Source organism: Mesorhizobium sp. M0011, assembly GCF_040324155.1.
In the GTDB taxonomy this organism is placed as follows: domain Bacteria; phylum Pseudomonadota; class Alphaproteobacteria; order Rhizobiales; family Rhizobiaceae; genus Mesorhizobium.
Window position 1 is genome coordinate 56,383 of sequence record NZ_JAMYVQ010000022.1, and the last position, 55,466, is coordinate 111,848.

The window sequence follows — 55,466 nt, forward strand, 5'->3', positions numbered from 1 at the left end:
CAGCGTCTTCGGGTGGAATTCGCCGAAGGTGCCGAGCACGGTTTTCGGACCGAGCTTGATCGTGCCGGAACGGCCGGGATGATACCATGCCGGGCCGCCGGCCTCGATCTGCAGCCGGTCGACAGGCGCACCGCAGGCTTCCAGTGCGGCGATCGCGTCGGCCTTGGCGTCGAACACGCCGACCGCACCCGAATTGCCGGCCCAGTTGCGGCCTGAGCCGTCGAGCTTGGCGGTGCCGCGGCGCACACCGGCGGCGACGCGCCGCTGTTGGTCGGCGCCGTCGCCCTCATAGGTGCCCGACACTTCGAACAGCGCCACGTCGCCAATACCCTTGTCGGCATTGCGCTGTGCAGCGGCGATCAGCCCGGGCAGCAGCGACGGCCGCATGTCGGACATGTCGGCGGCAATCGGGTTGGCGAGCTTCAGCGCGGTCTGGCCACCGCCGAACAGCTCGGCATGCTTGGCCGGAATGAACGACCAGGTGACGGCTTCCATCATGCCGCGCACGGCAAGCGCGCGCTTGGCGGTGCGGGTACGGACCTGCAGCGTGGTGAGGATCCTTGCGTTGACCGCGTCATGCGCGCCGAGCGGCTGCGGCGCGATGTTGTCGACGCCGTGGATGCGCATGACTTCCTCGACCAGGTCTGCCTTGCCATCGACGTCGGGGCGCCAGGACGGCACGGCGACATCGACGACATCGCCCGATCCCTCCGGCTTGAAGCCGAGGAGCGACAGGATGTCGAGGCTTTCCGCCCTGGGAACCTCAATGCCGGTCAGCCTCTTCACTTCCGAAAGCGGGAAGGAAACGATCTTCGGCTGATAGCTGGCATAACCGACGACTTCCATTTCGGTCGGCGTGCCGCCGCAGAAATCGAGCACCAGTTTCGTTGCCAACTCGACGCCGGGAACCATGAATTCGGGGTCGACGCCGCGCTCGAAGCGGTAGCGCGCGTCGGTGATGATGCCGAGCGTGCGGCCGGTGCGCGCGGTGGTGATCGGATCCCAAAGGGCCGATTCGATCAGCACGTCCGTGGTGTTCTCGTCGCAGCCCGAATGCTCGCCGCCCATGATGCCGGCGATCGATTCGACGCCGTTGTCATCTGCGATGACGCACATTTCCGGCGTGAGCGTGTATTCGCGGCCGTCGAGCGCCTGCACCTTCTCACCATCGCGCGCGCGGCGCACGACGAGATTGCCGGCAACCTTGCTGGCGTCGAACACATGCAGCGGGCGGCCGCGGTCGAAGGTGACGTAATTGGTGATGTCGACCAGCGCGCTGATCGGTCTCAGACCAATGGCGATCAGCCGCTGCTGCAGCCATTTTGGCGACGGCCCATTCTTGACGCCCTTGACCAGGTTGAGCGCGAAGCCGGGGCAAAGCTCCGGCGCTTCGATCGTCACCTTGACCGGACACATGCCATTGCCGACATGCGGCATGATGGCGCCGCCGACGAGGCGGCCAAGCCCGCTCGCCGCCAGATCCCTGGCGATGCCGTAGACGCTGGTGGCATCCGGCCGGTTCGGCGTCAAATTGATCTCGATGACCGGATCGTCGATGTGCGCATAGGCCGCGAAGCTGGTGCCGACAGGCGCATCCTCGGGCAGGTCGATGATGCCATTGTGTTCGTCCGACAGTTCCAGCTCGCGCTCGGAACACATCATGCCGTGGCTTTCGACCCCCCTGATCTTGCCGACCGCCAGCGTCACGTCGATGCCGGGCACATAGGTGCCGGGCGCGGCAAAGGCGCCGATCAGGCCGGCGCGGGCGTTTGGCGCGCCGCAGACGACCTGCACCGGTGGCTTGCCGTCGCCGGTGTCGACGGTCAGCACGCGCAGCCGGTCGGCATCGGGATGCTGGACCGCCGTCAGCACCCTGGCGATGACGAAGGGCTTCAGGCTTGACTTGTCGTCGACATGCTCGACTTCGAGGCCGATCGAGGTCAGCCGCTCGACGATCTCGTCGAGCGTAGCGTCGGTCTCTAGGTGGTCCTTGAGCCAGGAGAGGGTGAATTTCATGGGGCTGTTCCGTCTGGTCTTTTGACGCTTGTTTTCAGATGTCTCGGCAGGTCGTCGGATATATGCAGGAAGGCAAGCTGTTCGCCGACATAGGCATGCTGCGTCGGTTCAAAATCGGCCGGCGCATCCATGGCGCCGAGCATGAAGTAGATGTCGTCTTCCAGCCGCTCGTCGACATAGGCGATGGGCGAGCCGCAAGTGCCGCAGAACGAGCGCGTCACCGGGCCGTTCTCATACATCTTCAGCGCCTTGCCGGTGAACGCGACCTGATCGACCAGGAAGCCGACAAAGGCCGACACCGGCGCGCCGCTGGCCCGCCGGCAATCGCCACAATGGCAATAGCTGACGTGATGCGGTTCGGCCGATGCCTCGAACCGCACGGCGCCGCAGCGGCAGCCGCCGGCGAAGGGCGCTGTCATGCGCTCAGGCCTCCGAACAACGTCGGCATGTCGAGCGGCCTGAAGCCGTAATGCGACAGCCAGCGGACGTCCGCGTCGAAGAAGGCGCGCAGGTCCGGCATGCCATATTTCAGCATGGCGATGCGGTCGATGCCCATGCCCCAGGCAAAGCCCTGATATTCGTCCGGATCGAGCCCGCCATGGCGCAGCACGTTGGGATGGACCATGCCGCAGCCGAGGATCTCCATCCAGTCGGAGCCTTCGCCGAAGCGCACTTCGCCGGGCCTGGAGCGGTCGCACTGGATGTCGACCTCGAGGCTCGGCTCGGTGAACGGGAAGAAGGACGGCCGGAAGCGCATCTTGACCTGCGGCACCTCGAAGAAGGCCTTGCAGAACTCCTCCAGCACCCACTTCATGTTGGCGACGTTGGCCGTCTTGTCGATCACCAGCCCCTCGACCTGATGGAACATCGGCGAGTGAGTGGCGTCCGAATCCTGGCGGTAAGTCTTGCCCGGAATGACGATGCGGATCGGCGGCTTCTTCGTCTCCATGGTGCGGATCTGCACCGGCGAAGTGTGCGTGCGCAAAAGCTTGCGCTCGCCCTTCTCGTCCGGCTGGAAGAAGAAGGTGTCGTGCATCTCGCGCGCCGGATGGCCTTCGGGGAAATTCAGCGCAGTGAAATTGTAGTAATCGGTCTCGATATCGGGACCTTCCGCGATGGAAAACCCGAGGTCGCCGAAGATCGCCGCGATCTCATCGATGACCTGGCTGATCGGGTGGATACGGCCGCGCTCGGCCGGCGACTGCCGCACCGGCAGCGTCACATCGACCCTTTCGGCGGCGAGGCGGGCGGTGATCGCCACATCTTTCAACTCGGCCTTGCGCACCGTCAGCGCATCTGTGACGCGGTTCTTGAGCCCGTTGATTGCGGGGCCTTTGACCTGACGCTCCTCAGCGGTCATGGCGCCAAGGGTCTTCAGCATCTCGGACACGGCGCCCTTCTTGCCGAAAGCAGCGATGCGCACGGCCTCGATGGCCGGCTCATCGGCGGCCGAGGCGATTTCGGCCAGAAGTGAGTTTTCAAGCGTATCCAGGCCAGTGGTTGCGTCGTTCACGGTCAAACTCGCTACGTTGGAAATCAGCTCAAAGTGAAAGTCACTTTTAAGTTGAAAGTTCAGGCAAAAGAAAAACCCGCGCCAGCCGTGCCAGCGCGGGTTCCCCAAATCAGAATTGCGAATGCTTGGGAAGCGCTGGTCTTAGGCGACAGCGCTTTCAAAAGCGTTCGGCGTGGTGTTCTTCAGATATTCGAGCGCCACCTTGGCCTTGGCGACCAGGGCTGCGAAAGCCTGCGGCTCATGGATGGCCATGTCCGACAGGATCTTGCGATCGATCTCGATGCCCGACTTGTTGAGGCCGTCGATGAAGCGGCCATAGGTCAGGCCATGCTCGTGCGTCGCGGCGTTGATGCGCTGGATCCACAGCGCGCGGAACGAGCGCTTGCGGTTCTTGCGGTCGCGATACGCATACTGCATCGACTTTTCCACCGCCTGCTTGGCGATGCGGATGGTGTTCTTGCGGCGGCCGTAGAAGCCTTTGGCGGCTTTCAGGACCTTCTTGTGCTTGGCGTGCGAGGTGACGCCTCTTTTTACGCGTGCCATGTCATGATCTCCTTAAAAGCAATTCCAGGAAAAGTGCCTTGCGGTTTTCCGTTCGGAATTGCGTAAAACAAATGCGTCCGGACCGAATGATCTTATTTTGGCGAATGATGTTTTCCAAAAAGTCTGCAACTTTTTGGCATCATTCCCTAGAGACCGTTCGGCAGAAAATTCTTGATGACCTTCTTGCCATCCGGTTCAGCCAGAACCATCGTGCCGCGGGCATTTCGAATGAACTTGTTGGAACGCTTGATCATGCCGTGACGCTTGCCGGCCGCAGCCGACAGGACTTTACCCGTACCTGTGATCTTGAACCGCTTCTTGGCGGCCGATTTGGTCTTCATCTTGGGCATTTTGCTACTCCGTATTGTTGGCGCACTATCGCGCTTCTTGTTCGCTTCGGGCCGACCAAAGCCCGAAAAGCAAATGAAACCGCCACGGCATGCCCTGCCGGGCGGTTTTCTTGAACGGCGGTGCTATACGTCAAAGACGGCCCGCGCGCAACACCTGTGGAGATGCGGCGCTGTGTCCTTGGTCAGGGCAGCGTGAACCAGACCGGCAACATGCCTGACAGCTGGGCTCCGTCTATCAGCTCGAAGGCCGGCAGGGCGATGAGAAACACCAAGCCGTCGAGCAGCGTGGTCAGCAGCAGGCGGGGCTTGAAGCTGCCCGTATCGCCCTCCTGGTAGAGCGACAGTTTCGGGAAGAAGCGCGGCACCTTCTCCAGATAGGCCTGGTACGGCGCGCCGAGCGCTTCCTTGAGGAACTTCTCTTCGCGCAGGATGACGATGTGGAAGGCACCCGCGCACAGCAGCGCAAAGAGGATGATGCCGGAGAACGAGCCGATCTGGGCGCCGACGCCGGCCGCGGCCACGGTCGAGAACACATAAAGTGGGTTGCGGGTGATCGAGTAAGGCCCGCCGGTCACCACCTCGGAAGATTTGCGCCCGCCTATGTAGAGCGTCGCCCAAAGGCGCCCGACGATGCCGAGGAAAATCAGCAGCACGCCGAACATTTCGATCGACTCATGCACCCAGGTTTCAGGCGGAAACGTCGATTGACCAAATAGCAATGCTGCGAACAGCACGACCACGAGAACGGCAAGCACTATCCGGCGCATATGCTGGTAGTTGCCCAGCCCGTGTGCCTCGACGGGCGCAGACTTGATTTCATTGACCATGGCGGAATCCGATCGTCGAAAAACTTGCCGGCGATCGCAGCTTCTGGCCAAGAAAACAGGCCCCGCCGATCGTTGGGATGACTTGCAGGATAATTCAGGCGGATTTAATGCATGTCGCCTCTTTTGACTGCCTACCGCAGCTCAATACAGCCAGAAGAGGACGGGAATTACTCCGCTTTCCTGTCCGGACTCGATGAGTTCGAAAAACGGTATGGAAACCAGAAACATCAAGCCGTCGCGCAGCGTATGATTGAAGATGCGCGGTGTGAAGGTGACCTCGGCCTGATCGCGATAAAGCCGGGGATTGGGAAAAAAACGCGGCACCCGTGCAACGTACTCCTTGTACGGCGCCCCGAGCACGGTCGTCAAATGCCGTTCCTCGCGCAGCGTGACGATGTGGAACGCGGCCGCGCACAAAACCGCCGACGCTACCGCGACGATCGCGCTGCCGGTCTGGGTGCCGATGCCGACGGCCGCTACGGTGGAGAAAAAATACAGCGGGTTGCGCATCACCGAATATGGGCCGGTTGCAACCACTTCAGCCGACTTGCGGCCGCCGATATAGAGGATCGACCAGAGCCGGCCGCCGATCCCGATCAGTATCAGGGCGATCCCGTGCGCCTCTATGCGTTCGTGGGTTAGTTCATCGTGCGGGGAGCCGCCGAAGATCAGCAAAGCGCAAAAAGCGCCGATTAGCAGCGCCAGCAGGACGCGCCGGCGCCGCTGATAGCGACCCATTTCACTCGTAGAACGTGCCGCAGCGGTCATGGGAGAATCCTTTCGCCGCGAGGACCGGCAACCAGAATCCTTGTCGAAGCAACTTGCGGAGAAATCATGGCGGAGGCAAAACAAAACAAAAGCCGCCGAAGCGGCCTTTGCTTTTGACGGGGATCGCTCTAGCGCGGCGACAGCACCATCATCATCTGGCGGCCTTCGAGCTTCGGTTCCGCTTCGACCTTGGCGATCGTCGCCACTTCCTCGCGGACCTTGTTCAGAAGCTGCATGCCGAGTTCCATATGCGCCATCTCGCGGCCACGGAAGCGCAGCGTCAGCTTGACCTTGTCGCCTTCCTCGAAGAAGCGGCGAACCGCCTTCATCTTGGTCTCGTAGTCATGGCTGTCGATGTTCGGGCGCATCTTGATCTCCTTGATCTCGATGACCTTCTGGTTCTTGCGCGCCTCGGCCGCCTTCTTCTGGTTGGCGTATTTCAACTTGCCGAGATCGAGGATCTTGACGACGGGGGGCACCGCATTGGGCGATATCTCGACGAGATCGAGCCCAGCCTCTTCGGCGAGCAGCAACGCATCGTTGATGGAAATATCGCCGCGGTTCTGGCCATCGGCGTCGATAAGCTGGACCCGGGGAACCCGGATGTCACGGTTGGAGCGCGGGCCATCCTTGGTCGGCGCCGCTGCTTTGAAAGGTCTGCGAATGGTCGTGGTCTCCTTGGCCGTTTCGTTCAGGTTCGTCAGTGTTGATGCGTGGACGCGCAATGTGGTGAGCGCGCGGGCGGAGTCAATAGCACAGCATTGACAGAAAATCACCCTGATCGCTGCTCTGCACCAAACAAACAACATCGTGAGCACTTTTCGCCACGCCACCGGCTGTGTCACAAGACCCGCGTTGAGGAAAAGCCATGACTGCCACGCCCCCAATCTTTCTGGATGTAGATGGATCGCGCATCGCGGTGCGCCATACTGCTGGCTCTGCGCCAGGCATCGTCTGGCTCGGCGGCTACAAGTCGGACATGCTGGGCACGAAGGCGCAGACGCTGACGGACTGGGCGGCGAAAGAAGGCCGCGCCTTCCTGCGCCACGACTATTCCGGCCATGGCGAATCCGGCGGCGCCTTTGCCGACGGCACGATTTCGACATGGCTTGCACAAAGCCTTGCCGTGTTCCGGCATTTCACCCGGGGCAGCCAGATCCTGGTCGGCTCCTCGATGGGCGCCTGGATCGCGCTGCGCATGGTGCAGGAATTGCGCAAGGCAGGCGATAGCAACGTCGCCGGCATGGTGCTGCTGGCGCCAGCCCCGGATTTCACCGCCGACCTGGTCGAACCGGTGCTGACCAAGGCGCAGAAGCGCGATCTCGCCAAAAAAGGTTTCTTCGAAGAGCCGTCGGACTATTCCACGGAACCCTACATCTACACCCGCGCCCTGATCGAGGACGGGCGCTACAACCGGGTTATGACAGGCCCGATCGACACCCATTGCCCGGTGCACATCCTGCAGGGCCTGGCCGATGCGGACGTGCCTGCAAGCCACGCACTGAAGCTGGTCAGCTTGCTGCCCGCCGACGACGTGACACTGTCATTGATCCCCGACGGCGACCATCGCTTGTCGCGACCCCAAGATCTCGACATGCTGGTGCGGGCCGTCGATGCGATGGCGCAGAGGGGAAACTGATGCGCCTTTCCATCCCGATATCCGCCTTCGTCGCGGCGATCGTCGGCTTCGGCGGCACGCTGGCCATCGTCATCGCAGCCGCCACCGCAGTCGGTGCGACGCAGATCGAGACGGCAAGCTGGGTGACGACGATCTGCCTGGCCATGGCGATCGAGAGCCTGTGGCTGTCATGGCGCACGAAAATGCCTGTCATCACCGCCTGGTCGACGCCGGGCCTGGCGCTGATCGCGGCATCGAGCGGCTTTTCGATGAGCGAGGCCGTCGCCGCCTTCATCGTCACCGGCGTCCTTCTGATCTCCACAGGGCTGTTTCGGCCCCTGACCAAGCTGATCTCGAGGATACCGCCCTCCGTCGCCTCGGGCATGCTGGCCGGCATCGTCGTCACCTTCGCGCTCAATGCGGTGAAGACCATTCCGATCGACCCGTGGCTGATCCTGCCGCTGATCGCCGTCTTCTTCGTTATCAGGCTGTTCAACCCGGCGCTGTCGGTGCTGGCGGTTCTGATCGGCGGTGGCCTCGCCGCTTTCCTCACCGGCCGTGTCGGTGGCCTGCCGACACCGGAACTGTCGACGCTGACGCTGATTGCGCCTGACTTCACCACCAAGGCGGTGATTGGCCTGGCACTGCCGCTCTACCTCGTCACCATGGCGTCGCAAAACCTGTCCGGCCTCGCCGTGCTGCGCGCCGCCGGCTATCACCCGGAGCCCGGCCCGCTGATCGGTGTCACGGGCCTGTTTTCGCTGCTGTCGGCGCCGTTCGGCGGCTCGACGACCAATCTGGCGGCGATCTCGGCGGCGATCTGCACCGGGCCGGACGTCCACCCCGATCCCGCCGAGCGCTGGAAGACCGGCCCGTTCTATGCGCTCGCCTATCTCATCTTTGCGATTTTCGGCGCTTCGCTGGTGGCGATCTTCGCGGTGCTGCCGCAGAGCCTGATCGTGCTGGTGGCAGGCCTGGCGCTGATGGCGTCGCTCGCCAACGCGCTGTCTATCGCGCTGAAGGAAGAGGGGGATCGCATGGCCGCCACCGTCACCTTTGTCGTCACCGCGTCGGGTCTGACGCTGTTCGGCGTTGGCGCCGCATTCTGGGGCCTGATTGCCGGGCTGGTCGTGCTTTTCCTCGATATGATCAAAAAGCGATAATCATTTCAGATGCTTGTCCGGATTTGGCGGACATTGTCTTGAATCGCCGTTTTTCTCTTCCCATTTCGATTCCACGCAGCCGGGTTTGGCTGTCTCCAACCGAAGGAATGGGAGAAAATGAACACATCCGCATTGATCCGTCCGGCCTGGACGCCGGCAACCATCGCGTTGATGGTTGTGGGTTTCATGGTGTTCTGGCCACTCGGCTTCGCCATGCTCGCCTACATCATCTGGGGCGACCGCCTCGATGGCTTCAAGCGTGACGTCAACCGCGCGACCGACGGCATCTTCGCCGGATGCCGCCGCGGTTCCGACAAGGCCGCGCGCTGGGGCAATGGCTCCGCCCGCACCGGCAACGTCGCTTTCGACGACTGGCGCGAAAAGGAACTGGAGCGCCTGAACGAAGAGCGTCGCAAGCTCGACGAGATGCTGACCCAGTTCGACGAGTATGCCCGCGAATTGCGCCGCGCCAAGGATCAGGACGAGTTCGACCGGTTCATGGCCAACCGCAACAAGTCGACGGCTCCGACGAAGACCGATCCGGGCGCCGGAACGACGACCACCAAGCGTGGCAAGGGTTCGAACCTGCTTGACGACTGAGGCCCGACGCATGACCCGAAAACCGGAACCGGTTTTCGGGTCATGCGCCAACTTAAAGTGCTACAGCGTCCTTTGCGCGTCCCAGAGGACGCGCGGCGCTGTAGGACAGGCCAAGGTATGACGACGGCGTCGCGCGAGCGGCGCCGTTTCTTTTTTGTTCTAGTCGTTTTTCTCGAATCGCGTATCGTCCCGCCATGACTCTCGGCTTCTTTCGCAATCTGACAAAGCCCAAGCCCACGCCTGTCGTGGAACGCGAATATTGCATCGCCGGCCGCACGCTCCCGCTCAAGATCGTCGAGAGCGCCAGGGCGCGCCGAATGACGCTGCGCATCGATTCAGGCGGCCAGGGTCTGCGCATCACCGTGCCGCCAGGCCTGCGCCGCGGCGAGGTAGACAGGTTCCTCGAGCGGCACCAGGACTGGCTGGAGCAGCGACTGGCCAAGGTGCCGACGCGGCCGCAGGTGCGGCCCGGCATCAGGATCCCGGTGCGTGGCGTGGCGCACCGCATCGTCCATGAGCCATCAAAGCGCGGGACCGTGACGGTGTCGAGCGATGAGCGCGGCCCGCTGCTGATCGTGCACGGCGATCGCATACACCTACCGCGCCGCATCGCCGACTTCCTCAAGCGCGAGGCCAAGAAGGACATCGAGAAGCTGGTGCTCAAGCACACCCAGGCGTTAGGCAAACGCGCCAAGGCCGTCCGCTTCAAGGACACGTCGAGCCGCTGGGGCTCCTGCACCTCCGAAGGCAATCTGTCCTTCTCCTGGCGCATCATGATGGCGCCGTCGCCGGTCATCAACTATCTCGTCGCGCATGAAGTGGCGCATCTCAAGGAGATGAACCATGGTCCGAAATTCTGGAAATTGTGCGAAAAGCTCTGCCCCGACACCGATCGCTGCAAGGACTGGCTGAAGCGCAATGGCGGTGCGCTGCAGGCGATCATGTTCGAGTAGATCGCTCAGTCGTCGTTTGCGGCGTTCAAGTCCTCAGGCCGCAACCCCTCATCGCCATGATGCGGCCACGGCAGGAAATTGCCGTCGAATTCATCGCCGCCGAAATAGTCGAGCGCCCGGTGCGCTTCGGCGCCGTTGAAGGCAGCCTTGTCGATCAGGTGCGCGATGACCTCGCGCGCCTGCGCGACCTTCTGCCTGAGTTCGGCAATTGTCCTGTCGGTCATGATCGTGCTCCCGCCGTGTCCTGTTCATCCATAGGTAGCGCCTTTGGCCGTGTCGGCAAACAGCATGCTTTTTCTCGACTCTTTTCGCTTTTCATGCCAATTCCCGCGCCATGGCACTCGACATCAAGATCTGCGGCTTGAAGACCGACGGGGCAATGGCCGCGGCGCTGGCCGGCGGCGCCAGCCATGTCGGGTTTATCTTCTTCGCCAAAAGCCCGCGCTATGTCGAACCTGCCGAGGCTGGCCGTCTGCGCGAGACTGCGCGCGGCAAGGCGATGGCGGTTGCCGTCACCGTAGATACCAGCGACGCCTTCCTTGATGAAATCGTTGCCAAAATGCAGCCTGACATGCTGCAGCTGCATGGTGCGGAAACGCCCGATCGCGTCGCCGAGGTCAAAGCCCGCTATGGCCTGCCGGTGATGAAGGCGCTGCCGCTCAGCGAGGCCGCCGATCTCGAACGGATAAAGCCGTTCATCGGCATAGCCGACCGGTTCCTGTTCGACGCCAAGCCGCCGAAAGGCTCGCAACTGCCGGGCGGCAACGGCGTGGCCTTCGACTGGCACATCCTCGCCGGCCTTGACGGCAGCGTCGATTACATGCTTTCCGGTGGGCTCAACGCCGCCAATATCGGCGATGCCCTTCGGCTTGCCGACCCGCCCGGAATAGACATTTCCTCAGGCGTGGAAAGCGCGCCGGGCATCAAGGATCCGGCGCTGATCGAACAGTTTTTCCGGGCCGTCAGGGCCGCGCGGAACACCCGCGCAGCCTAGTAGTGCCTTAAACCAGAGCATGTCCCGGAAAAGTGGGAACCGGTTTTCCGACAAGGACATGCTTCATAAGTCAAGATGCCAGGAGATCGGCGATGAACAAGCCGGCGACACCCAATTCCTTCCGCACCGGACCCGACGAACAGGGCATGTTCGGCATTTTCGGCGGTCGTTTCGTTGCCGAAACTTTGATGCCGCTGATCCTCGATCTGGAGCGGCACTGGAACGAGGTCAAGAACGATGCGGATTTCAGGGCCGAGCTGACTGACCTGTCGACCCACTATGCCGGACGGCCGTCGAAGCTTTATTTCGCCGAAGGCCTCACGAAGCATCTCGGCGGCGCAAAGGTCTATTTCAAGCGCGAGGATCTGAACCATACCGGTTCGCACAAGATCAACAATTGCCTCGGCCAGATCCTGCTGGCCAAGCGCATGGGCAAGAAGCGCATCATTGCCGAGACCGGTGCCGGCCAGCACGGCGTGGCCTCGGCCACGGTCGCGGCCCGCTTCGGCTTTCCCTGCGTCGTCTATATGGGCGCCACCGACGTCGCCCGGCAAAGCCCCAATGTCTTCCGCATGAAGCTGCTGGGCGCCGAAGTGCGGCCGGTGACCGCCGGCCACGGCACGCTGAAGGACGCCATGAACGAGGCGTTGCGCGACTGGGTGACCAATGTCGAGGACACCTATTACCTGATCGGCACCGCTGCGGGCCCGCATCCCTATCCGGAGCTGGTGCGCGATTTCCAGTCGGTGATCGGCATCGAGGCGCGGGCGCAGATCCTCGAACAGGAGGGCCGGCTGCCGGACACGATCATCGCCGCTGTCGGCGGCGGCTCCAACGCCATCGGCCTGTTCCATCCGTTCCTCGACGACAAGGATGTCCGCATCATCGGCATCGAAGCCGGCGGGCGCGGTCTCGACGGCATCGAGCATTGCGCGTCGATGAATGCCGGCGCGCCCGGCGTGCTGCACGGCAACCGTACCTATCTCCTGCAGAACTCTGACGGCCAGATCATGGATGGCCATTCGATCTCGGCCGGCCTCGATTACCCTGGTGTCGGCCCGGAGCACTCGTGGCTGCGTGATTCAGGCCGCGTCGAATATGTGCCGATCCTCGACGACGAAGCGCTGGAGGCCTTCAAGCTGACGACGCGCGTCGAAGGCATCATCCCGGCGCTGGAATCCGCGCATGCCATTGCGCATGCGGTGAAGATCGTGCCCGCCATGGACAAGGACCAGATCGTCATCGTCAACCTGTCCGGCCGTGGCGACAAGGACGTGCACACGGTGGCTTCGATGCTGGGCATGGAGATCTGATCATGGTGACCCGCATCGACCGCCGCATGGCAAAACTGAAAGCCGAAGGCCGCCCGGCGCTCGTCACCTATTTCATGGGCGGCGACCCCGACTACGACACCTCTTTGTCGATCATGAAGGCACTGCCCAAGGCTGGCGCCGACATCATCGAGCTCGGCATGCCGTTCTCCGATCCGATGGCCGACGGCCCGGCGATCCAGGCAGCGGGCCTGCGGGCGCTGAAGGGCGGCCAGACGCTGGTCAAGACGCTGAAGATGGCGTCCGACTTCCGTGCTGGCGACAATGAGACGCCCATCGTGCTGATGGGCTATTACAATCCGATCTACATCTATGGCGTCGACCGCTTCCTCAAGGACGCGATCGCCAGCGGCATCGACGGGCTGATCGTCGTTGACCTGCCGCCCGAGATGGACGAGGAACTGTGCATTCCGGCGCTCAAGGCCGGCATCAATTTCATCCGGCTGGCGACGCCGACCACCGACGACAAGCGCCTGCCGAAAGTGCTGCAGAACACGTCGGGCTTCGTCTATTACGTCTCGATGACCGGCATCACCGGCTCGGCGCTGGCCGACACCGGCAAGGTGGCGGCGGCGGTCAAGCGCATCAAGGGCCACACCGACCTGCCGGTCTGCGTCGGCTTCGGCGTCAAGACCGCCGAGCAGGCCCGGGTGATCGGCGCCAATGCCGACGGCGTCGTCGTCGGCACCGCGATCGTCAATGCGGTGGCCAATGTGCTGGGACCGAAGGGCGAAAAGACCGCCGATCCGGCCGAAGCCGTCGCCACGCTGGTCAGCGGCCTTGCGCAAGGCGTGCGCTCGGCCCGCCTTGCTGCTGCCGAATAGTTCTCCTACCTCTTCCCAATCCTCGTCAGGACAGGAGCCGAAGCGATGAACTGGATCACCAATTACGTTCGCCCGAAAATCAATTCGATGCTCGGCCGGCGCACCGACATGCCCGAGAACCTCTGGATCAAGGATCCGGAGACCGGCGAGATGGTGTTCCACAAGGACCTGGAGTCCAACCAGTTCGTCATTCCGTCCTCCGGCCATCACATGAAGATCTCGGCCAAGGAGCGGCTGAAATTCTTCTTCGATGGCGGCAAATACGAGACCCTGGACAACCCCAAGGTGATGCAGGATCCGCTGAAATTCCGCGACGAGAAGCGCTATGTCGACCGGTTGAAGGACGCCAAGGCCAAGACCGGCCTTGAGGACGCGATCATCAATGCGCTGGGCACCGTCGAGGGTCTGCCGGTGGTGGTCACGGTGCAGGACTTCGCCTTCATGGGCGGCTCGCTCGGCATGGCCGCCGGCGACGCCATCGTGCATGGCTTCGAAGTGGCCCTGCAGCGCAAGCGGCCGCTGATCCTGTTCGCTGCTTCCGGCGGTGCCCGCATGCAGGAAGGTATTTTGTCCCTGATGCAATTGCCGCGGACAACGGTCGGTGTCGACCGGCTGAAGGAAGCCGGCCTGCCCTACATCGTCGTTTTGACCAACCCGACCACGGGCGGCGTGACCGCCTCCTACGCCATGCTGGGCGACGTGCACATTGCCGAGCCCGGCGCGCTGATCGGCTTTGCCGGACCGCGCGTCATCGAACAGACGATCCGCGAGAAATTGCCCGACGGCTTCCAGCGCTCCGAATATCTGATGGAGCACGGCATGGTCGACATGGTGGTGTCGCGGCTGGAGCTGCGCGAAACCATATCGCGGCTGCTCAAGATGCTGCTCAAGCTGCCGGAGGAGCAAAAGCCGCTGGAGCCGGAAATCCTGCCGCCGGCGGTGGTTGCCGCGGAAGCTCGGCCGCAAGCCTGAAGCGACACGAAGCGCCGCGACCGCGATTGCACGAGGGCTTCGGCGCGCTGTAGCTTTTGATTGCCATGGCCATCCGAGACCGATTCTGGTTTTCAGGCTCATGCGCTAGGATTCTACCCATGACGACGCTTGCCGCCGACCGCGAAATCGAAGCCCTGATGGCGCTTCATCCGAAAGGCTTCGACCTTTCGCTCGACCGCATTTCGCGGCTGCTGGAGCGGCTTGACAATCCGCAGGATCGGCTGCCGCCGGTCATCCACATCGCCGGCACCAACGGCAAAGGCTCGTGCGCCGCCTTTTCGCGCGCCCTGCTCGAGGCAGCGGACTACCGCGTCCATGTCCACACCTCGCCGCATCTGGTCAACTGGCATGAGCGTTACCGGCTGGCCGCCGATGGCGGCGGCAGGCTGGTCGAAGATAGGGTTTTCGCCGATGCCATTGCCCGTGCGGCCAGAGCCAATGAAGGCGAGAAGATCACCGTCTTCGAGATCCTCACCGCCGTCACCTTCCTCTTGTTTTCCGAACACCAGGCCGACGCCGCGGTCATCGAGGTCGGGCTCGGCGGCCGCTTCGACGCGACCAATGTCGTCAAGGAGCCGGCGGTGTCAGTGATCATGCCGGTGTCGCTCGATCACGAGGCCTATCTCGGCGACCGTGTCGAACTGATCGCGGCCGAAAAGGCCGGCATCATCAAGCCCGGCTGTCCGGTGGTCATCGGCGCGCAGGAGAGCGAGACGGCGCTGCAGGTGCTGATCGAAACCGCCGAGCGGCTTGAATGCCCCACCTTCGTCTACGGCCAGGATTTCCTTGCCTTCGAGGAAAACGGCCGCATGGTCTACCAGGACGAAGACGGCTTGATGGACCTGCCGCCGCCCAGGCTGCCCGGACGCCACCAGTTCGCCAATGCGGCGGCGGCGATCGCCGCGGTCAAGGCAGCCGGTTTCGAGATCAGCCATCGCGCCGCCGAAAAGGCGATGATCAATGTCACCTGGCCCGGCCGCATGCAGAAGCTGATGCAGGGCCGGCTGGCCGAACTGGCACCCAAGGGCGCCGACATCTGGCTCGACGGTGGCCACAATCCGGGCGCCGGCGTGGTGGTTGCCGAAGCGTTGGCCGAGCAGGAAGAGAAGAACCCGCGTCCGCTGTTCCTCATTTCGGGCATGATCAACACCAAGGACCAGAGCGGCTATTTCCGTGCCTTCAAGGGCCTCGCCCGGCATGTCTACACGGTGCCGGTGAGCCTCAGCGAGGCCGGCGTGCCTAACGACGAACTGGCGATCCGCGCAACGGAAGCCGGGCTGACCGCCGAGCCGGTGAGTTCCGTCGCCAGCGCGCTGATGCTGCTGCGCGACACCTGGGACGGCCCGGCGCCACGCATCCTGATCAGCGGTTCGTTGTATCTGACCGGCGCGGTGCTGGCCGAGAACGGCACTCCGCCGACCTGAGGTCGGAGTTGCGAGGAACCCGTCATGATCAAGGTCAAGCAGCTCGCTCACGTCTGCATCTTCGCGCATGACCTGGAGGCAACGCGAAGCTTCTATCGCGACGTGCTGGGCCTGGATACGCAGTTCAATTTCCTGCGCGACGGCAAGATTTTCGGGTTCTACCTCAATTGCGGCGGGCGCAGCCACATCGAGGTGTTCCAGAAGGGCGGCACGGCCTACACCGAGCAGAACCAGATCAACCATTTCTGCCTCGAGGTGGAAAACATCGATGCTGCGATCGATCACATCAAATCGAAGGGCATCGACGTCACGGCCAAGAAGCACGCCTGCGACGACACTTTCCAGGCGTGGATCCGCGATCCCAACGGCGTGAAGATCGAGCTGTTCGAATACACCGGCAAAAGCGCACAGTTCGCCGGCGGCGACCGCATCGCCGATTGGTAGAGCATTCCTCCTTTTCCGTGAAACGGTGAAACGCCCTAACGCGTGTCGCGTCTGAACGGATTCAGGTGACCCGCTTTAGGCCATTGTTTTTATGCATGTCGTCTTCCCAAAACCGAGATCACTTTTGGGCGACATGCATTAGAAATCCCAAGGTGAGATCAGCTCGAGGTTGGCCGGGCCGAAGTCGTTCAGGTTACGCGTTGCCAGCCGACCGCCATTCACGCGCGCTATCGCTGCAATCATGCCATCGGGTGCCGACATGCCCCGGCCCTGGCGCGTCGCCGTTCCCATAATCTCGCCATAAGCCAGAGCCGCCTCCCCCGTCAGCCCAAAAATGCGACCGGCAAAGCGATGGCGCCATTGGGAGAGACCTTGCTCCAGGCGATCGGCACGCTCGTCAGGTCGTATCTTTTGGATACCGAAAGCGATTTCGGCAATCGCCACCGTGGGAAGCGCCAGTTCGGTATCGTTGCGAACCAGCCAAGCCATGACAGCCGCGTCAGGCGCCTTTCCAGGCTCTCAGAGATCACATTGGTGTCGACGAAAATCAAAGCTCCGGCCCTGTATGGACCTTGCGGCTTTCCCGGATGATTTCTTCCAGATCGATGTCGACGCCAACGCTTGCCGTCAGGCGAGAGTAGAAGGCGGATGCCGGTTCTCGCCCGGCCGCACGAATCTCATAGGATTCAAGCGCGCGTTCGACGATATCAGCTATTGAGCGGTTTTCGCGACGAGCGAGTCGATGCGCAAGATCGCGTGCTTTTGCGCTGCGGACGGAAAGCTGGGGTTCGGCCATTTCAAACTCCCTTTTGAGAAAGATATAGCCTTTCCTGCCCTTGCCATCTAGATGGCAGATGATGGCACGCCATCACTTCAGCTCGATCTCGACGAAGGCGTATTCACCCTCATTGGCGCTGATCACGTCGTGCTCGACGCCTTCCTTGCGGAAATAGGGCGCGCCCTTCTTCATCTCGGCGAAGCTCTCGCCATCCTTGGTCACCAGTTTCACCTTGCCGTCCATCAGCGGCACCACGACATAGTCATGGCCATGGCGATGCCAGCCGGTATTGTCGCCCGGCTGGAAGCGGTATTCGGTGACGATGACGCGCTCATTGTCGATGAAGACGGTGGCCTTGGCGGATCCGGTCATATCATTTCTCCCTGCTTGCGCTGCCAACAGAAGACATGGATCGCCCGGATGTGAGGGCCAGAGCCTGTTACCAATGACGCCAACAAAAAGCCCGGCGCGAGTCCGGGCTTGATATCAGGAATTTCAGACAGGTCAGGCGAGGTTGCCATTGATCCAGTGCGACAGCGCGGTCTTCGGCGCCGCACCCACCTTCATGTCGGCCATTTCGCCGCCCTTGAAGATCATCAGCGTCGGGATCGAGCGCACGCCGAACTGGGCGGCAAGCTCGGGATTCTCGTCGATGTTCAGCTTGGCGATCTTGACCTTGGCGCCGAGTTCGGTGGCGATGTCTTCGAGCGCCGGAGCGATCTGCTTGCAGGGGCCGCACCATTCCGCCCAGAAATCGACGACGACCGGTACGTTGGCGTCAAGCACGTCAGCCTGGAAGTTGCTCTTGTCGACCTTCACGGTTGCCATATGGAAAAATCCTTTTGAAAGTTTTTGTACCACCAAATGTGGTGGCGATCGCGCCCTTCTTCAAGCAGGTGTTGTGTCACGCTCGCGTGAGTCGAGCAAGAGCGTCGTCCATGGCGCTGGCCGGCAGTTCGATCAGCCGTGGCGCCTCGGTGAACAGCAAGGCCGCCTTGATCGTGCGGCCGGGATAGAGCGGTTGCAGCAAGGCGCGATAGAGCGCGAGCTGCAGGACATAGGCCGGCGTAACCTCGGCCAGAGAGCCGGGCGCCGGCCGATTGGTCTTGTAGTCGACGATCGACACACTGTCCGATGTCACCGCCAACCGGTCGATCTTGCCGGAAATCGAGCGCTTCTTGCCCTTGACCTCCAGGCTGCCCATGATCGCGACCTCGGCGCGCGACGTCGGTGCAAACAGCTGACCGAAGCTGACGTCGGCAAGGATTGATGTGACCGAAGCCAGGGCCTTTTCACGCTCTGACGAAGGCCATTCTGCACCGGTTCGTGCGAGATAGCGTTCCGCCGCGCCCTGGCGTTCGGGCTCGGCAATGCCGGGCAACATCTGCAGCAGTTTGTGCAGGGCAAGCCCGTGCAGCACGGCAAAGCCCGGCTCGGCATCGGCGTCCAGCACCGGAGACGTCTTGTCGACCACAGCTTCCTTGCCTTCGTCTATCAGCGCCGAGGCACCGGATGGCGACAGCGGACGCGGCAGATCCTCGAAGGGCGGCAAGGGCCGGAACAAAGTCGCCGGCAAAGGTCCGAAAGCATCCGTCCGCCGCGCCTGCTCGCTGGAAACCTGTGCGACCGGCGGCAGCTTGGTGACATGGAAACGATGCACCGGCTCGCCGCCGGCGGGATGCGCACGCTGTTCGCTTTCCGGCGCGCCGATCAGCGCGCGGCTGACGATCGAGTGCCAGGTGCCGGCGTTCGGCGCCCGCTTGCCGTGATAGCCGCAGACGATCAGCCGGTCCTCGGCACGGGTCATGCCGACATAGAGCAGCCGGCGGTATTCGTCGTCGGCGAGTTCCCGTGCCCGCGCTGCCGCTGCTTTGGAAAAGCCGTTGGCGACGTCGCTGGCCGAGCGCCAGAGATAGCCCTTGCCGTCCCAGTTCGCGCCGGAGCCGTCGAAGGGCATCAGGCGCGGCAAATGCTGGTCGCTGAACGGGGCGGAACCGCCATCGACCAGGAACACGACCGGCGCTTCCAGCCCCTTGGCAGCGTGCACGGTCATGACCCGGACCTCGTCGCGGGTCTGGTCCATCTCCCGCTTGATCTCGGGACCGGCGTTTTCCAGCGTCGACAGGAAGGCTTCCAGCCCCGGCAGGCCGGTCCGCTCCTCGGCAAGGCAGAAGCTCAGGAACTCGTCGAGAATGTCGCCGGCTTCGGGCCCAAGCCGCGCGATCATCTTGCGGCGCACGCCATCGCGCGCCAGCAGGCAAGCGTAAAACTCGAACACCGGTTTGAAGGCGGCCTCGTTCGTCCAGATGTCGACCTGAGCGACGATCTTCGCCATTCTCTCGCTTTCGCCGGCGTGCTGGCGCAGCGATGCGATCAACGACAGGCCAGCCGGCCTCTGCGCGGCGAGCGTGAAAAGCGTCTCTTCCGGCAGATCGAAGATCGGGCTGCGCAGCACCGCGGCGAGCGACAGGTCGTCCTGCGGCTGGATGAGGAGGTGACCGAGCGCAATCAGGTCCTTGACCGCGATGTGCCCGGGCAGGCTCAGCCGGTCGGCGCCGGCGACCGGAATGTCGCGGCGTTTGAGTGCGCGGGTCAGCGCATGGACGAAGCGATCGCGCTTGCGCACCAGCACCAGGACATCGCCCGGCCGCAGCCGCTTGCCGCGACCCTCGATGATCTCACCGGTGCCGATCCAGCCGGCTATGGTGGCGGCGACGTTCTCGGCCACGCGCACCGCCGGCGCGTGCGCATGGTCGATGGCTTGCGTCCAGTCGTCGGGCTCATCGACGACATCGGCGCCGACTGACGGCCACACCTCGACATAGCCCGGTGCGTCGGTGCGGATCGCCTGGTGGCGCAGCGGATCGGGATCATGGCTGATGCCGCGCCGCACGCTCGCGTCGGCAAAGACGCGGTCGACCGCGGTCAGAACATCGTCGGTCGAGCGGAACGACCAGGTCAGCTTGAGGTCGGCAAAGGACGCCTCGGCGTCACGCACTCGTCCGGCGAACAACAGCCGGCTGTCGGCGAAGGAGTCCGGGGCAGCCCCCTGGAACGAATAGATCGACTGCTTCTCGTCGCCGACGGCGAAGACCGTGCGATGGACCCTGTCGCGCGCGCCCAAGCCGGCAAAGAATTCTTCCGCCAGCCGTTTCACCACTTCCCATTGGTCCGGACTGGTGTCCTGCGCTTCATCGAGCAGGATATGGTCGATGCCCTGGTCGAGCTTGTACTGCACCCAGGGGCCGGCGTCTGGTCGCGCCAGCAGGTTGACGGTGCGGGTGATCAGGTCGTTGAAATCGAGAAAGCCGCGGCTGCGCTTCAGCATTTCGTAGCGGGCGATCAGCCAGTCGGCGATGGTCAGCGCCGCTCTTGTACCCTCCAGCATCCGGAACAGGGCCAGCCGGTCGGTGGTTTCGACAATGGCGTTGGCGGCCGCGAGATAGCGCTCCGCCAGATCCGGCAGCCGGTCGACCAGGGCCTTCTTGAAGGCCTTTGCCGGGTCGTAGGCGTCGCCATCGGTCTTGAGGAAGGCTCGCGCGAGCAGTTGCAGGCGCCGAATGGGATCGCCCTCGGCGAAAGCCTGCCGCGCATAGGGCAGGATGTTGTTCAGCACCGATCTGGCGTCGGTGGCCTCGGCTGCGTGGGCAAAGCCGGCAAAATAGTCGGGCAGGAAACCCGGCAACGGCCATACCGAAGCGGCTATGCCTTCGGCGGACTGGCCGGCGCGGAAATCGAATTCGTCGAACAGGGCCTGGAAGCGCGTGCCGTCACGCCCGACGGCGTCGATGAAATTGCGCAAGCCGTCGCGCTTGCGCACGATCTCACCCAGCAAGGCGTCTAGCCCGGCTTCGCCGCCCCGATCGAGAATGGCGGCAAAAGCCTCAGCCAGATTCTTGTCACCGGCGGATGTGCCCGAAATCATCTCGCGGCGAGCCGCGGCAAACAGCGAGGCCTCCATCTGGCCGTCGAGCATCTCGAAATGGGCCGGGATATTGGCTTCCAGCGGGAACTGGTGCAGCACCGATTCGCAGAAGGCATGGATGGTCTGGATCTTCAGCCCACCGGGTGTTTCCAGCGCCTCGGCGAACAGGCGCCGCGCCCGGCGCATGGTCTCGAGATCGGGCCGGCGGCCCTCCAGCGCCTCGACCTTTGCCGCAAGGTCCGCGTCACCAAGCGTCGTCCACTCCGACAGCCTCGAGAACACCCGGTTCGACATGTTGGCGGCAGCGGCGCGCGTATAGGTCAGGCACAGGATCTTCGACGGATCGGTGCCGCGCAGCAGCAGCCGGATGACGCGCTGGGCCAGCACATGGGTCTTGCCGGATCCGGCATTCGCCGACACCCAGGCGGAATTGCCGGGATCGGCGGCGCGGGCCTGGCTGGTCGCGGTGTCGCTGGGGATCGGATAGGCCTTTTTCATGCCTCCCCTCCCTCGTCGCCGGCATCGCCGCCTGCCGACCATTCGAGCACGCGGGCAAGATGGTCATAGTCGCCATCGGTCTCGCCTTCGCGGAACGGCAGCGCGCGCGACAGATAACCCGTCGCAGGATCGGCATAGTGGATCAACAGCTTTTCCAGCCGCGCCCAGGCCTCTTCGGCAAGATCGGTCGCGGTCCGCGGCTGGCGGTTGTGTTCGAGGATGGATTCCTCGAACACCTCGCCATTCGGCTTCAGCCTGATGAAGGCCAGTTGAGAGGGCTCGCGCGCGCCCAAATCCTTGAAGGCGCCGCGCCTGAGCAGCGCGCCCTCCAACGCCAGTTGCGGCGCAAGCAGTGTGTGCGCCTGCGCCTTGGACGGCGAGGACCCCGTCTTGTAATCTAGTATGTCGGCCATGCCGCCGGCCAAAAGGTCAACGCGGTCGGCGTAGCCGGACAGAGTCACGCCGGATTGGCCGATGACGGTCTTTCCGGCGCGCTCCTCGGCATGGCGCCTTGTCACTGCATCGGCGCGCGTGCGCTCCCACTCGATGATGTTTGCGGCGAGTTTCTCGAAACGTGGCCACCACACGGCCTCGACATCCGCCGGAAGGTCGGCTTCGACGAAACAGACGCGGCCGGCGGCGATAAGGCCGGCAAGCGCATCGGGGGCGCGCGGATCGGCGACGCTGCCTGAGAACAGGTGCAGGATGGCGTGAAACAGCGTGCCGCGCTCGGCCGCACCAGGATCGCGAATGACCGGATCGAGCGGCATCAGGCCGAGGATGCGTCTTGCATAGACGGCGTAGGGGTCACGGCGCAGGGTCTCGATCTCGGTGACCGAGAAATGCGTCGGGCGCACCGACAAGGGCGGCTTCGGCTGCGGCCGTGGCGCGAAATCCTGCCTTGGGCCTGTATCCAGCGCGCGCGCCCAGGCGAGCAGTTCGTCGCCACGCCGGCGCAACTCTGCTGCCTGATCGTTGCCGATGAAGGTCAACAGCCGCTGCAGCCAGCGTGATGGCACGGCGGGTGCGTCGCCGGCACGCGCCGAGCGGGACAGCACGACCTTCCCAGCCCCCATGGCCATCTGGAAATCATGCGCGGCAAGGCCGATGCGCCGTTCCGGCGGTTCGAGGTCGATGCCGGTCTTCATCAGCCGCGACATGAAGCGGTCGCTCTCTGGCTTGCGCGGCCACACGCCCTCGTTGAGCCCGCCGATGACCAGCGTATCGACAGTCTGCAAGCGCGCTTCCAGCGCGCCCCAGATGGCGATGTTCCGGTCGGTGCCGTGTGCCGGCTTGACCGTTTCAGGCGCGATCAGCGCCGCCATGATATCGGGCCACTCGGTCGCCGCGAAGGATAGCGAAGCCGAAGCCGCGACCAGCCCGCGCAGCAGTTCGGCAAGCTTCTCGCCGGCGTCACCGGCATAGAGTTCGGCAAGGCCGCCATCGACGGTGCGGCCGAGATTTTCGAGGATGGCGACACTGGCCCTGACAAGCGCGGCAAGGTCGGCATCGTCCCGGCCGCGGAAGGCTGCGAGCGGCGCCAGCGCCTGCTTGAGACGTTCAAGCAAATTCCGGGCGGTTTCGATGGAGCGCACGGTCAGCCGGGAAAACCAGAAGGGGGGCCGGCTGCCGCCACCCAGGCCGGTGAGGCGAGCCTCAAACAGTTCCGGCAGCGAAACGATGTCGGGGCGGCCGGTGCCGCCGCGCAGCGCCACCAGCTCGACCAGTTCCGCCGCGTGGCGCACATCGGCCCGTTCGAGGCCGAGGCCAAGCAGCGGATGCTTGAGCAGCGACAGCAGGCCGACCGGATCGCCTGGCCTGAATAATGCCTCGAGCGCCAGCCTGAGCAGGCTGGCCGCGGGGGTGTTGGCGAGCGGCGTGCCACCGGAATCGTCGGCAACGACGCCGAAGCGCTGGAGCTCGATCGAGACGCGCCGCGCCAGCGCGCGGTCGCCGGTGACGAGAGCCGCCCTTTGGCCGGGCTGTTCGACCGCGCGCTTGAGCGCGACGGCGATGGCGACAGCTTCATCACGTTCGCTTGCAGCTTCGAGCAAGGTCACCTCGGCGAAGGCGCCGGCAATGTCGGACGCCGGGAAACCGGCACGTGTCTCGGCCCAGAGTTCGGTGGTCTCGGCCGGCCGCAGCGCTTCGCCGACAAGAGCGGCGCGGAGCGCCAGACGCGGTTCGGCCACGCCGAGCTCGTCGACGTCGCCGCGCAGCACGCCGACCTTGGCGATCAACCTGGCCAGGCCATATTGCGGGTGGCCGAGCACGGCTGGACGCGCGCCAGGCGCGGCGATTGCCTGGAACGACGCTTCGTCCAGCGTCCGGTCGAGGCCGGGCAGCACGATGGCGCCGCCGGGCAGGCCGGCGATGGCGGCAAGCAGTTCGGCCGTGGCGGGTATGGAGCCGGTCGAGCCCGCGGCGATAACGGGGCCAGCGGGCAGATTGCGCAGCAGCCGCGCCGCCTCGGCGCGGATCAGCGCACTGCGATGCGCGGCCGGATTGGAGCGGTCGCTTTCCGCGAGGAATTTCGGCCAGGCTTCGGTGACGATGCCGAGGAATTCGAGGGTCACCTGCCACCACCCGGCAAGGTTGCCGGTCACCAGATCGGTGAGCTTGGCCCAGTCGGTGCCTTCCGTCTCGATCTCGTCCATCAGCCGGGCGAGATCGCGCGCCAGCCAGATTGCGTCGGCGGTGGAAGCCGGGATGACGATCTCCTCGGCGAAAAGGGCGGCGACATGCGCCGGCAGCCGGCGTTTCCAGGCGCGCACCAGCGGCGTCAGCAGCAACAGGCGTTCGGTTGCCGAAATCGGCGGCGCGAGATCGATGGCCGCCGATGCCTCGGTCTCGAATGCGGCCTCATCCTCGTCGAACTCGCCCAGTGGCCGGATGACCGGCAGGATCGCCGAACCGCCGCCGCCGCGCGCCGCCAGGCTGTCGACAAAGACACCCCGCAAGGCGCGCGCGGCGCGGCGCGTCGGCACATAGATGGTGACATCGGCCAGAGCCAGCGGGTCGCCGTCAAACCGAAACCCCGGAACGAGACGGCCGGCAAGCAGGGCCTCGGCAAGCGTCGGCAGAAACGGCGCTCCGGGTGGAATCGAGAAAACGCGGCTCGAGCCGCTCATTGCAACTCGGCAAGCGCGCCGGCGACCGCCGCTTCCGCGAGCGCAATGGCATCGGGCGTACCGACGGTGATCCAATGGCCATGCATCGGCATGCCGAACAGCCTGCCCGCGGCGATGGTCGAATCGAAATAGGCATTGAGCGAATGCGGCCCGGCCGGTGCACCCTCGAACAGGCGCGGATGGACGATCGCCGCGCCGGCATAGATCAGCCCCGCCGGATCTCCCTTTGAACGCCGCAAGCCGCCGTCCGGCGCCACCAGGAAATCGGTGCTGCCGCAGTGTCCGGTCGCCTGTTGGAGATCCGCCAGCATCAGCAGAATATCCATTTTCGCCGCGTCCCATGCAAGGGCGAGGCGCTGGAGATTGAGAGGACCGTCATCGATCCAGAACGTGTCGGCGTTGAGGATGTAGAAGGGCTGATCGCCCAGTTCCCGCAACGCCTTGACGATGCCGCCGGCGGAATCGAGCAGTTGTTCGCTCTCGTCGGAAATGACGATGTTTGGCGCGCGGCGGGCAGTGACATGGGCGACGATCTGTTCGGGAAAGTAGTGGACGTTGACGACCGCCTTGCCGACGCCGGCGGCCGCCAGGCTGTCCAGGCTCCAGTCGAGCAACGTCTTGCCGGCAATCCTGACCAGCGGCTTGGGAATGGTGTCGGTGATCGGCCGCATGCGTTTGCCAAGGCCGGCGGCAAGTACGATGGCGGTGTCCGGTCCTGCTGTCACAGCGCTCGCTCCTCCAGCAAACCGTGGGCGTCGTAGAACTCGCGCAGGCTTGCCAGCGCCGGATGAGACAAGGCCCGGCGCAGATAATCGCGGATGCGCGGCAGGTGCTTCAGATAGTAGGGCTTGCCGTCGCGTTTTTCGAGACGGACGAAGATGCCGAGGATCTTGGAATTTCGCTGCGCCGCCATGATGGCGTAGGATTCCAGGAAGCTTGCTTCGTCGAAAGCACCGGCTGCGTGGCGCGCCGCGACATAGGCATCGAGCGCCGCTCTCTCGAGCTCGGGCGACATCGTAACACGAGCGTCCATGGCAAGCGAAGCGACGTCATAGGCGGACGGGCCGATCAGCGCATCCTGGAAATCGACGATGCCCAGCCGGTCATGGCCGGAACGATCACCGCGCCAGATGATGTTGGGTGAATGGAAATCGCGCAGCATCAGCGTGACCTCGCGGCCTTGCAGCCGGTCGAGGAGCGCGTTCCATTCCTTGTGGTAACCGGCGCGCAAGGCATCGCTTGCCGGGGCGCCGGAGATTGCAGGCACGTACCAGTCGACCAGCAGGTCGGCTTCGATCATCATCGCATCGCGGTCGAAGGGTGGCACGTCGTGGAAGCCGCCGTGTCCCGTTTCCAGGCGCCGCGGCCAATTTCTGCCATGCATCATGGCCAGCAGCTCGGCCGCCGCCGCGCAGCGCTCGGCGACCGGCTGGCCATCGCTGCCGAGGAACCCTTCGGAACCAAGATGTTCGAGCAGCAGGAATCCCTGTTCCTGGTCTTCGGCATGGATTTCCGGGACACTGACGCCGCCGGCCCTCAAGGCGCGGTCGATGGCGACGAAGGCGGAGACCGACTGGGCGGTATGAGCGATCTCGGCATAGGGCCTGCCATCGCGCACCGGGGGGCCGAGCACCAGCCGTGGCGAATTCATCAGCACTCGCGGCTTCTGGTCCGGCAGCGAAACGATCTCATAGGAGCGGGCCGAGGCATCGCCAATGAAATGGCGGCGTTGCGCTTCCCCCCAGCCTGCGTTCACGAGAAAGTCGCGCATGGCCAGCGACCGTGCCGCCCGATCGAAGGCATCACCCTGCCCTGACAATCGCGCCAGCCGTCCGTCGCCATGCTGGACGAGCTCTATCAGGATCGTGGTTTTCGGCAGATGGGCTTCCGCCCGTTCCGGCCATTCGACCAAAGCAGCACCCTGCGCCAGGGCTTCGTCGAACCCAAGCTCATCGAGCTCGTCCGCCGAGGACAGGCGGTAGAGATCGAAATGATGGACCGGAATGCGGGTGTCGTAGCTCTGCACCAATGTGAAGGTCGGACTCGGAACGTCGAGGCCGGCATCGTCGGCCAGGGTCCTGATCAAGGCCCGCGCCAGCGTCGACTTGCCGGCGCCCAGATCGCCCTTGAGGGCAAGCACATCGCCCGGGCGCAGCGACAGCGCCAGATCTTCGCCCAGCCGCGCTGTCTGGGTCTCGTCGGCGAGTGAACGCTCCAGCACCAATCCGGTCATCGAGCGCGCTACTCGGCCGCGGCGCGGATGCCCGGCATGTCTGGAAAGGTGCAGATGACGGTCGTGCCCTTGTCCTTGCCGGTTTCGATGCGAACGCTGCCGCCATGCAGCTCGACGAAGCTCTTGACGATCGACAGGCCGAGGCCGGCGCCGCGCCGGCGGCCGCCATTGGCGCGCGGCTCGAAACGGCGGAACACCGAATCAAGCACATCCGGTGGCATGCCGGGGCCGTCGTCATGAACCGAGAATTCCACCCCATCCGCCAGATGGCGGCAAGTGAGCCGGATGATGCTGGCTTCCGGGGCGTAATTGGCGGCGTTGCTGAGCAGATTGTAGAGGATCTGGCGGACGCGGACCTCATCGCCATGAAACGTCTTCGGCGCCGCGACGGCGTCGACCTGGAGACTGATCGAATGCTCTTCCAGCCGGTCGGCCACCAGTTCGGCCGCAGCGGCGATGGTGCGATCGACCTGCACCTCGGAAATGTCGAGCTGCATGATGCCGGCGTCCACCGTCGCCAAGTCGAGGATATCGTTGACGATGGTGAGCAGGACCGAGGAGGACGAGCTGACATGCTCGACATATTCGCGCTGCTTCTGCGTCAGCGGACCGGTCGTGGGCTGCGACAGGAGTTCGGTGAAGCCGATGATGTTGGTCAGCGGCGAGCGCAGTTCATAGGAGACGTGCTGGACGAATTCGTTCTTGAGCTGGTCGGATTTTTGCAGCGCCTCGTTCTTGTCCTTCAGCGCCCGCTCGACATGGACGCTGTCGGTAACGTCGACGAAGGTCATCATCACCTGCCCGTTGGGCAGCGGGATCATGGCGTAACTCAGCACATTGCCGTTGTTGAGCTCGGTCTGTCCGTGGCGGTCGCGGCGCTCGTCGTCAAAGCCGGTGATGGCGGCAACGAAGCTGGGCCAGGGGCTGTCCGCGGCCTGCCGGTCGCAGAGGTCACGTATCGCCGACACATGGACGCTGGGCTTGGCCGCTTCACCGCTCAATCCCCAGAGAGTGGCAAAGGCGGGATTCGACAGCCGGAGCCTGCCGTCGGGTCCGAACACCGCCACGCCTTCGGCAAGATTGTCGAGCGTTTCGCCTTGGACCCGCACCGCTGTCTGGTAGCGGCTCTCGAGGTCCATCTTCTCGGTCAGGTTCTCGAACACCCAGGTCACGCCGCCCTTGGGCTGCGGGTTGGCGACGACGCGAATTGTCTTGCCATCCGGCAGATGCCACCAATGTTCCTGGGATTCGACGGCGCGATAGGCGCCGAGCAGGCCTTCCTTCCAGCGGCGCCATTCAGGCTGTTCGGCGATCTTGCCTTCGCTGCGCAGCCGGTCCAGCAGCAAGGCATTGTCGGGTGCGCTGTGCAGGAAGCCGGCGTCCAGCCCCCAAAGCTTCTGGAAGGCCTGATTGAAGAACCGCAGCTTCTCGTCGGTGTCGAAAATGGCGACCGCCGTGTTGAGCTGGTCGAGCGTGTCGGCGTGGCTTCGCACGGTCCGTTCGTATTCGCCGCGAACGGTCTCGATGGCACTGGTGTCGCAGGCAAGGCCGGCCGAGCCATCGCTGCCGGCGAAATCGGTGACCGCGAACACACGGCGGTCACCTTCGATCACGGTGGACAGCGACTGCTCGAAAACCGGATGCGTCTTGTGCTGGGCGGCAATAGCATCGCGCGCCTGGCCGCCGAGGAACTCCTTTTTCTCCCGAACCGCGGCTTCGGCATTTTCGGCTTCGACGGCATCGGCATAGGCGCGGTTGACCCACTTCAACCCGCCATCCTCGCCGCGGAGCCATGCCGGCATGTTCAGCGCGTCGAGCAGGCCGATCATCGTGTCGTGGTCGGCGGCCAGCCGCTGGTTCTCGATCTTCAGCCTGGCCTGGCTGCGCTGCGTCTCCGAGAGCGAGACAAAACGCACGAGCACATGCGCGGCACTCTTGCGGCCATGCACTTCGAGCGGCGCGCCGGCCTGCGATTCGATGACGAGGTCGAAGGGTCTGGCCTTTTCGCGCAATCCCGCGACGGCATGTTCGAGTGCCGCCGCCGAACGCGGCATCAGCCAGCGGCCGAAAGCAAGAAAAGCGGCCCTATCCTCGGGAGCGCCGCTTTCGACGGGCAATGTGCCGATGAGCTCGGGCTTCTTGTTTTCCGCGGCCCAGACGACGACGCGCTGGTCGCGCAGATTGAGCAGCGCCTCCGAACGGCGGAGCGCCGCGTTGATGTCGGCCAAGCGGCTCCTGAGTTCGACATTCTCCGCCGAGGTGCGGGCTCTTTCGCGGATGAGAACGATGGCCGATATCAGCGCGGCACCAGTCACGCCGACGAACACGGCAAGCTGCATGACCTCGATGGCGCTCAGCGACAGTCCGGCGACGCTGGCAGCAGCGGTTTCGGCATGCGCGACGGCGCCAGCCAAGGGGACCGTGAGCGCGGAGGTGGCAAGAAATGTCGACGCGCGGGCGCGCCAGGACAGGCTCCCGCCTTCCAGGGCGGAGCCAGCAATCCCCGAATCGTCATGGCCGCCGGAAACGGCCCGTCCCGCTCTGTGCGGGTGTTGCCCCGGCATGTCTTGGTCCTCTCCGCCGCCTGAATGCAAGACCGCCCTGATGCGTGCCTCTCTTGACCCTCTCGGGCTGGAAGCATCGCCGAATCACCTGACAATAACCCCTCGCCGAATCGCCGTGAAGGCTGATGCGCGCAAAAATATGGCCGGGCGAAAAGTCAATCGCCCGGCCTCAATATCTGGTAGCAATTTTAGCTTTGGTTAATAGCGGTAGTGTTCCGGCTTGAACGGACCCTGCGGCGTGACGCCGATATAGGCGGCTTGTTCACCCGACAGTTCGGTCAAGCGGGCGCCGAGCTTGTCGAGATGCAGGCGCGCGACCTTTTCGTCGAGATGCTTGGGCAGGACATAGACCTGGTTCTCGTACTGGCCGGGCTTGGTGTAGAGTTCGATCTGGGCCAGCACCTGGTTGGTGAAGGATGCCGACATGACGAAGCTCGGGTGGCCGGTGGCGTTGCCGAGATTGAGCAGCCGCCCTTCCGACAAAAGGATCATCCGCTTGCCGTCCGCGAAGGTGATCATGTCGACCTGCGGCTTGACGTTTGTCCATTTCAAATTGCGCAGCGCGGCGACCTGTATCTCATTGTCGAAATGGCCGATGTTGCCGACGATGACCATGTCCTTCATCGAGCGCATATGGTCGAGGGTGACGACATCCTTGTTGCCGGTGGTGGTGATGACGATGTCGGCGGTGGGGGCCGCATCTTCCAGCGTGACGACTTCAAAACCGTCCATCGCCGCCTGCAGGGCGCATATCGGATCGACCTCGGTGACCTTGACGCGGGCGCCGGCGCCCTTGAGCGAGGCCGACGAGCCCTTGCCGACGTCGCCATAACCGCACACGACAGCGACCTTGCCGGCCATCATCGTGTCGGTGCCGCGGCGGATGCCGTCGACCAGCGATTCCTTGCAGCCATATTTGTTGTCGAACTTCGACTTGGTGACCGAGTCGTTGACGTTGATGGCGGGGAAGGGCAGCAGGCCCTTCTTCTGCAGTTGGTAGAGCCGGTTGACGCCGGTGGTCGTCTCTTCGGTGACACCGCGGATCGCCGCCTTCTGCTTGGTGAAGAAGCCGGGCGAAGCCTTCAGGCGCTTCTTGACCTGGGCGTAGAAGTATTCCTCTTCCTCGCTCTGCGGGTTGGACAGCACATCCTCGCCTGCCTCGGCGCGGGCGCCGATCAGGATGTACATGGTGGCATCGCCGCCATCATCGAGGATCATGTTGGAGAGGCCGCCATCGGCCCACTGGAAGATCTTGTCGGTGTAGTCCCAATACTCCTCGAGCGACTCGCCCTTGACGGCGAACACCGGGATGCCGGCTTCGGCGATGGCCGCGGCCGCATGGTCCTGGGTCGAGAAGATGTTGCAGGAGGCCCAGCGGATATCGGCGCCCAATTCCTTCAGCGTCTCGATCAGCACCGCCGTCTGGATCGTCATGTGCAGCGAACCGGTGATGCGCGCGCCCTTGAGCGGCTGCTTGGGACCGAATTCCTCACGGCAGGCCATCAGGCCCGGCATTTCGGTTTCGGCGATCTCGAGTTCCTTGCGGCCCCAGCCGGCAAGCGAGATGTCGGCGACCACATAGTCCTTGCTACCCGTCATGGCAGTACTCCGATGCGAATGTTGTGCTTGCGAATTTGTTGCGGACACGCCCGCGCCGGTCGGCGCGTCGAAGGGCGCGAATTGCCGGCCTGACTAGCAGATCGGAGCAGGGTCGACAATGGGATATAAAGAAATCTTTATCCCTGCATGTCTCTCAGACGCGCATCTGCACTCAGCATTCCTCGCCAAAGCGGGACGCCACCAGCTGCTCCAGCGCGTCGATGACCTGCCGGGCCTCCGGCCCGCTGGCGGTGACGCGGATCGAATAGCCGGGGCTTGCCGCCAGCATCATCAGGCCCATGATCGAGGTGCCGCCGACCTTGACGCCATCCTTCTCGACATGCACCGAGGCATCGAAGCCGCTGGCCAGCTGGACGAACTTCGCCGAAGCGCGCGCATGAAGGCCACGTTGGTTGATGATGGGAAAATCCCGGACAATTTGGTCTTTTTCCGGGGACAGCGCGGTCATTTGCTGCTCAGGAGCTGGCTGGCGACGTTGATGTATTTGCGGCCGGCGGCCTGAGCCTCATCGAGCGCGGCGGCCATATTGTCGCCCTTGCGGATCGAGGAGAGCTTGATCAGCATCGGCAGGTTCATGCCGGCGATCACCTCGGTGCGGCCGGATTCCATCACCGAGATGGCAAGGTTGGAGGGCGTGCCGCCGAACATGTCGGTCAGCACGATGACGCCCGCCCCGGTATCGACACGGGCAACAGCGTCGACGATGTCGCGGCGACGCTGCTCCATATCGTCGTCGGCGCCGATCGCCACGGTTTCGAAATTGTCTTGTGGCCCGACGACATGTTCCACGGCATGTCGAAACTCGGCGGCCAGTTGACCGTGCGTTACAAGCACGAGTCCGATCATTCTTTGGTGGCTCCCGTCATCGCCGCTTCACAGGCGCATTTTATGCTCGCCAGCCATTCCAGGCGGCGGGAGCGCTATCTTGTCGACGCGCGGCCCGTTGACAAGCCCAAAATTGCGCAGGCCCATGCCATTTTGACGCATTGCAGCAGAAAACCCGGGGCAGATCATAGAAAAGGCGCGATCGACAGCCGCGCCATCACGGCGGGCAAGGCCGTGGCGGCGTTACGCTCGGCAAGGTCGATACGCGGCACTGGGCAGCCTGCGACCGGCTCGCTGATTTCCTCCTGGAAGCGGGCCATCTCTGCCTTTGGCACCAGCCTCACATGCAGGTCGATCACTCCACCCGGCTCGAACGGCAGCGGGCGCGGCATGAACCCAGGCACTTCGGCAAGACCGGCGATGGTCGCCGGCACGCGACAGACCAGTCGCCCGGAGCGGGCCGCGGCAAGCAGCCTGTCGTCACCGATCAACCGCGAGAACAGCCCGCGCGCGCGGCAATGGTCCAGGAGTGTCAGCGCCAGCGTCGTCTTGCCGGCACCAGACGGCCCGGTGATAAGGACGCCGCGCTCGCCGATCAGGATCGCGGTTCCGTGAATGTTTTCAGGCTGCGCAACTGGATCATGCACGATCTTGCCCGAAAGCCGGTTCCCACTTTTCGGGATCATGCTTCGGCCGGCAGCGTCACGACAAAGCGCGCGCCCTTGATCTCGCCGGGCTTGGTGCCAGGGATGTTCTCGGCGGTCAGCGTGCCGCCATGGGCCTCGACGATCTGCCTGGATATCGACAGGCCAAGGCCCGAATTCTGGCCGAACGCCTCGCCGGCAGGCCGGTCGGTGTAGAAGCGTTCGAAGATGCGGTCGATGTTGTCGGCACGGATGCCGGGACCATTGTCGTCGACGGTGACGATGTTGAACTTGCCGGCGCGTGCCAGCGACAGGCTGATATGGCCATGGTCCTCGGGAACGAAGGAACGGGCGTTCTCGATCAAATTGGTGATGACCTGGCCTATGCGAAGATCATGCCCGACGACGACATAGCCTTTGACGCCCTGCGGCAGCTTGGCGACCTTGAACTCGATCTCGACCGCCTTCTTGTTGCGCGTGGCTTCACGCGAAACGGCGACGAGATCGGTGATGAATTTCTTCAGGTCGACCGTTCCGGCATCTTCACGCGCCAGCTCCGCATCAAGGCGTGAGGCGTCGGAAATATCGGTGATGAGCCTATCCAGCCGCCTGACATCGTGCTGAATGATGTCCATCAGCCGCCCGCGCGAATTGTCATTCTTGGCCAGCGGCAAGGTTTCCACCGCGCTGCGCAGCGACGTCAGCGGGTTCTTCAGCTCATGCGATACGTCGGCCGCAAAGCTTTCGATCGCTTCGATGCGGGCGTAGAGCGCGTTGGTCATGTCGCGTATGGCGATCGACAGATTGCCGATCTCGTCCTGGCGGTCGGAAAAGTCCGGGATTTCCTCACGGCTTTTGACGCCGCGCCGCACCCGTACCGCCGCTGCCGACAGCCGGCGCAGCGGATTGGCGATGGTGGAGGCGAGCAGCATCGACAGGATGGCGGTGACCAAGGCCGCGATGCCGAAGACGCGCAGGATCGCCTTGCGCTCGGCGGCGACGATCTTGTCGATGTCGCCGCCTTCGGTCGACAACATCAGCACGCCGAGAACGGCGCGGAAGCGCTGGATCGGCACCGCCACCGAAACGATCTGCTCGCCCTGTTCCGAGACGCGCACAATGGTCGACGGACTGCCGGTGAGAGCCTTGACCACTTCCGGGAAAGCGGCGCCATTGCCGCCCGGCTGCTCGTGATAGACCGGCAGCTCGGTGTTGCGGAAGAAGTCGAAGACGAATTTCTGGATGCGCTCGACAAGATCGGGCTCTTCCTCTTCAACCGGCGGCAGGTCGTAGCGCAGGATCTGGCCGCGCGAATAGAGGTGGCGCGAATCGAGCAGCAGATTGGCGTCGCGGTCATAGATGCGTGCGCGGGTCCTGGTCGGCGAGATCAGCCTTCTCAGCACCGGCGCGACCCGCTCCGGGTTGATCGGGAAGTCGAGATTGTCGAGCTGGTCGGAGCCGGGTCCCAGGCTTTCGCCGGCCTGCAGCTCAAGCAGCTTTTCCGGGTCGATGCTGATCGAATCCGTCTCGACGGTCGCCGACGCGGCAATGGCGCCGGCGATGATCTCGCCCTGGGTCATCAGGCTTTCGACGCGGGCGTCGATCAGTCCGTCGCGGAAGGTGTTGAGATAGAGGATGCCGGTCACCAGGACGGCGAGGCCGGCAAGGTTGAGGAACAGGATACGCCGCGTCAGGCTGGAAAAGATATGATGACCAAGGAAGCGGCGCATCGGCACCGTGATCTTCGAGACGAAGGACGGCATGATCCGCGACGGCCGCCTGGAGGCGCCCGCCGGTCTTGTTCGCTGTGCTTCCACTGCCATCGAATAGCAGGCCCTGCTACTTACGCTTCGCGGAACCGGTATCCGACTCCGTAAAGGGTTTCGATCATCTCGAAGTCGTCGTCGACGGCCTTGAACTTCTTGCGCAGGCGCTTGATGTGGCTGTCGATGGTGCGGTCGTCGACATAGACCTGTTCATCATAGGCCGAATCCATCAGCGCATCACGGCTTTTTACGACGCCTGGACGCTGCGCCAGCGAATGCAGGATCAGGAACTCGGTGACGGTGAGCGTCACCGGCTCGCCTTTCCAGGTGCAAGTGTGGCGCTCCTGGTCCATGACGAGCTGGCCGCGCTCGAGCGAGCGGGCCTGCTGGCTTGGCGTCTTGGCGGCAGCCTCGCGGGCACTGGCGCGGCGCAGCACGGCGCGCACGCGCTCGACCAGCAGGCGCTGCGAGAAGGGTTTGCGGATGAAGTCGTCGGCGCCCATCTTGAGACCGAACAACTCGTCGATCTCATCGTCCTTGGAGGTCAGGAAGATCACCGGCAGGTCGGACTTCTGGCGCATCCGGCGCAGCAGTTCCATGCCGTCCATGCGCGGCATCTTGATGTCGAGGATGGCAAGGTTCGGCGGGCGTGCCGCCAGGCCTTCCAGCGCCGACGCACCATCCGTGTAGGTCTCGACGCGATACCCCTCGGATTCCAAGGCGATCGACACCGATGTCAGAATGTTGCGGTCGTCATCGACAAGCGCGATTGTTGCCATTTCAAGCGGCTCCCTCATGAGCTGTCCCTTCTGTCGTAGAGAAGGGGCTTTTGCAGGACAAATTAGGTACAAAATGTGGCATAGGCCTTGTCCGCTGTCACGCGCGGCATGCCGGCGGCCACAATCCTACCTCGACATGGGTTGGACGAACGTACATCGCCAATCCTTTGGGCAACCGCGAAACTTTTTGCACATATAAACGATTTAAACAACTTTCAAAATATTTAAATCGATTAATGATTTGATATCATTTGCCTTTTCTGGTTCTGACCATCTCAGCCCGCGTAGTGGGCGTGCTGGAAACGTGCCGGCAAAGATGCGGCAAATCCAAGAGGGACACTCGATGTCGGAAGTCGGCAAACGCAATTCCGCCTGCGCGATCGATCATATCGGCCTGAAAACCACCGGCGTGGTGCACTATAATTTCGGTGCGGCTACCCTTTATGAGGAATCGATCCGGCGCGGCGAGGCCCGCTTGACCGCCCATGGCGCGCTGGTCGCCGAGACCGGCCAGCACACCGGCCGCTCGCCCAAGGACAAGTTCGTCGTCCGCAACGGTGACACCGAACCACATGTCTGGTGGGAGAACAACAAGGCGATCTCGCCGGCCCAGTTCGACACGCTGCTCGCCGATTTCCAGGCGCATGCCGCGGACAAGGATCTATACGTCCAGGATCTGGTCGGCGGCGCCGATGCGGAGTCGAGGCTGCCGACCAGGGTGATCACCGAATTTGCCTGGCACTCGCTGTTCATCCGCAATCTGCTCATTCGTCCCGGTGCCACCGAACTCGAGCAGTTCGTGCCCGAGATGACGATCATCGACCTGCCGTCCTTCCGCGCCGATCCCCTCCGTCACGGCAGCCGCACCGAAACGGTGATCGCCGTCGATCTTTCGCGCAAGATCGTGCTGATCGGCGGCACCTCCTATGCCGGCGAGATGAAGAAGTCGGTGTTCACCATGCTCAACTATCTCCTGCCGGCGAAAGGCGTGATGCCGATGCATTGCTCGGCCAATGAGGGTGCGGCCGGCGACGCCGCCATCTTCTTCGGCCTGTCGGGCACCGGCAAGACGACGCTCTCGGCCGATCCCTCGCGCACGTTGATCGGCGACGACGAGCATGGCTGGGGACCGCACGGCATCTTCAATTTCGAAGGCGGCTGCTACGCCAAGACGATCAAGCTGTCGGCGGAAGCCGAGCCGGAAATCTTCTCCACCACGCAGCGCTTCGGCACGGTGCTGGAAAATGTCGTGCTCGACGCCGATGGCGTGCCGGATTTCAACGACGGAAGGCTGACCGAAAACACACGCTGCGCGTACCCGCTGGACTTCATCCCCAATGCCAGCAAGACCGGCCGCGCCAACCATCCCAACAACATCATCATGCTGACCGCCGACGCCTTCGGCGTGATGCCGCCGATCGCGCGGCTGACCCCGGCGCAGGCGATGTATCACTTCCTCTCCGGCTACACCGCCAAGGTGGCCGGAACCGAAAAGGGGGTAACCGAGCCCGAAGCGACGTTTTCGACCTGTTTCGGTGCGCCGTTCATGCCGCGCCATCCTTCCGAATACGGCAATCTGCTGCGCGAGCTGATTGCAGGCCACGGCGCCGATTGCTGGCTGGTCAATACCGGCTGGACCGGCGGCGCCTACGGCACCGGCAAGCGCATGCCGATCAAGGCGACGCGCGCCTTGCTTGCCGCCGCACTTGACGGCTCGCTGAAGACGGCCGAGTTCCGCACCGACCCTCATTTCGGTTTCGAGGTGCCGGTGGCTGTCCCGGGCGTCGACAGCGGCATTCTCGACCCGATGATTCTGGACCCCCGGGCGACCTGGGCCGACAAGGCCGGCTATGACCGGCAGGCGGCAAGGCTGGTCGGCATGTTCGCCGTCAATTTCGAGAAATTCGAAAGCCATGTCGACGCCGTGGTGCTGGGCGCCGCGCCGCGCATGCAGGAAGCGGCGGAGTAATCGCGCCACAGGGTTCAGCTTTCGTTGAAAGGCCCGGTTCGATCGGGCCTTTTCTTTTTCGATCCGCCGCGCCATGACTGCGGCATGGCGAGCGACGACAACATCATCATATCAGGCGATGCGGTTATCCATCCGGGCGACCTGCACGAGGATTTCATCCGCTCGTCCGGTCCCGGCGGTCAGAACGTCAACAAGGTGGCGACGGCGGTGCAACTGCGCTTCGACGCGGCCAACGCAACGGGTCTGTCGGAGCGCGTGCGCGAGCGGACGATCAAACTTGCCGGCCAGCGTGCCACCAAGGACGGTGTCATCGTCATCGAGGCAGGCCGCTTCCGCACCCAGGAACAGAACCGGGCGGATGCGCGGGCACGGCTGACGGCATTGGTCGCCAAGGCCGCCGAACCGCCACCGCCGCCGCGCAAGAAGACACGGCCATCGAAGGGCGCCGTGGAGCGGCGGCTGAAGAGCAAGGCCGGGCGCGGCACGATCAAGAAGCTGCGCGGCCGGGTGGAGAACGATTAAGCACCACACCAATCACGCGCACAAAACGACTTCCCATTTTGGGCCGCAGATGCAAGGTTCAACCATTGCCATTAGCAAGGGAGACCCAAGGATGGGCATGTTCGATTTCGTCAAGAGCGTCGGCAAGAAACTGGGCATCGGCGGTGACGACGAAGCCGCACCCTCGGCCGACACACTCAAGAAGGAGCTCGATTCGCACAAGCTCGGCACCGATGGCGTCGACGTCGTCGTCAAGGGCGACACGGCGGTGCTGAAGGGTGTGGTCAAGGACCAGTCGATCTTCGAAAAGGCGGTCATCGCCGTCGGCAACACGCTCGGCGTCTCCAAGGTGCAGGCGGACGAATTGCAGGTCGCGCCAGCACCTGGCACGGCCGCCGTCCCCGCCCAGGAGCCCACCTTCTACACCGTGAAGAAGGGCGACAATCTCTGGAAGATCGCCGAGAAAAGCTACGGCAAGGGCCAAGGCGTCAAGAACACGGTCATCTTCGAGGCCAACAAGCCGATGCTGACCCATCCCGACAAGATCTATCCGGGCCAGGTGCTGCGCATCCCAGATCTCGCCTGATCGAGGCGATTGCCAATTTGCGAAAAGCAATTCCAGGAAAAGTGTGAAACGGTTTTCCGTTCGGAATTGTGCCAAACAAAGAGTTAGAACGGCGGCTTTCGGGTCGCCGTTTTCATTTGATCGTGACATTTTACGGTTCCGAACCATCCGGGAGGTGACCGAATCCGTGCTCGTTCTGCCCAAAGGTGTCCGCCACATGCCGGCTTACCTGTCACGCAGTGTCCAGGAGACGCTGGTCGATGAGGTGCGAAGCATCGTGCAGCAAGCGCCGCTGTTCGTGCCTGCCATGCCGCGCACCGGTAAGGAGATGAGCGTGCGCATGACCAATTGCGGCCCGCTCGGCTGGGTCACCGACAAGGAACAGGGCTACCGCTACCAGCCGACGCATCCCGCGACAGGCTCACCATGGCCGCCAATCCCGGAGGCGCTGCTCGAGCTGTGGCGGCAGGTATCGGGCTATCCCAATCCACCGGAAGCGTGCCTGATCAATTTCTACACGCCGGATGCAAAAATGGGGCTGCATCAGGACCGCGACGAGGCTGATTTTTCGGCGCCGGTCGTCTCCGTCTCACTGGGCGACGATTGCCTGTTCAGGGTCGGCCAGACGACGCGTGACGGGGCGACCCGGTCGTTCAGGCTGCAAAGCGGTGACGTCGTGGTGCTCGGCGGCGAGGGGCGGCTGTGCTTTCACGGCGTCGATCGGATCTATCCCTCGACCTCGGCACTGCTGAAAAACGGTGGGCGGATCAATCTGACATTACGACGGGTGACGAAGCCGGCCGTCACAGCTTCCTGAGCGCCACTTCCTCGATCAGGTGGTCGGCGCCCTTGCGCAGGATGAGGTCGGCGCGCGCTCGCGTCGGCAGAATGTTCTCGCGCAGATTCTTCAAATTGATGTTGGTCCACAGGCCTTCGGCGATGGCGCGCGCCGAACCCTCCGACAGCTGCGAATAGCGGTGAAAGAAGGAGTCCGGGTTGCGGAAGGCGGTCTCACGCAGCCGCATGAAGCGGGAAATGTACCAGTTGTGGATCAGCTTTTCGTCGGCATCGATGTAGATGGCGAAGTCGAAGAAGTCCGACAGGAAAGGGACGATCTTGCCGTCCTGCGGCAGCTTGCCGGGCTGCAGGACATTGATGCCTTCGAAGATCAATATGTCGGGCCGGTCGATGGTGACGAACTCGCCAGGAATGACGTCATAGGTCAGGTGCGAATAGACAGGCGCGCGGACATCGGGCAGCGCCGACTTGATGCCCGACAGGAAGCGCAGCAGCGCGCCCACATCGTAGCTGTCGGGGAACCCCTTGCGCTCCATCAGGTTCTCGCGGCGCAGGACCTCGTTGGGCAGCAGGAAGCCGTCGGTGGTGATGAGATCGACCTTGGGGCTCGACGGCCAGCGCGCCAGCAGTTCCTTCAGCACGCGTGCGGTGGTCGATTTGCCGACGGCGACCGAACCGGCGATGCCGATGATGAAGGGCGTCTTGACCACGTCGACCGCGTTGAAGAAGGCCTGGCGTTGCCGAAACAGCAGCTGGCTCGCTTCGACATGCGCGGACAAAAGCCGCGACAGCGACAGATAGATGCGCGTGACCTCTTCGAGATCGACCGGATCGTTGAGCGAGCGCAGGCGGCGGAATTCGTCCGCGCTCAGCGTCAGCGGCGTGTCGGCACGGAATTGCGACCATTGATCGGCGGAGAAGAAACGAAAGGGGGAATATTTCTCGGTTGGCGCGAGCTGATCCATCGAGATACCTGCCCTCCTCGCGGTCAGCCCTTGGGCCGTGACGCCTTCTCGGCGATGCCCGAACGCCGGGTGCGGCCTTCGAGTTCCCTAAGCACGTCGCTCAGCGGAACCCCGGAGAGGCCGAGAACGACGAGCCAATGATATATAAGATCGGCACTTTCCGAAACGAGGGCCGGTTTGTCACCCTTGACGGCGGCAATCACCGTCTCGACCGCCTCCTCGCCGAGCTTCTGCGCCGCCTTGTCGATGCCGCGCGCGAACAATTTTGCCGTCCACGAGTCCGGGTCGCCGGAATGGGCACGTTCCCTGATGGTTTCTTCAAGATCTGACAGCGAAAACTCAGCCATGGCGTCATCTATCTGCTTGTTTAAGCATGATCTTTTCCGAAAACCGGTTCCCACTTTTCGGGATCATGCTTTAGGGCCGATTATTCACAGAGTCCAGCCGCATCGGCAGCCCCGCGGCAGCCATATGCGCCTTGGCCTGCGCTATCGTGTAGGTGCCGAAATGGAAGATCGACGCCGCCAGAACCGCGCCGGCATGGCCGTCGCGAATGCCTTCAACCATGTGGTCGAGCGTGCCGACGCCGCCGGAAGCGATCACCGGCGCGCGCACAGCGTCTGATATCGCGCGGGTCAGCGCGATGTCGTAGCCGGCCTTGGTGCCGTCCCGATCCATCGAGGTCAGCAATATCTCGCCGGCGCCGCGATCGACCATTTTCCGCGCGAACTCGACCGCGTCGATGCCGGTCTTTTCGCGGCCGCCATGGGTGAAGATCTCCCAGCGGTCGGCCTCACTGGTGCCCGACACCTTCTTGGCGTCGATGGCGACGACGATGCACTGGTTGCCGAACTTGTCGGCGACCTCAGCGACAAAATCCGGGTTCTTCACCGCGGCCGTGTTGATCGACACCTTGTCGGCGCCGGCCAAGAGCAGCTTCCTGATGTCGGCGACCTGGCGCACGCCGCCGCCGACGGTCAGCGGCATGAAGCATTGTTCGGCGGTGCGTGCGATGACGTCGAAGATGGTTTCGCGATTGTCCGACGAAGCGGTGATGTCGAGGAAGCAGAGTTCGTCGGCGCCGGCCGCGTCATAGGCCTTGGCCGCCTCGACCGGATCGCCGGCGTCGACGAGATCGACGAAGTTGACGCCCTTGACGACACGGCCGTTCTTGACGTCGAGACAGGGGATGACACGGACTTTCAGCATCAGCGGCCCTCTATCGTGGCGATGAGATCGTTCAGCAACTGGCCAACCAGCGGCGGAACATCGGCTTGGGCGTCGAAGGCCGGGTCGTAGGCGGAGACGGTGATGCCGACGACCGGCACCGCAAGCGCCATGGCGCAAGTGGCGTCGCGCAGCTGTTCCGGGCTCGGGCCGCCCGAAGTGATATAGCGGTTGGCCTGCAGCTCCCGGGGATCGTGCACGTCCATGTCGAGATGCATGTGCACGCGTCTGGCGCCGGCTATCTTCAGTCTTTCGGCCGCCTGCGCCACCCCGGAGCATTCCGTCCGCACGATCGGCAATGTCTCAAGCAGCCGCTTCTCGTCCGGATCGAGATCGCGGGCGTTGACGAGCACGCAGCGTGACGGATCGACCGGCTTGAAGCCGGGAATGGCCGACGCCATCGGCCGCCAGCACAGGCCGAGCACGGTCGCCAGCGCCATGCCGTCGAGAAAGCCGTATGTGGATGTCTCGGGCGTGTTGAGGTCGCCATGCTGGTCGGCCCAGATGATCGCATCGGCGTCCTCGCCGGCGACCGCGCCGGCGCTGGTCAGGCAGTTTCCCGCAAGGACGATGGGAAACCGACCGGCGTCACGGGCAAGGCGAACCTCGGCTGAAACCGCGTTGCAGACAGCAAAGCCGGTGGCGATCTCGCGCTCCTGGATGTCTCCGACCTTGCCGATGTCTTCCACCGTAACGTCATGGCCGGCCATGGTCAGGGCGTCGACGAGACCGCCTGATATCAGTGCGTCCGGGCCCTGGCCCATGCCGCCATGGTAGTGGCCGCTGTCATAGGACGCGAGGATAATGGAGATTTTCACGGTCGCGTCTCCGCCGCTGGCCGGCCCTGCAGGATCGCCAGCGCCTCCGTTGGATCGATGCGACCGTCATAGAGCGCGCGCCCGGAGATCGCGCCTTCGAGCTTTTGCGCATCGGGCATGGTCATGCGCACGATGTCGGTGATCGAGGCGAGGCCGCCGGAAGCGATCACCGGGATCGACACGGCATCAGCGAGGTCGATGGTGGCGTCCCAATTGATGCCGGTCAAAACGCCGTCGCGGTCGATGTCGGTATAGATGATGGCGGCGACGCCGGCGCCCTCGAATTTCCTGGCCAGTTCGATGACGCCAAGGCTCGACGCCTCGGCCCAGCCCTCGACGGCGACCTTGCCGCCCTTGGCGTCGATGCCGACGGCCACCTTGCCCGGGAAGGCCTTGCAGGCCTGCTTGACCAGGTCCGGGTCACGCACCGCCACCGTGCCCAGGATGACGCGGGCCAGCCCGCGATCGAGCCAATCCTCGATCTGCGCCAGCGTGCGGATGCCGCCGCCGAGCTGCACCGGGTTCTTCGTTGCCTTGAGGATGGCGCCGACCGCCGCACTGTTGACGCTCTGGCCCTGGAAGGCGCCGTTGAGGTCGACGACATGCAGCCATTCGAAGCCCTGTTGCTCGAAGGCCCGCGCCTGCGCGGCAGGATCGTCGTTGTAGATGGTCGCGGTGGCCATGTCGCCATGCCTGAGGCGCACGCACTGGCCGTCCTTGAGATCTATCGCCGGGAAAAGGATCATCCGTTCAGGCGCCTTCCACAATGGCGAAATGCGACGTCGAATAGAGGCGTCGGAATTTCAGCGCCGCCTGGTATTCGGGCGAATGGAAGCAGGCGAGTGCGACCGCGTAGCTCTCGAACTCGATGATGATATGGCGATTGCCCGACGGCCCTTCCGGGCTCGACGACTGACCGCCGCGGGTCAGGAATTTTGCGCCATATTTGTCGAAAGCCGCTTTGTTGGCGGCAATGTATAGCGGATAGTTTTCCGGATCGGTCACCTCGACCATCGCCATCCAGTAGCCCTTCTTACTCATCGGTTTTCAGGGCCTCCAGCGCATGAAATTGGTGATCAGCGCCAGGCCGAGCGCCTGGCTCTTTTCCGGGTGGAACTGCGTGCCGACGAGATTGTCGCGGGCGACAGCCGCCGTCACCGGGCCGCCATAGTCGGCAACCGCCAGAACCTCGTCCGCCTTGCGCGCATCGAGATGATAGGAATGCACGAAATAGGCATGCAGCCCGCTTGCGCCAGTCGGTATGCCGGCAAACAGCGGATGCTGGCGCTTGAGCTCGATCGTGTTCCAGCCGATCTGCGGGATCTTCAGCGCCGGATCGGAAGGCATGATCTCCTTCACGTCGCCCGATATCCAGCCGAAGCCCTCGGTAATCGTCTTTTCGAGGCCGCGCTGCGACATCAGCTGCATGCCGACGCAGATGCCCAGGAACGGCCGGCCCTTGACGATCGCGACCTCTTCGACGGCTTCCCACATGCCTTCGACGGCCTGCAGGCCGGCCGCGCAGTCGGCATAGGCGCCGACGCCGGGCAGGACGATGCGATCGGCCGTGCGCACCCGCTCGGCATCCGCGGTCAGGTCGATATCGGCCGATATGCCGGCTTCCAGCGCGGCGCGCTCGAAAGCCTTGGTGGCCGAGCGCAAATTGCCCGAGCCGTAGTCGATGATCGCAACCCGCATGTCAGCTTCTTCCCGGAATGTGGGTCAGCCCCAGCGCCATGCCCGGCTGCGCTGGCCGCGCCAGGGCAGCATCGGGGACCATGCGCGGCGCCGGCACAACCTCATCGGCAAGCGCTTCCGCCTCCAGCGCATAGCGTGTGTCGGCATCGTCGAGCCAACCGGCTTCGACCGCGCCCCATTCGTGCCAGCCGCGCCGGCGAAGTGTCGCGATGCGCAGGCCTTGCCCTTCCAGTCCAACATAGAGCGAAACCAGCAACGACAGCAACGACCCGGCCAGACCAAGGCCGAGCTTCTGGCCCAGCATCGAAAGCAGGCCCATGACGACGAAGGCAAGCGCCGCCTCGATCCACAGCCGATGCCAGGCGAACCATAGCGGCGGCACCAGAAGGCCCAGCCAGGTGAAGCCATCGCGGACAAAGGCCGTGGCATCGGCCTTTTCGCTGCGGCCTGGCGGTTCCATCACGACATAGGTGGCCATTGCCTTATCCCTTCAACGATCCCTTGGTGGAGGGAACCGCATCCGGCTGGCGCGGATCGCGTTCGAGAGCAACGCGCAGCGCGCGCGCCACCGCCTTGAAGCAGGTCTCGGCGATGTGGTGGTTGTTGGCGCCGTAGTGATTGGTGACATGCAGCGTGATGCCGGCATTCTGCGCCAGCGCCTGGAAGAACTCGCGCACCAGCTCGGTGTCGAAGGTGCCGATCTTCGGCGATGAGAAGGAAACGTTCCAGACCAGGAAGGGACGGCCGGACACGTCGATCGCGGCGCGCGTCAGCGTCTCGTCCATGGCAAGGTCGATCGAGGCATAACGCATGATGCCGCGCCGCTCGCCCAGTGCCTTGGCCAGCGCCTGGCCGAGCGCGATGCCGGTATCCTCGACCGTGTGATGATCGTCGATATGCAGGTCGCCCTTGGCCCTGACCGTCATGTCGATCAGGGAATGGCGCGAGAGCTGGTCCAGCATATGGTCGAAGAAGCCGACCCCCGTGGCGATATCCGACTTGCCGGAGCCGTCGACATGGACCGACACGGAGATGTCGGTTTCCTTGGTCTTGCGGCTTGCTTCGGCGGAACGGGGCGGCATCACTTATCCTTGTCGCAGAGGTTCACATCGTGACCGGCTCAGAGGCTTCAAGCGCTCGCAGGCTTGAAAACGAAAGCCTTCTAGCAGCATGGTCCGGCGATTGCCAGTTGCCTCTGACAGCGGTATCGGCCTTGCCAGAGAGCGATTTGCAATCACCGGCCCCATGCATACATATGGCCAATCAAAGTTACTCGTACCGCGCCAATCGCCTTATCGGGATGGCGCTGCTCGGAGCCAGTAAATGTCCAATGAACTGACCATGCACGCCACGACCATCGTGACGGTGCGCAAGGGCAACAAGGTGGTGATCGCCGGCGACGGCCAGGTCAGCCTTGGCCAGACCATCATGAAGGGCAACGCCAAAAAGGTGCGCCGCATCGGCAAGGGCGGCAATGTGATCGCCGGCTTCGCCGGCGCCACCGCCGACGCCTTCACGCTGCTGGAACGGCTCGAGGCCAAGCTCGAACAATATCCAGACCAGCTGACGCGCGCCTGCGTCGAGCTCGCCAAGGACTGGCGAACCGACCGCTATCTGCGCCGGCTGGAAGCGATGATGTTGGTGGCCGACAAGTCGGTGTCGCTGGCGCTGACCGGCACCGGCGACGTGCTCGAACCCGAATTTGGTGTCATGGCCATCGGTTCGGGCGGCAATTACGCGCTGGCGGCGGCACGCGCGCTGATGGACAGCGACAAGGATGCCGAGGAGATCGCCCGCAAGGCGATGCAGATCGCATCCGACATCTGCGTCTACACCAACAACAGCTTCGTCGTCGAAACGCTCGATGTCGGCTGAGCGGGCCGACCATGATCCCGAAACGTGGAAACCGGTTTTCTCGGACGAACGGTTCCGTTCGTCCAGAGATCATGGTCCAACAAGAAGATAGCTATGATTTTCGGCCGGTGACCGAGAAAGACCTGCCGATGATCGCCGGCTGGCTCGCCGAACCGCATGTCGCCGAGTGGTGGGACGATCCCGAGATCGAGATCGCGCAGATCCGCGAGCACATCGACTCGATTTCCGTCGAGCCGCTGATTATCGAACTCGACGGCAAGCCGATCGGTTATCTGCAGACCTATGATCCGCATCTGGAGGACGGCCATCCCTATGCCGACCAGCCGTTCGGCACGCTCGGCATCGACCTGTCGATCGGCCGGCCGGAGCTGGTCGGGCTCGGCCATGGCTCGGCAATCGTGCGCCAGTTCGTCGAACAGCTTTTCGACGAAGGCGTGCCGCGCGTCATCATCGATCCTGATCCCGCCAATGTCAGGGCCATCCGCGCCTATGAAAAGGCTGGCTTTGTTGCCTTTGACACCAGAACATCGGAGTACGGGCCTGCCTTGATGATGGCGCGCGACGCGACGCAGGAGCCCAATTGATCAGCGCCGAAACACTCGACAAGGCAGTCGCGAAAGGTTTGATCTCGCAGACCCTGCGCGATCAGTTGGAGGCCATGGAACGCGCGGTCGCTCTCGCCCCCGAGGTCAGGCGCGCCGATGACGAGGGTGACGAGGAAAACCTGCGGCTGGTCGGCGGCGGCAACGATCTGTTCGTCACCGTTGGAACCGTTCTGCTCAGCGCCGGCTTCTTCTTTGTCCTCACCACCTTGCTTCCAGGCCAGACATTCTGGATCGCCGGCATCCTCGCGGTTTTCGCCTGGGGGCTTGCCGAAATTGTCACGCGTCAGCACCGGATGAAATTATCGTCGTCCGTGCTTGCCCTGATTTTCATGGCCGCCATTCTGGCCGCTCTGGCGCTACAGGTGGAGTCCAGCTTCGGCATACGCAAGCCGGAGACTATCTGGCAGCTATTGGCGTTGCGCCAGAAGGCGTCCCAGGCCGGATATCTGTTCCTGGGCGGAGGAATAATCGCGGCGGCGATCTATTTCTGGCGTTTTCGCGTCCCCATCATTGCCGGGGCTATCGCCATCGCCTTTACACTGCTTGCCTTCCTGCAAACGGCGATAATCCTGTATGACAGCGTGACAGCGGGTGCGATTGCGCCGCCGCGTATTGAGGATGTTCCCGAATTGCTCCGCGCGGCACTTTACATGCCGCTGATCTGCGGCCTGATCGTGTTCGCAACGGGTGTAGCTTTTGACATTTACGACAGGGATCGACGCAAGATCTGGTCTGATTGCGCTTTCTGGCTGCATGTCGTCTCGGCGCCCATGCTGGTGCATCCGCTGTTTGTCATGGCAACCGGCCAGAACGTCGTATTCGGACATATCGCGCCGGATGCCAATGCAACCATCATGCTGACGATTCTGATCCTTGGCTTCCTCTATGTCGCGCTTGCCATCGACCGCCGTTCGCTTCTGGTTCCGACATTGGCTTACTTCGGCTCGCTGGGCATCTACTATCTGGTGAATTCCGCCTCCGATTCGACGGGTATCCCGCCTTTTGCCTTGATCCTGGTCGTTGTTGGCGCGCTGATTATTCTGTTCGGGGCTGGCTGGCAGCGTATCCGGCGGATTGTGGTCAAACCCACCTTGCCGGCTGCCGTGATCCGCCGGCTACCGCCGCTGAAGGCGTGACAAGGCTTTGTGATGATCGACACGGCGACGCGAAACGAGGGGGAATGAACCGATGACGACACCGGCCACGGAGAGCAGCTATTCGGCCTATGAAGACAGCTGGCGGATGGGGCTTCTGCTGGTGCTTGCCCTGGTCATCTTCCAGGCTGGGGCGCTCTACGGCATGGGGCGAGCGCCGATCTGCACCTGCGGCTATGTGAAACTCTGGCACGGCGTGGTGAACAGTTCGGAGAATTCCCAGCACATTTCGGACTGGTATACGTTCTCGCACATCATCCACGGCTTCCTGTTCTATGCGCTGGCCAAATTCCTGTTCCCGCGTTCGCCGATCGGACTGAGGCTGGCGTTCGCCGTCTTCATCGAAGGCGGCTGGGAGCTGCTCGAAAACAGCCCGTTCATCATCGAGCGCTACCGCGCCGGCACCATCTCGCTCGACTATTACGGCGACAGCATCATCAATTCGGTGTCCGACACACTGGCCATGGTGCTGGGATTTGTGATGGCGCGAAGGCTACCTATATGGGTGATCGTCAGCCTTGCCATCATCTTCGAACTCGGTACCGGCTATCTCATCCGGGACAATCTGACACTCAACGTGATCATGCTGCTGCATCCGTTCGAGGCCATCAAGCAGTGGCAAAGTGGAATCTAGTGATATGAGCACATTTTCTCCCCGCGAAATCGTTTCGGAACTTGACCGTTTCATCATCGGCCAGAAGGACGCCAAGCGCGCCGTGGCTATCGCCTTGCGCAACCGCTGGCGCCGCCAGCAGCTGGAAGGCCAGATGCGCGAAGAGGTGATGCCGAAGAACATCCTGATGATCGGGCCGACCGGCGTCGGCAAGACGGAAATCTCGCGCCGCCTGGCGCGGCTCGCCGGTGCGCCTTTCGTCAAGGTCGAGGCGACCAAGTTCACCGAGGTCGGCTATGTCGGCCGCGATGTCGAACAGATCATCCGTGATCTGGTCGAGATCGCCATCGGCCTGGTGCGCGAGAAGATGCGCGAGGACGTCAAGGCGCGCGCCCACGTCAACGCCGAGGAACGCGTACTGGAAGCATTGGTCGGCAAGACGGCGAGCCCGGCCACCCGCGACTCGTTCCGCAAGAAGCTGCGCGACGGCGAACTCGATGACAAGGAGATCGAGGTCGAGGTCGCCGACACCGGCGCTGGCGGCATGCCCGGCTTCGAAATCCCCGGTATGCCGGGCGCCAATATCGGCGTGCTGAACATCAACGACATGCTGTCGAAGGCGATGGGCGGCAAGAAGACCAAGATGCGCAAGACGACGGTGAAGGAATCCTACGACCTGCTGGTCAACGACGAGTCCGACAAGCTGCTCGACCAGGACGAGGTGGTGCGCCGGGCGCTCGATGCGACGGAGAATGACGGCATCGTCTTCCTCGACGAGATCGACAAGATCGCGTCGCGTGAAGGCGGCATGGGCGCCGGCGTTTCCCGCGAAGGCGTGCAGCGCGACCTGCTGCCGCTGATCGAAGGCACCACGGTGGCGACCAAATACGGACCTCTGAAGACCGACCACATCCTGTTCATCGCCTCGGGTGCGTTCCACGTGTCCAAGCCGTCAGACCTGTTGCCGGAATTGCAGGGCCGCCTGCCGATCCGGGTCGAGCTGCGGGCGCTGGAGAAGGACGATTTCGTCCGTATCCTGACAGAGACAGAGGCCAGCCTGATCAAGCAGTATATCGCTCTGATGAAGACCGAGGGCGTCGACCTGACCTTCACCGACGACGCGATCGATTCGCTGGCCGGCATTGCCGTCGACCTCAACGCCAGCGTCGAGAACATCGGCGCAAGACGACTGCAGACAGTGATGGAACGGGTGCTGGACGAAATCTCCTACGACGCGCCCGACCGCAACGGAACCAGCGTCACCATCGACGCCGCCTATGTGGAAAAGCATGTCGGCGACCTGTCCAGGAATACCGACCTGTCGCGGTTCATCCTTTGAACGACGGCGCCGGAACGTTCCGGCGCCGGTCCAGGCAACATTTTCCGGCCAGCAAAATCATGTGTGGCCAGATGGTATCATCTGGCCAGCTTTCGTAGTGCCGGGTGAAGGGGCGCTCTCGACTCGACCAAGAGCTTTACCTAGTTTGCGCGGCAATTCTCGATCTTGGTTTGACGCAATTCCGGAAAACCGTTTCACACTTTTCCTGGAATTGCTTGGGCGGCGGTGCATGAAAAAACTTATCCTGGTCATTCTCGGCTTGACGCTGGCGGCGACGCTGTTCGCCGCCGAGGCAGCGACATTGGTGGCGCCGGGAAATCGCAATGCCGTGCAGCCCGACATTCCCGGCGCCTCCAGCCGGCGCACGCAAGCGACCAACACCAGCTTCCAGGCGAAGTACCGCAAGGTCTACGCCCTGCTGCAGAACGACGCTGATCTGCGCGGCAAGATCAAGAAGGCAGCCGCCACCTACGGCATCGATCCCTTGCACATCGTCGGCGCCATCGTCGGCGAGCACACCTACAATGTCGATGCCTATGACCGGCTGCAGACCTACTACGTCAAGGCGATCTCCTATCTCTCCAGCAAGCTGTCCTTCGCCTATGACGGCGAGGACATCACCGATTTCGTGCAGCGGCCGGAATTCAAGAAATGCGCCGCAATGTCCGACAGCTACGATCTGTGGGAATGCCGCGAACAGGTGTGGAACCGTTCGTTTCGCGGCAAGTCGGTCGGCGGGACGAACTTTCCCGACGACCGTTTCGGCGCCACCTTCTTCCAGCCCTATTATGCCGGCCAGACCTTCGGCCTGGGTCAGCTCAATCCGCTGACCGCCCTGCAGATGAGCGATCTGGTGCACAAGGTTTCGGGCCTGCCCAGGCTCGACGTCGGCGATCCCAATTCGGTCTACAAGACCATCATGGATCCCGACCTGACGCTGCCTTACGTCGCCGCGACGATCAGGAAATCGATCGATGCCTACAAAAGCATTGCCGGCTTCGACATTTCGGGCAATCCCGGGCTGACCGCCACGCTCTACAATGTCGGCAATCCGGAGCAGCGCGCCGACGCGCTGAAGGCGGAGAACGACAGGCGCCGCGCCGCCGGCGAGCCGGAAAAGCTGCCGGAAGAGAATTACTATGGCTGGCTGGTGAATGACAAATTGGCGGAGCTGAAGGCGCTGTTTTAGCGGGTTTGAGCTCAGGCCTCTACCTCCCGCTTGTGGGGAGGGTATCGCATATGGACTCTTGCGAAGAAGGACCCCCACCCTAACCCTCCCCACAAGGGGGAGGGAACGCTGTCGCGTGCCTTTTATTCTTCTTTGGCGCCGAAAAGTCAGGCGACTAGCCTAGGTCGGCGCCGACGGAAGTCTCCCTCCCCCTTGTGGGGAGGGGTTAGGGGTGGGGGTCGGTGCCGGGCAGACATCTCAGGAATTCCATATGCGATTACCCTTCCCACAAGGGGCAGAGCAGGCTCAAGCCGCCAGCAGCGACTTCAGCTTGACGTCCTGCGATCCCAGTGCTTCCGGCGCCGGCTTCGCGCGCTTGCCGATCAGCATTTCAGCCAGCCTGATGTCGCGGGCGACCGCGTTGCCGGGGCCGATGCCGCTGGCCGCCACCAGCCTGCCGTCTTGGGCCAGATGGAAGAGGATGAAAGCGCCGTCGCCGAGGTCGCGGCGCACGGTGCTGCTGCCTTCGTCGGACAGCCCGGCGATCTGCAGGGACAGACCATATTGATCCGACCAGAACCACGGCACCGCCGCATGCGCCTCGCCGGCACCGAGCATGTTCCTGGCCGCCAGCGCGCCCTGTTCCTGGGCGTTGCGCCAGGCTTCCAGCCGCACGCGGCGGCCGCCATAGACGGCGAGCGGAAACGAGCAGCAATCGCCGGCGGCAAAGATGTCGGGATCGCTGCTGCGCAGCTCGGCATCGACTGCAATGCCATTGTCGATCGTCAGCCCCGCTTCGGCCGCAAGCCCGGTCACCGGCACGGCGCCGATGCCTATGATCGCGAGGTCGGCGACGATTTCCCGGCCGCCGGCAAGCGCTATGCGCACCTTGTTGCCGTCGTCGGTGATGGAAGCGATGCCGTGGCCGCACAGAATATCAACGCCCTCGGCGACATGCGCGTCATGGATGATTTCGGCGATCTCCGCCGGCACGCCGCGCATCAGGATGCGCGGCTGTGCCTCGATAACGATGACCGCAGCGCCTAGCTTGCGTGCCGCGGCCGCGAGTTCGAGGCCGATGAAGCCGCCGCCGATGATGGCGATACGGTTGCCGGGGGTCAGATGTGTGCGAATGGCGAGCGCGTCGGCAAAGGTGCGGAGATAGACGCAGCGCGGACCCAACCCCGGCATCGGCAGCTTGCGCGGCGTCGAACCGGTTGCCAGCAGGAGCTTGTCGTAGGGCAGGACCGATCCGTCCGACAGGCGCACCGCATGCGCCGCGCGATCGATCGCCACGGCCTGGACGGAATGGATATGCCGGATCGATTTCTCGGCCAGAATGGCGTCGCTGGCGATCGCCTTGATCTCGGGCGCATCGCTGGCCATCGCCTCCTTGGACAGAGGCGGGCGCTCGTAGGGCAGATGCGGCTCGTCGCCGACCAGCGTCACCGGCCCCCGATAATCGAGGTCGCGCAGCGCCAATGCCGCCCGCCCGCCGCATTCGCCGGCGCCGATGATGAGCATCCCCCCCGCCATGTCAGTCATCCGATCTGGATCAGGACTTTGCCGGCATCGACCTTGACCGGATAGGTCTTGAGATTGACGCAGACCGGGGCGCCGCGGGCGTCACCCGTCTTGTAGTTGAAGCGGCCATTGTGCTTGGGGCATTCGATGATGTCATCCATCACCAGCCCGTCGGCCAGGTGCACCTTTTCATGCGTGCAGAGGCCGTCGGTGGCGAAGAACTCGTCGTCGGGGCTGCGATAGATGGCGAAGGTGCGGCCGCCATGGTCGAAGCGCATCACATCCTCCTCGTCTATGTCGCCGGTGGCGCAGGCCTCGACCCAGTCGCTCATTCAAGTCCTCCCTAAAAGCAATCCAGGAAAAGTGCGCAGCGGTTTTCCGCCCGGAATTGCGTTAAATAAATATTCCAGATCGGATGGAAGCACGATCATTCCGCCGCGGCGGCGACAGTGTCGTTGTGGAATTCTTCGCGATATGGCCGTGCGGTCGGCGGCAGCTTGCGCTTGAGGAAATAGTCCTCATTGCGCAGCTGGCGCAGGAAGACCGGTATCATCTCGCGATAGCCGGCCAAGATCGACGGTGTCGGTTCCGGCAGATCGTGCTTGATCAGTTCGTGCAGCCTCGGCAGCGCATGGTACGGCACCATCGGGAACATGTGATGCTCGACATGGTAGTTCATGTTCCAATAGATGAAGCGGCTGATCGGGTTCATGTAGACGGTGCGGCTGTTGAGCCGATGATCGGTGACATTGTCGGCCAGGCCGCCATGTTGAAGCAGGCCGACCATGACGTGATGCCAGGCGCCATAGAGCCTGGGCAGGCCGACCAGCATCAGCGGCAGGAACGAACCGGTGTAGAACGCCAGCGCGATGGTGGCGGCATAGATCGCTGTCCAGATGCGGGCAATGCGGATCGCCTTCGACTGCTCCTGTTCGGGAATGAAGGTCTTTTCCGCCGCGCTGATGTTGCCGGCGGCGTTGCGCAGCATATCGCTCATCGCATGCCAGGCGTCGAGCACGCCAACGAAGCCCAGGACGGCGCGAACCAGGTCCGGCGGCCGCATGACCGAGATTTCCGGGTCGCGGCCGACGATGATGGTGTCGGTGTGGTGGCGCGTGTGGCTCCAGCGCCAGGTCACCGGATTGCGCATGATCATGAAGCAGGCGATCTGATAGACCGCATCGTTCATCCACTGCGTGCGGAAGGCGGTGCCGTGGCCGCATTCGTGCCAGCGTGAATCCGTCGAGGAGCCGTAGAGGACGCCATAGACGAAGAAGAACGGCACGCACCACCAACTGCCCCAGAACCAGGCGCCGCCGGCGCCGCTGACGATCAGCGCGGCGAACCAGATCGCCGTATCGCGGATCGCCGGCCCGTCGGAGCGCTGCATCAGCTCCTTCATCTGCTTGCGGGACACGTCGGTGTGATACCACTCGGCGGCCGACAGGCCGGTCTCGACGGCGAGCTTGGCGTCGCGGCCGATCAGGCTGTAGTCACGCCGGGACGGCGCAGTGGACATGATTTGCCTCCCTCGGCAAAGGCATCCGCCAGAGCGAATGCCATGAAACCCTTTGGCTTCGAGCGTCAAAGTAACGCCGACTGATGATAGACTCAACATCACAAAGATAGTTTCTATCATTTCCCATCAGGATGATGTACGAAGGCTCAAGCAAACCCGACGAGGCAAGCATGGTGAAGCGGCCGACAATATCAGATCTGGCGCGCATCTCGGGCGTCAGTGTCGCCACCGTCGACCGCGTGCTGAACAACCGGCTGCCGGTGCGCGAAGAGACAGCGCGCCGCGTCTACGAGACCGCTACCGATATCGGCTACCACGCCGCCGGCCTGATCAAGCAGCGCATGCGCCAGGAATTGCCGGAGTACCGGCTGGGCTTCCTGCTGCTGCGGGGCAATGATGCCTTCTACGGCGACTTCGCGCGGGAACTTGAACTGGCCATCTCGCAATCGCAACGCTTCCGCGGCGTTGCGACCATCGATTTCGCCAGTTCCCTGGCTCCCGACGAGATCGCCTCCCAGATGCGCAGGCTGGCGGCGAAATCGAGGGCCATCGCCGTTGTCGGTCCGGACCATCCGACCCTGACAGCGGTCGTGGAAACCTTGAAGGCGAGAGGGCAGCCGGTCTTTTCGGTGCTGTCCGACTTTGCCGCCGGCATCCGGGAGGGCTATATCGGCCTCGACAACCGCAAGGTCGGGCGCACCGCCGCATGGATGATCTCCAAAGCAGCCAAGCGGCCCGGCAAGGTCGCCCTCTTCGTCGGCAGCCACCGCTTCCACGGCCATGAGCTGCGTGAGATCGGCTTTCGCTCCTTCTTCCGCGAGCATGCGCCGGAGTTCAGCGTGCTTGAAACGCTGGTCAATCTGGAAGCCAACCAGGTGACCCATGACGCGATGATCGATCTTCTGGCGCGTTATCCGGATCTTGCCGGCTGCTACGTCGCCGGCGGCGGCATGGAAGGCGCGGTCTCGGCACTGCGGGCAGCGAAACCCGCGACCATGCCGGTGGTCGTCTGCAACGAGATCAACGCCGAATCGCGCGCGGCACTCGCCGACAACATCCTCACCATGGTGATCTCGACCCCGCTCGCCGCTTTGTGCCGTGAGCTTGTCGACCTGATGGCGCATGCCATCGAAACCGGCGCCGCCAACGCTCCGGGCCAGACCTTCCTGCCCTTTGACATCTACCTGCCGGAAAACATCTAGCCCGCCGCCGCGCAAGGCCGCCGAGGCAAATGATAGAATCCATCAGAGCGATGCGTAAATCGGCCCGCAGGCCGCGGAATCGCCCTTGACGCCCCGATGTGAAATGGAATAAATATTTCATCATCTGTGTATTTTGGTTCTTTCGTTCCGGAACATCTGTTTCAAACAGAGGGCTTGACGTTCCAGCCAGGAGGCAAGCGTCATCCGGAGTAGAAAAGATATCAGGGAGAGATTCCCCGGGGAGATCGGGGATTCCGGATAAATCGGTGAAACCGGACACCAATATGTGGAGGAGAAACACAATGAAGAAATTGATTTTGGGCGTCGCCTTTGCGGCGCTGATGAGCTCATCCGCCTTGGCCGCCAAGGTTGGCGTGTCGATGGCCAAGTTCGACGACAACTTCCTGACCGTGCTGCGCAACGGCATGATCGAGCAGGCCAAGGGCATGAGCGGCGTGGAGCTGCAGGTCGAGGACGCGCAGAACGACGTTGCCAAGCAGCTCGACCAGATCAAGAACTTCGCCGCCTCGGGCGTCGATGCCATCATCGTCAACCCGGTCGACACTTCGGCCACGCAGGCGATGTCGGATGCCGCGGCGGCCGCCAAGATCCCGCTGGTCTATGTCAACCGCGAGCCCGTCAATGTCGACACGCTGCCCGACAACCAGGCCTTCGTCGCCTCGAACGAAGCCGATTCCGGCACGCTCGAGACCAAGGAAGTCTGCCGCCTGTTCAAGGAAGCCGGCAAGAAGGAAGCCAATGTCTATGTGATCATGGGCGAGCTTTCCAACCAGGCCGCCGT

General features: G+C 63.3%; 57 protein-coding genes and 1 pseudogene (2 of these 58 only partly in view). 22 read left to right on the top strand and 36 right to left on the bottom strand.

What is annotated here, in order from left to right:
* The 8 genes from pheT to infC all read right to left on the bottom strand — a co-directional run.
* Positions 1–2,016 carry the 5' portion of a phenylalanine--tRNA ligase subunit beta gene (gene pheT / locus NKK51_RS22480; RefSeq protein ID WP_352554630.1) on the bottom strand. The gene continues 393 nt to the left of window position 1, outside the view, so 2,016 of the gene's 2,409 nt are visible here — the first part of the coding sequence; its start codon is at positions 2,014–2,016; the stop codon falls past the left edge of the window.
* Positions 2,013–2,435, bottom strand: coding sequence for a GFA family protein (locus NKK51_RS22485; protein WP_352554631.1), 423 nt, complete (start codon positions 2,433–2,435; stop codon positions 2,013–2,015). Before NKK51_RS22485 ends, pheT begins: the two co-directional genes overlap by 4 nt.
* Complete coding sequence (gene pheS, locus NKK51_RS22490; protein ID WP_352554632.1) at positions 2,432–3,529, bottom strand: phenylalanine--tRNA ligase subunit alpha; 1,098 nt, start codon at positions 3,527–3,529, stop codon at positions 2,432–2,434. The genes NKK51_RS22485 and pheS overlap by 4 nt, the downstream gene beginning before the upstream one ends.
* Positions 3,530–3,670: 141 nt before the next feature.
* Positions 3,671–4,072, bottom strand: coding sequence for a 50S ribosomal protein L20 (gene rplT, locus NKK51_RS22495; RefSeq protein WP_023672281.1), 402 nt, complete (start codon positions 4,070–4,072; stop codon positions 3,671–3,673).
* Positions 4,073–4,218: 146 nt separating this feature from the next.
* The gene (rpmI, locus tag NKK51_RS22500; protein WP_006201248.1) at positions 4,219–4,422 is read right to left on the bottom strand and encodes a 50S ribosomal protein L35; all 204 of its coding nucleotides are present in this window, start codon (positions 4,420–4,422) and stop codon (positions 4,219–4,221) included.
* Positions 4,423–4,604: 182 nt separating this feature from the next.
* Positions 4,605–5,249, bottom strand: a complete 645-nt coding sequence (locus NKK51_RS22505) for a methyltransferase family protein (protein WP_352554633.1) — start codon at positions 5,247–5,249, stop codon at positions 4,605–4,607.
* A 141-nt stretch (positions 5,250–5,390) separates the two neighbouring features.
* Positions 5,391–6,017 (bottom strand): methyltransferase family protein, encoded by a 627-nt coding sequence (locus NKK51_RS22510; RefSeq protein WP_352554634.1) that lies wholly within the window; start codon positions 6,015–6,017, stop codon positions 5,391–5,393.
* Positions 6,018–6,145: 128 nt separating this feature from the next.
* Positions 6,146–6,682, bottom strand: a complete 537-nt coding sequence (gene infC, locus NKK51_RS22515) for a translation initiation factor IF-3 (RefSeq protein ID WP_023810608.1) — start codon at positions 6,680–6,682, stop codon at positions 6,146–6,148.
* A 203-nt stretch (positions 6,683–6,885) separates the two neighbouring features.
* On the opposite strand from infC, the gene NKK51_RS22520 reads away from it, so the two are divergent.
* From NKK51_RS22520 to NKK51_RS22535, 4 genes are all read left to right on the top strand, one after another.
* Entirely contained in the window at positions 6,886–7,656 is a 771-nt protein-coding gene (locus tag NKK51_RS22520; RefSeq protein ID WP_023810609.1) for an alpha/beta hydrolase, read from the top strand.
* The gene (locus NKK51_RS22525) at positions 7,656–8,798 is read left to right on the top strand and encodes a benzoate/H(+) symporter BenE family transporter (RefSeq protein ID WP_352554635.1); all 1,143 of its coding nucleotides are present in this window, start codon (positions 7,656–7,658) and stop codon (positions 8,796–8,798) included. The genes NKK51_RS22520 and NKK51_RS22525 overlap by 1 nt, the downstream gene beginning before the upstream one ends.
* Before the next feature lie 117 nt (positions 8,799–8,915).
* Positions 8,916–9,398 (top strand): DUF2852 domain-containing protein, encoded by a 483-nt coding sequence (locus NKK51_RS22530; RefSeq protein WP_023810611.1) that lies wholly within the window; start codon positions 8,916–8,918, stop codon positions 9,396–9,398.
* 194 nt (positions 9,399–9,592) lie between these two features.
* On the top strand, positions 9,593–10,351 hold the full coding sequence (locus NKK51_RS22535) for a M48 family metallopeptidase (protein WP_023810612.1): 759 nt from the start codon (positions 9,593–9,595) through the stop codon (positions 10,349–10,351).
* A gap of 5 nt (positions 10,352–10,356) precedes the next feature.
* Here the strand turns inward: NKK51_RS22535 and NKK51_RS22540 are convergent, their stop codons facing one another.
* Entirely contained in the window at positions 10,357–10,575 is a 219-nt protein-coding gene (locus NKK51_RS22540; protein ID WP_023810613.1) for a hypothetical protein, read from the bottom strand.
* Between the two features lie 110 nt (positions 10,576–10,685).
* Between NKK51_RS22540 and NKK51_RS22545 the strand changes: the two genes are divergently transcribed.
* The 6 genes from NKK51_RS22545 (at position 10,686) to NKK51_RS22570 (ending at position 16,361) form a co-directional block, all read left to right on the top strand.
* Entirely contained in the window at positions 10,686–11,345 is a 660-nt protein-coding gene (locus NKK51_RS22545) for a phosphoribosylanthranilate isomerase (RefSeq protein ID WP_023810614.1), read from the top strand.
* A 92-nt stretch (positions 11,346–11,437) separates the two neighbouring features.
* Positions 11,438–12,658, top strand: a complete 1,221-nt coding sequence (gene trpB, locus NKK51_RS22550) for a tryptophan synthase subunit beta (protein ID WP_023810615.1) — start codon at positions 11,438–11,440, stop codon at positions 12,656–12,658.
* A 2-nt stretch (positions 12,659–12,660) separates the two neighbouring features.
* A complete protein-coding gene (gene trpA, locus NKK51_RS22555; RefSeq protein ID WP_352440508.1) occupies positions 12,661–13,500 on the top strand; it encodes a tryptophan synthase subunit alpha in 840 nt (279 codons plus the stop codon).
* Positions 13,501–13,545: 45 nt separating this feature from the next.
* The gene (gene accD / locus NKK51_RS22560; RefSeq protein ID WP_027039954.1) at positions 13,546–14,472 is read left to right on the top strand and encodes an acetyl-CoA carboxylase, carboxyltransferase subunit beta; all 927 of its coding nucleotides are present in this window, start codon (positions 13,546–13,548) and stop codon (positions 14,470–14,472) included.
* Between the two features lie 119 nt (positions 14,473–14,591).
* Positions 14,592–15,917, top strand: a complete 1,326-nt coding sequence (locus NKK51_RS22565; protein ID WP_352554636.1) for a bifunctional folylpolyglutamate synthase/dihydrofolate synthase — start codon at positions 14,592–14,594, stop codon at positions 15,915–15,917.
* Between the two features lie 24 nt (positions 15,918–15,941).
* Positions 15,942–16,361, top strand: a complete 420-nt coding sequence (locus tag NKK51_RS22570) for a VOC family protein (RefSeq protein WP_352554637.1) — start codon at positions 15,942–15,944, stop codon at positions 16,359–16,361.
* A 138-nt stretch (positions 16,362–16,499) separates the two neighbouring features.
* Here the strand turns inward: NKK51_RS22570 and NKK51_RS22575 are convergent.
* The 15 genes and pseudogenes from NKK51_RS22575 to NKK51_RS22645 form a co-directional block, all read right to left on the bottom strand.
* Positions 16,500–16,912 (bottom strand): annotated as a pseudogene (locus tag NKK51_RS22575) (PIN domain-containing protein).
* Positions 16,909–17,157 carry a plasmid stabilization protein gene (locus NKK51_RS22580; protein ID WP_352554638.1) on the bottom strand — a complete coding sequence of 83 codons (249 nt, stop codon included), beginning with the start codon at positions 17,155–17,157 and terminating at the stop codon, positions 16,909–16,911. Before NKK51_RS22580 ends, NKK51_RS22575 begins: the two are co-directional and overlap by 4 nt.
* Positions 17,158–17,229: 72 nt before the next feature.
* The gene (locus NKK51_RS22585; protein ID WP_352554639.1) at positions 17,230–17,511 is read right to left on the bottom strand and encodes a cupin domain-containing protein; all 282 of its coding nucleotides are present in this window, start codon (positions 17,509–17,511) and stop codon (positions 17,230–17,232) included.
* A gap of 132 nt (positions 17,512–17,643) precedes the next feature.
* Complete coding sequence (gene trxA / locus NKK51_RS22590; RefSeq protein WP_023810623.1) at positions 17,644–17,967, bottom strand: thioredoxin; 324 nt, start codon at positions 17,965–17,967, stop codon at positions 17,644–17,646.
* A gap of 76 nt (positions 17,968–18,043) precedes the next feature.
* A complete protein-coding gene (gene addA, locus NKK51_RS22595) occupies positions 18,044–21,562 on the bottom strand; it encodes a double-strand break repair helicase AddA (RefSeq protein ID WP_352554640.1) in 3,519 nt (1,172 codons plus the stop codon).
* Positions 21,559–24,693 (bottom strand): double-strand break repair protein AddB, encoded by a 3,135-nt coding sequence (gene addB / locus NKK51_RS22600; RefSeq protein ID WP_352554641.1) that lies wholly within the window; start codon positions 24,691–24,693, stop codon positions 21,559–21,561. The genes addA and addB overlap by 4 nt, the downstream gene beginning before the upstream one ends.
* Positions 24,690–25,418, bottom strand: a complete 729-nt coding sequence (locus tag NKK51_RS22605) for a nucleotidyltransferase family protein (RefSeq protein WP_352440517.1) — start codon at positions 25,416–25,418, stop codon at positions 24,690–24,692. Before NKK51_RS22605 ends, addB begins: the two co-directional genes overlap by 4 nt.
* A complete protein-coding gene (gene tsaE, locus NKK51_RS22610; RefSeq protein WP_352554642.1) occupies positions 25,415–26,926 on the bottom strand; it encodes a tRNA (adenosine(37)-N6)-threonylcarbamoyltransferase complex ATPase subunit type 1 TsaE in 1,512 nt (503 codons plus the stop codon). Before tsaE ends, NKK51_RS22605 begins: the two co-directional genes overlap by 4 nt.
* Before the next feature lie 8 nt (positions 26,927–26,934).
* Positions 26,935–29,490 carry a sensor histidine kinase gene (locus NKK51_RS22615; RefSeq protein ID WP_352554643.1) on the bottom strand — a complete coding sequence of 852 codons (2,556 nt, stop codon included), beginning with the start codon at positions 29,488–29,490 and terminating at the stop codon, positions 26,935–26,937.
* Positions 29,491–29,688: 198 nt separating this feature from the next.
* Positions 29,689–31,089, bottom strand: coding sequence for an adenosylhomocysteinase (gene ahcY, locus NKK51_RS22620; protein ID WP_023810629.1), 1,401 nt, complete (start codon positions 31,087–31,089; stop codon positions 29,689–29,691).
* 172 nt (positions 31,090–31,261) lie between these two features.
* A complete protein-coding gene (locus tag NKK51_RS22625; RefSeq protein WP_027039963.1) occupies positions 31,262–31,558 on the bottom strand; it encodes an HPr family phosphocarrier protein in 297 nt (98 codons plus the stop codon).
* On the bottom strand, positions 31,555–31,956 hold the full coding sequence (locus NKK51_RS22630; RefSeq protein ID WP_023761135.1) for a PTS sugar transporter subunit IIA: 402 nt from the start codon (positions 31,954–31,956) through the stop codon (positions 31,555–31,557). The genes NKK51_RS22625 and NKK51_RS22630 overlap by 4 nt, the downstream gene beginning before the upstream one ends.
* Positions 31,957–32,120: 164 nt before the next feature.
* Entirely contained in the window at positions 32,121–32,621 is a 501-nt protein-coding gene (locus tag NKK51_RS22635) for an HPr kinase/phosphorylase (protein ID WP_352554644.1), read from the bottom strand.
* Positions 32,618–34,402, bottom strand: a complete 1,785-nt coding sequence (locus tag NKK51_RS22640) for a sensor histidine kinase (RefSeq protein ID WP_352554645.1) — start codon at positions 34,400–34,402, stop codon at positions 32,618–32,620. Before NKK51_RS22640 ends, NKK51_RS22635 begins: the two co-directional genes overlap by 4 nt.
* Before the next feature lie 20 nt (positions 34,403–34,422).
* Positions 34,423–35,124 (bottom strand): response regulator transcription factor, encoded by a 702-nt coding sequence (locus NKK51_RS22645; RefSeq protein WP_013528337.1) that lies wholly within the window; start codon positions 35,122–35,124, stop codon positions 34,423–34,425.
* A 343-nt stretch (positions 35,125–35,467) separates the two neighbouring features.
* Here NKK51_RS22645 and NKK51_RS22650 point away from each other — a divergent pair, with 343 nt between their 5' ends.
* The 4 genes from NKK51_RS22650 to NKK51_RS22665 all read left to right on the top strand — a co-directional run bounded on the left by NKK51_RS22650 (position 35,468) and on the right by NKK51_RS22665 (position 38,976).
* Positions 35,468–37,093 (top strand): phosphoenolpyruvate carboxykinase, encoded by a 1,626-nt coding sequence (locus NKK51_RS22650; protein WP_352554646.1) that lies wholly within the window; start codon positions 35,468–35,470, stop codon positions 37,091–37,093.
* Between the two features lie 84 nt (positions 37,094–37,177).
* Positions 37,178–37,615 (top strand): alternative ribosome rescue aminoacyl-tRNA hydrolase ArfB, encoded by a 438-nt coding sequence (gene arfB, locus NKK51_RS22655; protein WP_023810634.1) that lies wholly within the window; start codon positions 37,178–37,180, stop codon positions 37,613–37,615.
* 91 nt (positions 37,616–37,706) lie between these two features.
* The gene (gene lysM, locus NKK51_RS22660) at positions 37,707–38,180 is read left to right on the top strand and encodes a peptidoglycan-binding protein LysM (protein WP_352554647.1); all 474 of its coding nucleotides are present in this window, start codon (positions 37,707–37,709) and stop codon (positions 38,178–38,180) included.
* Positions 38,181–38,346: 166 nt separating this feature from the next.
* Positions 38,347–38,976: an alpha-ketoglutarate-dependent dioxygenase AlkB family protein gene (locus tag NKK51_RS22665; RefSeq protein WP_352554648.1), complete on the top strand. Its 630-nt coding sequence runs from the start codon at positions 38,347–38,349 to the stop codon at positions 38,974–38,976.
* Here the strand turns inward: NKK51_RS22665 and coaA are convergent.
* The 9 genes from coaA to hisB all read right to left on the bottom strand — a co-directional run bounded on the left by coaA (position 38,963) and on the right by hisB (position 44,747).
* Positions 38,963–39,922: a type I pantothenate kinase gene (coaA, locus tag NKK51_RS22670; protein ID WP_027039969.1), complete on the bottom strand. Its 960-nt coding sequence runs from the start codon at positions 39,920–39,922 to the stop codon at positions 38,963–38,965. The two genes, NKK51_RS22665 and coaA, sit on opposite strands and share 14 nt — an antisense overlap.
* Before the next feature lie 23 nt (positions 39,923–39,945).
* Positions 39,946–40,269 (bottom strand): phosphoribosyl-ATP diphosphatase, encoded by a 324-nt coding sequence (locus NKK51_RS22675; protein WP_352554649.1) that lies wholly within the window; start codon positions 40,267–40,269, stop codon positions 39,946–39,948.
* 70 nt (positions 40,270–40,339) lie between these two features.
* Positions 40,340–41,134, bottom strand: coding sequence for an imidazole glycerol phosphate synthase subunit HisF (gene hisF, locus NKK51_RS22680; protein WP_352554664.1), 795 nt, complete (start codon positions 41,132–41,134; stop codon positions 40,340–40,342).
* The gene (locus NKK51_RS22685; RefSeq protein WP_127289540.1) at positions 41,131–41,967 is read right to left on the bottom strand and encodes an arginase family protein; all 837 of its coding nucleotides are present in this window, start codon (positions 41,965–41,967) and stop codon (positions 41,131–41,133) included. Before NKK51_RS22685 ends, hisF begins: the two co-directional genes overlap by 4 nt.
* Entirely contained in the window at positions 41,964–42,713 is a 750-nt protein-coding gene (gene hisA / locus NKK51_RS22690) for a 1-(5-phosphoribosyl)-5-[(5-phosphoribosylamino)methylideneamino]imidazole-4-carboxamide isomerase (protein ID WP_352554650.1), read from the bottom strand. Before hisA ends, NKK51_RS22685 begins: the two co-directional genes overlap by 4 nt.
* Before the next feature lie 4 nt (positions 42,714–42,717).
* Entirely contained in the window at positions 42,718–43,008 is a 291-nt protein-coding gene (locus NKK51_RS22695) for a DUF1330 domain-containing protein (protein ID WP_352554651.1), read from the bottom strand.
* A gap of 6 nt (positions 43,009–43,014) precedes the next feature.
* Positions 43,015–43,665 carry an imidazole glycerol phosphate synthase subunit HisH gene (gene hisH / locus NKK51_RS22700; RefSeq protein WP_352554652.1) on the bottom strand — a complete coding sequence of 217 codons (651 nt, stop codon included), beginning with the start codon at positions 43,663–43,665 and terminating at the stop codon, positions 43,015–43,017.
* 1 nt (position 43,666) lies between these two features.
* Entirely contained in the window at positions 43,667–44,143 is a 477-nt protein-coding gene (locus NKK51_RS22705) for a DUF2628 domain-containing protein (RefSeq protein ID WP_352554653.1), read from the bottom strand.
* A 4-nt stretch (positions 44,144–44,147) separates the two neighbouring features.
* Positions 44,148–44,747 carry an imidazoleglycerol-phosphate dehydratase HisB gene (gene hisB / locus NKK51_RS22710; RefSeq protein ID WP_127289532.1) on the bottom strand — a complete coding sequence of 200 codons (600 nt, stop codon included), beginning with the start codon at positions 44,745–44,747 and terminating at the stop codon, positions 44,148–44,150.
* Positions 44,748–44,988: 241 nt separating this feature from the next.
* On the opposite strand from hisB, the gene hslV reads away from it, so the two are divergent.
* The 6 genes from hslV to NKK51_RS22740 all read left to right on the top strand — a co-directional run bounded on the left by hslV (position 44,989) and on the right by NKK51_RS22740 (position 50,440).
* Positions 44,989–45,540, top strand: coding sequence for an ATP-dependent protease subunit HslV (gene hslV, locus NKK51_RS22715; protein WP_023810644.1), 552 nt, complete (start codon positions 44,989–44,991; stop codon positions 45,538–45,540).
* Between the two features lie 71 nt (positions 45,541–45,611).
* Entirely contained in the window at positions 45,612–46,124 is a 513-nt protein-coding gene (locus NKK51_RS22720; RefSeq protein WP_023810645.1) for a GNAT family N-acetyltransferase, read from the top strand.
* Positions 46,121–47,281, top strand: a complete 1,161-nt coding sequence (locus tag NKK51_RS22725) for a hypothetical protein (protein WP_352554654.1) — start codon at positions 46,121–46,123, stop codon at positions 47,279–47,281. The genes NKK51_RS22720 and NKK51_RS22725 overlap by 4 nt, the downstream gene beginning before the upstream one ends.
* Before the next feature lie 52 nt (positions 47,282–47,333).
* Positions 47,334–47,933 (top strand): DUF2585 domain-containing protein, encoded by a 600-nt coding sequence (locus NKK51_RS22730; protein ID WP_023810647.1) that lies wholly within the window; start codon positions 47,334–47,336, stop codon positions 47,931–47,933.
* Between the two features lie 4 nt (positions 47,934–47,937).
* Entirely contained in the window at positions 47,938–49,251 is a 1,314-nt protein-coding gene (gene hslU, locus NKK51_RS22735) for an ATP-dependent protease ATPase subunit HslU (RefSeq protein ID WP_023810648.1), read from the top strand.
* 229 nt (positions 49,252–49,480) lie between these two features.
* On the top strand, positions 49,481–50,440 hold the full coding sequence (locus NKK51_RS22740) for a DUF1402 family protein (protein WP_352554655.1): 960 nt from the start codon (positions 49,481–49,483) through the stop codon (positions 50,438–50,440).
* Positions 50,441–50,725: 285 nt separating this feature from the next.
* Here the strand turns inward: NKK51_RS22740 and NKK51_RS22745 are convergent, their stop codons facing one another.
* The 3 genes from NKK51_RS22745 to NKK51_RS22755 form a co-directional block, all read right to left on the bottom strand.
* On the bottom strand, positions 50,726–51,964 hold the full coding sequence (locus tag NKK51_RS22745; RefSeq protein ID WP_352554656.1) for an NAD(P)/FAD-dependent oxidoreductase: 1,239 nt from the start codon (positions 51,962–51,964) through the stop codon (positions 50,726–50,728).
* Positions 51,961–52,275, bottom strand: coding sequence for a Rieske (2Fe-2S) protein (locus tag NKK51_RS22750; protein WP_027161041.1), 315 nt, complete (start codon positions 52,273–52,275; stop codon positions 51,961–51,963). Before NKK51_RS22750 ends, NKK51_RS22745 begins: the two co-directional genes overlap by 4 nt.
* A 95-nt stretch (positions 52,276–52,370) precedes the next feature.
* Positions 52,371–53,462 carry a fatty acid desaturase family protein gene (locus NKK51_RS22755; protein WP_352554657.1) on the bottom strand — a complete coding sequence of 364 codons (1,092 nt, stop codon included), beginning with the start codon at positions 53,460–53,462 and terminating at the stop codon, positions 52,371–52,373.
* Between the two features lie 170 nt (positions 53,463–53,632).
* On the opposite strand from NKK51_RS22755, the gene NKK51_RS22760 reads away from it, so the two are divergent.
* Entirely contained in the window at positions 53,633–54,664 is a 1,032-nt protein-coding gene (locus tag NKK51_RS22760; protein ID WP_023810652.1) for a LacI family DNA-binding transcriptional regulator, read from the top strand.
* A gap of 302 nt (positions 54,665–54,966) precedes the next feature.
* Positions 54,967–55,466: the 5' portion of a sugar ABC transporter substrate-binding protein gene (locus tag NKK51_RS22765; RefSeq protein WP_024502009.1), read on the top strand. 442 nt of this gene lie beyond the right edge of the window; only the first 500 of its 942 coding nucleotides appear in the window; its start codon is at positions 54,967–54,969; its stop codon lies beyond the right edge, outside the window.

What these genes read in the sequence shown, in the direction of transcription:
- NKK51_RS22545 (WP_023810614.1), top strand. Translation starts at nt 10,686, where the DNA reads ATGGCACTCGACATCAAGATCTGCGGCTTGAAGACCGACGGGGCAATG.
- hslV (WP_023810644.1), top strand. Translation starts at nt 44,989, where the DNA reads ATGTCCAATGAACTGACCATGCACGCCACGACCATCGTGACGGTGCGC.
- trpA (WP_352440508.1), top strand. Translation starts at nt 12,661, where the DNA reads ATGGTGACCCGCATCGACCGCCGCATGGCAAAACTGAAAGCCGAAGGC.
- NKK51_RS22510 (WP_352554634.1), bottom strand. Translation starts at nt 6,017, where the DNA reads ATGACCGCTGCGGCACGTTCTACGAGTGAAATGGGTCGCTATCAGCGG.
- NKK51_RS22520 (WP_023810609.1), top strand. Translation starts at nt 6,886, where the DNA reads ATGACTGCCACGCCCCCAATCTTTCTGGATGTAGATGGATCGCGCATC.
- NKK51_RS22730 (WP_023810647.1), top strand. Translation starts at nt 47,334, where the DNA reads ATGACGACACCGGCCACGGAGAGCAGCTATTCGGCCTATGAAGACAGC.
- NKK51_RS22755 (WP_352554657.1), bottom strand. Translation starts at nt 53,462, where the DNA reads ATGTCCACTGCGCCGTCCCGGCGTGACTACAGCCTGATCGGCCGCGAC.
- NKK51_RS22740 (WP_352554655.1), top strand. Translation starts at nt 49,481, where the DNA reads ATGAAAAAACTTATCCTGGTCATTCTCGGCTTGACGCTGGCGGCGACG.
- arfB (WP_023810634.1), top strand. Translation starts at nt 37,178, where the DNA reads ATGGCGAGCGACGACAACATCATCATATCAGGCGATGCGGTTATCCAT.
- NKK51_RS22705 (WP_352554653.1), bottom strand. Translation starts at nt 44,143, where the DNA reads ATGGCCACCTATGTCGTGATGGAACCGCCAGGCCGCAGCGAAAAGGCC.
- NKK51_RS22585 (WP_352554639.1), bottom strand. Translation starts at nt 17,511, where the DNA reads ATGACCGGATCCGCCAAGGCCACCGTCTTCATCGACAATGAGCGCGTC.
- accD (WP_027039954.1), top strand. Translation starts at nt 13,546, where the DNA reads ATGAACTGGATCACCAATTACGTTCGCCCGAAAATCAATTCGATGCTC.
- NKK51_RS22625 (WP_027039963.1), bottom strand. Translation starts at nt 31,558, where the DNA reads ATGACCGCGCTGTCCCCGGAAAAAGACCAAATTGTCCGGGATTTTCCC.
- lysM (WP_352554647.1), top strand. Translation starts at nt 37,707, where the DNA reads ATGGGCATGTTCGATTTCGTCAAGAGCGTCGGCAAGAAACTGGGCATC.
- NKK51_RS22720 (WP_023810645.1), top strand. Translation starts at nt 45,612, where the DNA reads ATGGTCCAACAAGAAGATAGCTATGATTTTCGGCCGGTGACCGAGAAA.
- NKK51_RS22640 (WP_352554645.1), bottom strand. Translation starts at nt 34,402, where the DNA reads ATGGCAGTGGAAGCACAGCGAACAAGACCGGCGGGCGCCTCCAGGCGG.
- NKK51_RS22505 (WP_352554633.1), bottom strand. Translation starts at nt 5,249, where the DNA reads ATGGTCAATGAAATCAAGTCTGCGCCCGTCGAGGCACACGGGCTGGGC.
- tsaE (WP_352554642.1), bottom strand. Translation starts at nt 26,926, where the DNA reads ATGACCGGATTGGTGCTGGAGCGTTCACTCGCCGACGAGACCCAGACA.
- addA (WP_352554640.1), bottom strand. Translation starts at nt 21,562, where the DNA reads ATGAAAAAGGCCTATCCGATCCCCAGCGACACCGCGACCAGCCAGGCC.
- rplT (WP_023672281.1), bottom strand. Translation starts at nt 4,072, where the DNA reads ATGGCACGCGTAAAAAGAGGCGTCACCTCGCACGCCAAGCACAAGAAG.
- addB (WP_352554641.1), bottom strand. Translation starts at nt 24,693, where the DNA reads ATGAGCGGCTCGAGCCGCGTTTTCTCGATTCCACCCGGAGCGCCGTTT.
- NKK51_RS22675 (WP_352554649.1), bottom strand. Translation starts at nt 40,269, where the DNA reads ATGGCTGAGTTTTCGCTGTCAGATCTTGAAGAAACCATCAGGGAACGT.
- NKK51_RS22565 (WP_352554636.1), top strand. Translation starts at nt 14,592, where the DNA reads ATGACGACGCTTGCCGCCGACCGCGAAATCGAAGCCCTGATGGCGCTT.
- NKK51_RS22535 (WP_023810612.1), top strand. Translation starts at nt 9,593, where the DNA reads ATGACTCTCGGCTTCTTTCGCAATCTGACAAAGCCCAAGCCCACGCCT.
- NKK51_RS22530 (WP_023810611.1), top strand. Translation starts at nt 8,916, where the DNA reads ATGAACACATCCGCATTGATCCGTCCGGCCTGGACGCCGGCAACCATC.
- NKK51_RS22580 (WP_352554638.1), bottom strand. Translation starts at nt 17,157, where the DNA reads ATGGCCGAACCCCAGCTTTCCGTCCGCAGCGCAAAAGCACGCGATCTT.
- NKK51_RS22750 (WP_027161041.1), bottom strand. Translation starts at nt 52,275, where the DNA reads ATGAGCGACTGGGTCGAGGCCTGCGCCACCGGCGACATAGACGAGGAG.
- NKK51_RS22485 (WP_352554631.1), bottom strand. Translation starts at nt 2,435, where the DNA reads ATGACAGCGCCCTTCGCCGGCGGCTGCCGCTGCGGCGCCGTGCGGTTC.
- NKK51_RS22745 (WP_352554656.1), bottom strand. Translation starts at nt 51,964, where the DNA reads ATGACTGACATGGCGGGGGGGATGCTCATCATCGGCGCCGGCGAATGC.
- NKK51_RS22630 (WP_023761135.1), bottom strand. Translation starts at nt 31,956, where the DNA reads ATGATCGGACTCGTGCTTGTAACGCACGGTCAACTGGCCGCCGAGTTT.
- NKK51_RS22540 (WP_023810613.1), bottom strand. Translation starts at nt 10,575, where the DNA reads ATGACCGACAGGACAATTGCCGAACTCAGGCAGAAGGTCGCGCAGGCG.
- ahcY (WP_023810629.1), bottom strand. Translation starts at nt 31,089, where the DNA reads ATGACGGGTAGCAAGGACTATGTGGTCGCCGACATCTCGCTTGCCGGC.
- NKK51_RS22650 (WP_352554646.1), top strand. Translation starts at nt 35,468, where the DNA reads ATGTCGGAAGTCGGCAAACGCAATTCCGCCTGCGCGATCGATCATATC.
- rpmI (WP_006201248.1), bottom strand. Translation starts at nt 4,422, where the DNA reads ATGCCCAAGATGAAGACCAAATCGGCCGCCAAGAAGCGGTTCAAGATC.
- NKK51_RS22645 (WP_013528337.1), bottom strand. Translation starts at nt 35,124, where the DNA reads ATGGCAACAATCGCGCTTGTCGATGACGACCGCAACATTCTGACATCG.
- NKK51_RS22525 (WP_352554635.1), top strand. Translation starts at nt 7,656, where the DNA reads ATGCGCCTTTCCATCCCGATATCCGCCTTCGTCGCGGCGATCGTCGGC.
- hisH (WP_352554652.1), bottom strand. Translation starts at nt 43,665, where the DNA reads ATGCGGGTTGCGATCATCGACTACGGCTCGGGCAATTTGCGCTCGGCC.
- NKK51_RS22570 (WP_352554637.1), top strand. Translation starts at nt 15,942, where the DNA reads ATGATCAAGGTCAAGCAGCTCGCTCACGTCTGCATCTTCGCGCATGAC.
- NKK51_RS22760 (WP_023810652.1), top strand. Translation starts at nt 53,633, where the DNA reads ATGGTGAAGCGGCCGACAATATCAGATCTGGCGCGCATCTCGGGCGTC.
- hisA (WP_352554650.1), bottom strand. Translation starts at nt 42,713, where the DNA reads ATGATCCTTTTCCCGGCGATAGATCTCAAGGACGGCCAGTGCGTGCGC.
- trpB (WP_023810615.1), top strand. Translation starts at nt 11,438, where the DNA reads ATGAACAAGCCGGCGACACCCAATTCCTTCCGCACCGGACCCGACGAA.
- trxA (WP_023810623.1), bottom strand. Translation starts at nt 17,967, where the DNA reads ATGGCAACCGTGAAGGTCGACAAGAGCAACTTCCAGGCTGACGTGCTT.
- NKK51_RS22615 (WP_352554643.1), bottom strand. Translation starts at nt 29,490, where the DNA reads ATGCCGGGGCAACACCCGCACAGAGCGGGACGGGCCGTTTCCGGCGGC.
- NKK51_RS22695 (WP_352554651.1), bottom strand. Translation starts at nt 43,008, where the DNA reads ATGAGTAAGAAGGGCTACTGGATGGCGATGGTCGAGGTGACCGATCCG.
- NKK51_RS22635 (WP_352554644.1), bottom strand. Translation starts at nt 32,621, where the DNA reads ATGATCCCGAAAAGTGGGAACCGGCTTTCGGGCAAGATCGTGCATGAT.
- hslU (WP_023810648.1), top strand. Translation starts at nt 47,938, where the DNA reads ATGAGCACATTTTCTCCCCGCGAAATCGTTTCGGAACTTGACCGTTTC.
- hisB (WP_127289532.1), bottom strand. Translation starts at nt 44,747, where the DNA reads ATGCCGCCCCGTTCCGCCGAAGCAAGCCGCAAGACCAAGGAAACCGAC.
- coaA (WP_027039969.1), bottom strand. Translation starts at nt 39,922, where the DNA reads ATGGATCAGCTCGCGCCAACCGAGAAATATTCCCCCTTTCGTTTCTTC.